At 45.9% G+C, this 57,671-nt stretch carries 46 protein-coding genes (2 of these 46 cut by a window edge); 9 read left to right on the top strand and 37 right to left on the bottom strand.

Translation table 11 applies throughout. From position 1 onward, the window contains the following. The 11 genes from ABTV53_RS10055 to rpiA all read right to left on the bottom strand — a co-directional run. Window positions 1-1,110, bottom strand: partial view of an MMPL family transporter gene (locus ABTV53_RS10055; RefSeq protein WP_433752684.1) — the start only. Its footprint begins 2,058 nt before the window's first position; 1,110 of the gene's 3,168 nt are visible here — the first part of the coding sequence; it begins with the start codon at window positions 1,108-1,110; its stop codon lies beyond the left edge, outside the window. Beyond that, on the bottom strand, window positions 1,107-1,565 hold the full coding sequence (locus ABTV53_RS10050) for a MarR family winged helix-turn-helix transcriptional regulator (protein ID WP_433752683.1): 459 nt from the start codon (window positions 1,563-1,565) through the stop codon (window positions 1,107-1,109). Before ABTV53_RS10050 ends, ABTV53_RS10055 begins: the two co-directional genes overlap by 4 nt. A gap of 215 nt (window positions 1,566-1,780) precedes the next feature. Then, on the bottom strand, window positions 1,781-2,218 hold the full coding sequence (locus ABTV53_RS10045; protein WP_433752682.1) for a GNAT family N-acetyltransferase: 438 nt from the start codon (window positions 2,216-2,218) through the stop codon (window positions 1,781-1,783). A gap of 63 nt (window positions 2,219-2,281) precedes the next feature. Beyond that, the gene (locus ABTV53_RS10040; RefSeq protein ID WP_433752680.1) at window positions 2,282-3,268 is read right to left on the bottom strand and encodes a BadF/BadG/BcrA/BcrD ATPase family protein; all 987 of its coding nucleotides are present in this window, start codon (window positions 3,266-3,268) and stop codon (window positions 2,282-2,284) included. A 71-nt stretch (window positions 3,269-3,339) separates the two neighbouring features. Next, on the bottom strand, window positions 3,340-4,053 hold the full coding sequence (locus ABTV53_RS10035; protein ID WP_433752679.1) for a class I SAM-dependent methyltransferase: 714 nt from the start codon (window positions 4,051-4,053) through the stop codon (window positions 3,340-3,342). Window positions 4,054-4,119: 66 nt separating this feature from the next. Continuing rightward, window positions 4,120-5,079, bottom strand: coding sequence for an alpha/beta hydrolase (locus ABTV53_RS10030; protein WP_433752677.1), 960 nt, complete (start codon window positions 5,077-5,079; stop codon window positions 4,120-4,122). A 36-nt stretch (window positions 5,080-5,115) separates the two neighbouring features. Continuing rightward, the gene (locus ABTV53_RS10025; protein ID WP_433752675.1) at window positions 5,116-6,825 is read right to left on the bottom strand and encodes an ATP-binding protein; all 1,710 of its coding nucleotides are present in this window, start codon (window positions 6,823-6,825) and stop codon (window positions 5,116-5,118) included. Window positions 6,826-6,840: 15 nt separating this feature from the next. Beyond that, the gene (locus tag ABTV53_RS10020; RefSeq protein WP_433752673.1) at window positions 6,841-7,929 is read right to left on the bottom strand and encodes a cobalamin B12-binding domain-containing protein; all 1,089 of its coding nucleotides are present in this window, start codon (window positions 7,927-7,929) and stop codon (window positions 6,841-6,843) included. 285 nt (window positions 7,930-8,214) lie between these two features. Beyond that, window positions 8,215-8,676: a MarR family winged helix-turn-helix transcriptional regulator gene (locus ABTV53_RS10015; RefSeq protein ID WP_339241344.1), complete on the bottom strand. Its 462-nt coding sequence runs from the start codon at window positions 8,674-8,676 to the stop codon at window positions 8,215-8,217. Between the two features lie 15 nt (window positions 8,677-8,691). Further along, on the bottom strand, window positions 8,692-9,291 hold the full coding sequence (locus ABTV53_RS10010; protein ID WP_433752671.1) for a GNAT family N-acetyltransferase: 600 nt from the start codon (window positions 9,289-9,291) through the stop codon (window positions 8,692-8,694). 25 nt (window positions 9,292-9,316) lie between these two features. After that, window positions 9,317-9,988 carry a ribose-5-phosphate isomerase RpiA gene (gene rpiA / locus ABTV53_RS10005; RefSeq protein ID WP_433752669.1) on the bottom strand — a complete coding sequence of 224 codons (672 nt, stop codon included), beginning with the start codon at window positions 9,986-9,988 and terminating at the stop codon, window positions 9,317-9,319. Window positions 9,989-10,498: 510 nt separating this feature from the next. On the opposite strand from rpiA, the gene ABTV53_RS10000 reads away from it, so the two are divergent. Further along, window positions 10,499-12,241, top strand: coding sequence for a methyl-accepting chemotaxis protein (locus ABTV53_RS10000; protein WP_433754142.1), 1,743 nt, complete (start codon window positions 10,499-10,501; stop codon window positions 12,239-12,241). A 46-nt stretch (window positions 12,242-12,287) separates the two neighbouring features. Beyond that, a complete protein-coding gene (locus tag ABTV53_RS09995) occupies window positions 12,288-15,995 on the top strand; it encodes an amino acid adenylation domain-containing protein (protein ID WP_433752667.1) in 3,708 nt (1,235 codons plus the stop codon). 114 nt (window positions 15,996-16,109) lie between these two features. Here the strand turns inward: ABTV53_RS09995 and ABTV53_RS09990 are convergent, their stop codons facing one another. Both ABTV53_RS09990 and ABTV53_RS09985 read right to left on the bottom strand, forming a co-directional pair. Continuing rightward, complete coding sequence (locus tag ABTV53_RS09990; protein ID WP_433752665.1) at window positions 16,110-16,730, bottom strand: TraX family protein; 621 nt, start codon at window positions 16,728-16,730, stop codon at window positions 16,110-16,112. A 51-nt stretch (window positions 16,731-16,781) separates the two neighbouring features. Beyond that, on the bottom strand, window positions 16,782-17,240 hold the full coding sequence (locus ABTV53_RS09985; protein WP_433752664.1) for a GNAT family N-acetyltransferase: 459 nt from the start codon (window positions 17,238-17,240) through the stop codon (window positions 16,782-16,784). Window positions 17,241-17,481: 241 nt separating this feature from the next. Here ABTV53_RS09985 and ABTV53_RS09980 point away from each other — a divergent pair, with 241 nt between their 5' ends. From ABTV53_RS09980 to ABTV53_RS09965, 4 genes are read left to right on the top strand one after another with little or no spacing between them, the layout of a single operon-like run. Continuing rightward, window positions 17,482-18,927: a spore germination protein gene (locus ABTV53_RS09980; RefSeq protein ID WP_433752662.1), complete on the top strand. Its 1,446-nt coding sequence runs from the start codon at window positions 17,482-17,484 to the stop codon at window positions 18,925-18,927. Beyond that, window positions 18,924-20,072: a Ger(x)C family spore germination protein gene (locus ABTV53_RS09975; RefSeq protein WP_433752660.1), complete on the top strand. Its 1,149-nt coding sequence runs from the start codon at window positions 18,924-18,926 to the stop codon at window positions 20,070-20,072. Before ABTV53_RS09980 ends, ABTV53_RS09975 begins: the two co-directional genes overlap by 4 nt. Window positions 20,073-20,111: 39 nt before the next feature. Next, window positions 20,112-20,330 (top strand): hypothetical protein, encoded by a 219-nt coding sequence (locus ABTV53_RS09970; protein WP_433752658.1) that lies wholly within the window; start codon window positions 20,112-20,114, stop codon window positions 20,328-20,330. A gap of 2 nt (window positions 20,331-20,332) precedes the next feature. After that, window positions 20,333-21,454 (top strand): GerAB/ArcD/ProY family transporter, encoded by a 1,122-nt coding sequence (locus ABTV53_RS09965; protein ID WP_433752656.1) that lies wholly within the window; start codon window positions 20,333-20,335, stop codon window positions 21,452-21,454. Between the two features lie 4 nt (window positions 21,455-21,458). Here the strand turns inward: ABTV53_RS09965 and ABTV53_RS09960 are convergent, their stop codons facing one another. Beyond that, on the bottom strand, window positions 21,459-21,932 hold the full coding sequence (locus tag ABTV53_RS09960; protein WP_433752655.1) for an RbsD/FucU family protein: 474 nt from the start codon (window positions 21,930-21,932) through the stop codon (window positions 21,459-21,461). Between the two features lie 255 nt (window positions 21,933-22,187). Here ABTV53_RS09960 and ABTV53_RS09955 point away from each other — a divergent pair, with 255 nt between their 5' ends. Both ABTV53_RS09955 and ABTV53_RS09950 read left to right on the top strand, forming a co-directional pair. Continuing rightward, window positions 22,188-22,610 carry a MarR family winged helix-turn-helix transcriptional regulator gene (locus ABTV53_RS09955; protein ID WP_433752653.1) on the top strand — a complete coding sequence of 141 codons (423 nt, stop codon included), beginning with the start codon at window positions 22,188-22,190 and terminating at the stop codon, window positions 22,608-22,610. Window positions 22,611-22,640: 30 nt separating this feature from the next. Beyond that, window positions 22,641-23,954 carry an MFS transporter gene (locus ABTV53_RS09950; protein WP_433752652.1) on the top strand — a complete coding sequence of 438 codons (1,314 nt, stop codon included), beginning with the start codon at window positions 22,641-22,643 and terminating at the stop codon, window positions 23,952-23,954. A gap of 159 nt (window positions 23,955-24,113) precedes the next feature. Here the strand turns inward: ABTV53_RS09950 and ABTV53_RS09945 are convergent, their stop codons facing one another. The 3 genes from ABTV53_RS09945 to yicI form a co-directional block, all read right to left on the bottom strand. Continuing rightward, the gene (locus ABTV53_RS09945; RefSeq protein WP_433752650.1) at window positions 24,114-25,415 is read right to left on the bottom strand and encodes an MFS transporter; all 1,302 of its coding nucleotides are present in this window, start codon (window positions 25,413-25,415) and stop codon (window positions 24,114-24,116) included. Window positions 25,416-25,579: 164 nt separating this feature from the next. Further along, on the bottom strand, window positions 25,580-26,590 hold the full coding sequence (locus tag ABTV53_RS09940; RefSeq protein WP_433752648.1) for a phosphotransferase: 1,011 nt from the start codon (window positions 26,588-26,590) through the stop codon (window positions 25,580-25,582). A gap of 74 nt (window positions 26,591-26,664) precedes the next feature. Further along, window positions 26,665-28,983, bottom strand: coding sequence for an alpha-xylosidase (yicI, locus tag ABTV53_RS09935; RefSeq protein ID WP_433752647.1), 2,319 nt, complete (start codon window positions 28,981-28,983; stop codon window positions 26,665-26,667). Window positions 28,984-29,156: 173 nt separating this feature from the next. Here yicI and ABTV53_RS09930 point away from each other — a divergent pair, with 173 nt between their 5' ends. Beyond that, window positions 29,157-30,077, top strand: coding sequence for an AraC family transcriptional regulator (locus ABTV53_RS09930; protein ID WP_433752645.1), 921 nt, complete (start codon window positions 29,157-29,159; stop codon window positions 30,075-30,077). Window positions 30,078-30,134: 57 nt separating this feature from the next. Here the strand turns inward: ABTV53_RS09930 and ABTV53_RS09925 are convergent, their stop codons facing one another. The 20 genes from ABTV53_RS09925 to ABTV53_RS09830 all read right to left on the bottom strand — a co-directional run. Continuing rightward, on the bottom strand, window positions 30,135-31,055 hold the full coding sequence (locus tag ABTV53_RS09925; RefSeq protein ID WP_433752644.1) for a hypothetical protein: 921 nt from the start codon (window positions 31,053-31,055) through the stop codon (window positions 30,135-30,137). A gap of 386 nt (window positions 31,056-31,441) precedes the next feature. After that, window positions 31,442-33,301: an adenine deaminase gene (locus ABTV53_RS09920; protein WP_433752642.1), complete on the bottom strand. Its 1,860-nt coding sequence runs from the start codon at window positions 33,299-33,301 to the stop codon at window positions 31,442-31,444. 272 nt (window positions 33,302-33,573) lie between these two features. Continuing rightward, window positions 33,574-35,949, bottom strand: a complete 2,376-nt coding sequence (gene helD, locus ABTV53_RS09915; protein ID WP_433752641.1) for an RNA polymerase recycling motor HelD — start codon at window positions 35,947-35,949, stop codon at window positions 33,574-33,576. Window positions 35,950-36,193: 244 nt separating this feature from the next. Next, on the bottom strand, window positions 36,194-36,685 hold the full coding sequence (locus ABTV53_RS09910; RefSeq protein WP_433752639.1) for a pyridoxamine 5'-phosphate oxidase family protein: 492 nt from the start codon (window positions 36,683-36,685) through the stop codon (window positions 36,194-36,196). A 105-nt stretch (window positions 36,686-36,790) separates the two neighbouring features. After that, complete coding sequence (locus ABTV53_RS09905; protein ID WP_017689291.1) at window positions 36,791-37,858, bottom strand: FUSC family protein; 1,068 nt, start codon at window positions 37,856-37,858, stop codon at window positions 36,791-36,793. A 296-nt stretch (window positions 37,859-38,154) separates the two neighbouring features. After that, window positions 38,155-38,826 (bottom strand): HD domain-containing protein, encoded by a 672-nt coding sequence (locus tag ABTV53_RS09900; RefSeq protein WP_433752638.1) that lies wholly within the window; start codon window positions 38,824-38,826, stop codon window positions 38,155-38,157. A 1-nt stretch (window position 38,827) separates the two neighbouring features. Then, window positions 38,828-40,267, bottom strand: coding sequence for an NAD-dependent malic enzyme (locus ABTV53_RS09895; RefSeq protein ID WP_433752636.1), 1,440 nt, complete (start codon window positions 40,265-40,267; stop codon window positions 38,828-38,830). Window positions 40,268-40,475: 208 nt separating this feature from the next. After that, window positions 40,476-42,548 (bottom strand): beta-galactosidase, encoded by a 2,073-nt coding sequence (locus tag ABTV53_RS09890; protein ID WP_433752635.1) that lies wholly within the window; start codon window positions 42,546-42,548, stop codon window positions 40,476-40,478. A 129-nt stretch (window positions 42,549-42,677) separates the two neighbouring features. Then, window positions 42,678-43,763, bottom strand: a complete 1,086-nt coding sequence (locus ABTV53_RS09885; RefSeq protein ID WP_433752633.1) for a glycoside hydrolase family 53 protein — start codon at window positions 43,761-43,763, stop codon at window positions 42,678-42,680. 32 nt (window positions 43,764-43,795) lie between these two features. Next, window positions 43,796-44,674: a carbohydrate ABC transporter permease gene (locus tag ABTV53_RS09880; RefSeq protein ID WP_076326910.1), complete on the bottom strand. Its 879-nt coding sequence runs from the start codon at window positions 44,672-44,674 to the stop codon at window positions 43,796-43,798. 29 nt (window positions 44,675-44,703) lie between these two features. After that, on the bottom strand, window positions 44,704-45,594 hold the full coding sequence (locus ABTV53_RS09875; RefSeq protein ID WP_074094500.1) for an ABC transporter permease: 891 nt from the start codon (window positions 45,592-45,594) through the stop codon (window positions 44,704-44,706). A 190-nt stretch (window positions 45,595-45,784) separates the two neighbouring features. Continuing rightward, window positions 45,785-47,476: a sugar ABC transporter gene (locus tag ABTV53_RS09870; protein ID WP_433752631.1), complete on the bottom strand. Its 1,692-nt coding sequence runs from the start codon at window positions 47,474-47,476 to the stop codon at window positions 45,785-45,787. 123 nt (window positions 47,477-47,599) lie between these two features. Continuing rightward, window positions 47,600-49,228 carry a response regulator transcription factor gene (locus tag ABTV53_RS09865; RefSeq protein ID WP_433752629.1) on the bottom strand — a complete coding sequence of 543 codons (1,629 nt, stop codon included), beginning with the start codon at window positions 49,226-49,228 and terminating at the stop codon, window positions 47,600-47,602. A 72-nt stretch (window positions 49,229-49,300) separates the two neighbouring features. Continuing rightward, on the bottom strand, window positions 49,301-51,055 hold the full coding sequence (locus ABTV53_RS09860; protein ID WP_433752627.1) for a sensor histidine kinase: 1,755 nt from the start codon (window positions 51,053-51,055) through the stop codon (window positions 49,301-49,303). A gap of 299 nt (window positions 51,056-51,354) precedes the next feature. Further along, window positions 51,355-52,053: a hypothetical protein gene (locus ABTV53_RS09855; protein WP_433752626.1), complete on the bottom strand. Its 699-nt coding sequence runs from the start codon at window positions 52,051-52,053 to the stop codon at window positions 51,355-51,357. A 181-nt stretch (window positions 52,054-52,234) separates the two neighbouring features. Next, the gene (locus tag ABTV53_RS09850) at window positions 52,235-53,764 is read right to left on the bottom strand and encodes an ABC transporter substrate-binding protein (RefSeq protein WP_433752624.1); all 1,530 of its coding nucleotides are present in this window, start codon (window positions 53,762-53,764) and stop codon (window positions 52,235-52,237) included. Between the two features lie 133 nt (window positions 53,765-53,897). Beyond that, entirely contained in the window at window positions 53,898-54,806 is a 909-nt protein-coding gene (locus ABTV53_RS09845; protein WP_433752622.1) for a carbohydrate ABC transporter permease, read from the bottom strand. 17 nt (window positions 54,807-54,823) lie between these two features. After that, window positions 54,824-55,810 carry an ABC transporter permease gene (locus tag ABTV53_RS09840; RefSeq protein WP_433752620.1) on the bottom strand — a complete coding sequence of 329 codons (987 nt, stop codon included), beginning with the start codon at window positions 55,808-55,810 and terminating at the stop codon, window positions 54,824-54,826. A 176-nt stretch (window positions 55,811-55,986) separates the two neighbouring features. Next, window positions 55,987-57,600, bottom strand: coding sequence for a response regulator transcription factor (locus ABTV53_RS09835; protein WP_433752619.1), 1,614 nt, complete (start codon window positions 57,598-57,600; stop codon window positions 55,987-55,989). After that, window positions 57,575-57,671: the 3' end of a sensor histidine kinase gene (locus ABTV53_RS09830; RefSeq protein WP_433752617.1), read on the bottom strand. 1,703 nt of this gene lie beyond the right edge of the window; only the last 97 of its 1,800 coding nucleotides appear in the window; the start codon falls outside the window, past its right edge; it ends in the stop codon at window positions 57,575-57,577. The genes ABTV53_RS09835 and ABTV53_RS09830 overlap by 26 nt, the downstream gene beginning before the upstream one ends.

The raw sequence follows: 57,671 nt of genomic DNA, 5'->3' as shown, positions 1-57,671 counted from the left end.
GAGCAGTGCAGCCCATGGACGTTTCAGCGAGAAGCGACCAGCTGCACCATAGATCTTGCTCTCGGCATGTTCCAGTGATCCCTTCGACGGCCAGAATAACTTCTTGCCCAGCACCGCCATGAAGAATGGAACGATCGTCACCAAGGCAAGCATCATCACAGCAATACCCACAGCTACGGCAACTGCAGAGCGGTACAACATAAACTGTGCAAAGCCGATCGCAATGAATCCAACCAGCACGGCAAGTGCGGAGAAGAGTACCGTTTTACCCGCAGTACGATAGGTTGCAATAATGGCATCCCATGTATTCTCATGATGAGCAAGCTCTTCCTTGAACCGACTGATCAGCAGGATGCAGTAATCTGTACCGATCCCGAACATGACGGCGACCATGAAGATCTGTGTAAACGTCGATATCGGGAAGTCAACTCCATCCACGAGGAATGCAACAATCTGTTGCGATACAATGTAACTGATCCCCACCGTCAGCAGCGGTACAAACGGAGCTACAAACGAACGGAAGACCAGGAACAGAATGAGTAAAATAAAGACAACTGTAATATATTCCGATTTCTTAAGCCCCTCTTGGGAACTTTCAATGGTATCCTCGTCAATCAGACCTTTACCGGTTATGTAGTGCTCCACATTGACGGTCTTCAATGTTTCATTCAGATCTTCCCGCATTTCCTTGACCGTGCGATCCCCCTGATCAATGGATAGCGATGTTAGAATGGTTTTGCCGTCAGCCGAGATCATCTTCTCGGACAATTCAGGCTGAGAGAAAGGTTCCAGAATGGACAGAATGCCCAGCTTCTCCTTGTCGGCCTCCAATTGCTTAATGGCCTTCTCTGCCTCTTGTTTCCCCGTGGTGCCGAGACCATCGGGATTATGGAATACAAGGGCAATCTGGCTACCCTGCTGTTCTCCCTCTTGTGCTGCAGCTTCATTCAAAATCGCTGCTGCCTGGGTGGAAGAGTAACCTTCAGGAACTGAAAACTGCCCTTTTTCCCGAATCAGTTCACTCATGTTAGGGGCAGTAAACATCAATACGGCAGCTACAACTACCCATAACCCCATCAACCACCATCGTGCTTTCAATATCGTTCTCATTCGTTCTCCTGTCCTCCTTCATGCGATAACAAAGCTGCAAGCTTCTCGAAAGATTCAATGAAATTACGAACCTCTTCCGGCGTAAAATGAACCAGATACGGCTCCAGAATCTGCTGTATTTCCTGTTCTGTCTCTCTGTATACCTGGCTTCCGGTCTCTGTCAGAGTCAAATACACGACCCTGCGATCACGTTCATCTCCGGCCCGATGGACCAGATCGCGATCCACCAGCTTGTTAACCAAAGCAGTAATGCTGCTCTTGCCGATGCACAGAAGCTCTGCAAGATCAGAGGGCGTACAAGACTGCTTCTCATTAATGAGTCGAAGTGAACAGAACTGATCCATCGTCAAAATCTGCCCTACACGTTCACGTATCTGGGTATCGAACCGTTTGGTTACCAGGAAAGAAGCATCCAAATAGCGGTTAACCAAACTTCCAGCATCCGGTGTGTTCATTCATCATTCTCCTTTCGCAATATAGTTCACTTAACGAACTATTCTGTTGTGAAACTATTCTATAATGAAACTATATTGAAAATCAATACTTTTTTCCTGCTTTTTTGATAAAAACAACAAAAAAACAGGACGTCCGACTCAGCTGATTGCCAAATCCAACATCCTGTAATGCGTATGCTCTATATATTTTATAAAGTAGTAGAATGCATCAAGTATTACTCTTCGTTTGTATCTTCCTCTTTTTCAAGCACACAACGAAACCGCTCTACACCTGGATACAGTTCGCCCAGACTATATACGACGAATCCCGTATTCCGGTAAAACTCCACGGCATCCAGCTCGGTCTCTGCAATCAAAGTATCAGGATTGTATTTTTCCAGCAGTTGTGAAATCATGCCCCGACCATAATTTTTGAATCGATTCTCCGGCAGAACCGCAATATGGTGGATGGTAATCTCGCTGGAACCAGTATGCTCATAACCGACCAGACCAATCAATTGCTCCTCTGCTTCGTATCCGGCCAGACACAGTTTGTCATTCTCTACATATTGTTTCAACGCACGTTTCAGATGATCCGGATCAGGAAAGACCGAGTAAGATAACAGCTCCTGCACTACCGGCTCTTCTATGCGTGATTTCAAATTAATTAACACCCTTATTCCTCCTATACCTTGCTTGTTTCCGTTATCGTATTGTAGTCGTTAACCTCTAAAAGTTCAAGTCGTATGCCGATTCAGCTCCGATTGAAGCATAGTCGGGATGTTATCCGATATGTTGATCTGCGCCAAATGATAGGCATCCAGCAGTGCGCCCCCAACTGCCGGCAAGTTACTGGTTATGTATTGAATTCTTTTCCCTTCAGGCTTATAGGCAGCATCCAGCCCTTTCTGCACTGCCCCCACCATATATGGTGAACTCAGACAACTTCCAGTCATCGCCATGGATACCATTGGCTGATCGAAACAGGTTGCCAGCATGAGGATTCCCACAACAGCCGTTTCCGCAGCCGAGTCGCACACCCTAACTGCGAGGGGAATATTCCGATCAGCAGCTTCAGTCACCATAGACGCCATCTGACCAAACTTCCGGTTGGTCGCCTGTGTATTTTCGGCAAAACCGGCTATCCCCAGCGCAGCAAGCTCTCGAATTGAGGAAACATTCCAATATTTTAACACCTGCTCAATCCATTCTTGATCCTGCAACTCATAACGTCCCGCGAGGATGAAATGCACCGTGTCATAAGCCAAAAACCGTGCTGCTGTCGGCGCATAATGACCGAACTGATCGTTACGGAGCCAAGCGCCCTGTTCCGTTCTGCCAAGGATCAGAGAGCCTGTACCTCCAATGGCGACGATACCTGGCTCACCGTCGAAGGCCGCTGTATGTGCGATGTGCGTATCGTTTACCGCACTGATTCTGCCTGTAATCCCGGTTCGAGCAATTAATGCTTCAGCCCAAAGCGTATCTTCAGGCTTATTCAGACCGGCCATCCCTGCCTGTATAGAGCCGATCTGATCTGGCTTGAGTCCAGCCTGTGTTATGGCCTCATCGATACCTTCCAACACATTTTGCTCCGCATGGATGTCATGATAACGATTGCATCCTCCCTTTTGCACATAGGATAACAGCCTTCCATACTGATCGGCGACAGCCACACGGGTGCGGCTCCCTCCTCCATCCATCCCAATCACATATGTATTCATCCTTGACTATCTCCTCCCCACTTGCTTGAACAATAAAAGTGCCTGGGCTTTACCAGGCACCGGCAGCGAACTTATTGCTTTTGCACAGCAAAACGAAGCAGTTCACAACGAAATTGTGTCGGTTCATCATACTTTTCCTCTTCAATCGTTTGTGTAACATGTTCCTGGAGCAGAATATTCCAGCCTTTGTAGGCATCCTCCAGCAAAGCGATCGCTTCAACTGTCGACAAGTTCAGTTCAATTAATGGCTCAATCTCCTTGCCTGTATTGATCTCTTTCTCCTCCACATTGGTACTCATCGTAATACAATGAATGCCACCTGTTCGAGTTCCCGCTTGTAATCGCTCTAGTGCTTCCATAAAAGCTTGTTTATTCGAAACATGTTCGAGACAAGAACAAGCAGCAATATAATCAAAATAGTTTGGCTCCACAGCATAATGTTCAACATCTGCTTTCACTGCCTGCACGAGATGATCAACCTGATATTCTTTCGCATACTTGCGAAGTCCATCTATAGCCTCGTCCAGCAAATCCACACCGATGACTTCACTGTTCGTTTTTGCAAGACGCTGTGCAATCGGTATCGTATGCCTTCCCACTCCGCATCCCAGATCGAGGACACGCAATTCCTCCTTGTGAGCAAGTAGACGTTCCAGCATATCCATCACCATAGGCATGGGCCTCGACATCCAGGTACCAGAGGCGAATAATTCATTTTTCTGATAGAAATTGGAATGATAACCAGCCTCTGCTTTTCGCGCAGCCTCAAATTGTTCGTTTCCCATCAAGACACCCCCATCAATTAGAAAATGATTTGCATTCTACTTAATACCCAGATTGTCACAAAAAAATCAATTAAAAGCAGACGACAGATTCTTTTTCATAAAGGATTCCAGTGCCGCCTCGTATCCGGTGCGATCGACTTGAAACGCTGTGCCATGACCCGCACGGGGGACGGTCAGCAATTCCTTTTTGGTTGGGCAAGCTTCATACAACCTGTACACCATTTCCGTTGGTACAAACGTATCAGCCTCACCGTGGATGAATAACACGGGAACATTAACTTTGGCAAGCTGCTTGAGAGCCGAAGCCTCTCTGAAGGAATACCCTGCTTTCCACCGGGAGATCAGACTTGTGACAGGTATAAACGGAAATGCAGGAAGCTTGTATAATTGCTTTAACTGGAACGTCAGTTCTTCTTCCACGGATGTATACGCACAATCAGACACAATCGCTTTAACCTGGTTCGGCAGGGCTTCACCACCTGCCATCAGTACGGTTGCCCCTCCCATGGATATGCCGTGTAATATGATTTCCCCTGTTGTACCTACTTTTTCAAGCACCCAGTTGGTCCACTGGACATAATCCTTCCGATCTAACCAGCCAAAACCGATAATATCACCTTCACTCTGTCCATGACCTCGATCATCTGGCATGAGTATGTTATAACCGTGCTTTTCCGCATAAAACCGGGCGAATCCAGCCATTTCTCTGCCTCTACCCGAATAACCATGTGCCAGAATAACCGTCTGATCTGATCCCTTATTGGAACTAAGCCATGTACCATGCAGTCTTAATCCATCATGCGATTGAAGAGACACCTCTTCAATTTCAATAAGCTGAGCATCAAGCCACTTCAGATCGGAAGCACTGCTGATGATTTCATTGTCCGGTTCAGGCATCAGATTCGGATTATCCACCAAAAACGTTTTTGGCGTACGCCGAATGGCGGTTTTGAAAAAATAAAGCCCACCTGTCCACAGAAGAGAAAAAAGGATCAGTATCAGTGCTGAAAGTACGTAGAATAACATGAACGGGTCCTACCCTCTTTCCTTATTAAGATATCTTCAATCTTTACTTACTTGTTGCAGTGACGCACATGCTGCTTGATAGGCGGGTAACAAAGCATCCAGCAAAGGTTCTGCTTTCCGTGATTGACCTTCCTTTGCAAACTGCTCTATTCGGGCAAACAAAGTTGATAAATAACGAATCCCCAGACTCAAACTCCCTGATTTCAGATCATGGGCTACCTCGGTTGCAGCAACATGGTCGCCGGACACAATATGTCTGCGCAGCACCTCAATCTTGCCAGGTGTATCGGTACGATACATGTCCAACAACATACCAAGGAGTGTACGATCGCCATCGGTGTTTAATTCCGCAATCTCATGTACGATGCTCATATTCAGTACCTCTGTTGGTTCGGAGGATTGCTGCCACTTCTCAATCATCTTACTCAGAATTTCTAGCGTAAAGGGTTTGCCAATAAAGTCATTCATCCCGGCTTCCATACACTTGTCTTTCTCTCCCTGCATGACATTACCTGTCATTGCAATAATTGGTGTGGTACGGCGCATTTCGTCCATTTCGATCGAGCGGATTTTGCGTGTTGCCTCCAAACCGTCCATCAATGGCATCATATAGTCCATGAGGATCAAACTGTATTTTTTGCTGTGAAAAGCTGCAACGGCCTCTTCCCCATTCACTACAGCGTCCACTTGGGTTATTCCCAGCTTTTTGAGCTGCAGCATAACAAGCTGCCGGTTGATGACATTATCATCGGCCAGTAATACGGATACAGAAGCAGTTTCATCATGCATAGCCTCCCTCTGATACTCTGGAGTGGAGGTAGCAGACTCATTCACGGCCTGATTAACGTTTTTTTTGCCAAGTGTAAGTTCAAACCAGAATGTTGATCCTTCACCCTCCTGACTGTCTACTCCAATCTGACCTTCCATCAGTGTAACGAGCGACCTGCAGATCGATAATCCAAGGCCTGTTCCTCCATACTCACTTGAGCGTCCTCGTTCAGTTTGCATGTAGGGTTGAAATAACTGGTTCTGATCTTCTTCCGAGATACCAATCCCCGTATCTTCGACTTCAAATCGGATCATTTGTGTGATCTCATCATCTTTCATAAGGGTGACTCGTATCCGCACCGTACCTTCTGATGTGAATTTGTTCGCATTCTGAATTAGATTGATCAGTATCTGTGTAATCCTCGTTGAATCCCCTTCAAGAAGAGTAGAGATTCTGGGGTCACAGTCTATCGATAACTGATTTCCGTTCTTTCTGACTTGGGGTTCGAGCAAACGAACAATATAGTTTATCGTCTCTTGCAGATCCACTTCTCCCCGTTCAAGCCGCATCTGACCCGCCTCAAGTTTGGATAGATCCAGAAGATCCTGAATCAACTTAAGTAGCAGTTTGGCAGCATCCTGTATAACGGAAACCGAAGTCTCCTGTTCATCAGACAAGGGGGACAGCTTAAGCATCTCAGCCATCCCCAATATGCCATTTAAAGGCGTACGAAAATCATGACTGATGCCTGCAATAAATGCGTTTTTGGATTCCCCTGCATCTACTGCCTGCTGACGTGCAGCTTCAAGACTGTTATTGTTCTTCGCAAGCAGACGCTGGAGTGTTACCAGTTCATTGTTCATATCCGAGAATTCCGCGAGTATCCGTTCCTCTTGCTCTTTACTCCGGATCATCTGATCCGATAACTGCTCAATCGTTCTGCGTAACCTCTGTATCTCTCCGTTCTCATTAGACATCACATCATCCCTCTCCTAATCCCTGACCATATCCAGATGATTGCATGTAGCTGGCTGAGCCAATAATTGTTCTGCAACCGCAACTGCCTCATCGGCTCCCGGGGCATAACCGTCGGCTCCTATCGTTTTCCACAAATCCTGATCAATATTAAAAGGATATCCCCCAACCATAATCTTCACATGTGCCGTTGCCGGATGATGACGAATCAGTTGAATCAATTCTTTGGCCAGATGAAGGTGATACGTCATCGTAACTGAAATCGCAACAACATCACCCTGATGGCGCTCTATAGCCTCTACTACACTTCCATTAGGAACATTGGCTCCCAGATAGTGCGTATCCCAACCTTCCATCTCGAACACATCGGTGAGCATACGCAGTCCGATCTCATGTTGTTCACTGCCTACACAGGTAGCCACTAGTTTTTTATCCTGACCCGAATGAATCAACCAGCGAGAATAGAGACGTGATATGAATGACTGGGTCGCTGCTGTACAAAAGTGTTCTTGCCCCACACTGATCCGATGGCATTGCCACAATCGTCCAATTTCATATTGGGTGGGCTGAAAGATATATCGATATATATCACGAATCGTCACCCCAGCTTCCAACTGGGCTTCAATGATCTCGAAGGCGTCTTTCCGTTTATTCTCAAGCAAACACTGCAAGTACGATTGTGCGGCATTTCCATATGGCATGGATTCGTTGATGTAACCCGCCTGTGACTCCATGTGTGTTGTTCTGTATATTCCCATCTCCAAATATTTGAGCAGAAGCTCCTTTGACGGATGGTCAAATTCTTCTTCCAACGTCTCTTTGATGAGATTGAGATTAATCGCCAGGTCTTCTGGTGATACCTTATAACCTTCAAGTAGAACTTTCAGCCAGGCAATATAATGCGTAAATAGACCTGGACTCTGTACGAGCACACTTTCTGCCAAATAGTTCAAGCTATACTGGGAATCCTGTTTGGTTCGCATTTTGCCGTTCTCACCAAATCGCTCAAGTAAATCGGGCTGTCTAAGATACTGTTTCTCCGTTATTTTATCAGCTAAGTCCCCCGATTCCTGGAGTAAACGTTCGCCTGCTTCCTGATGACTCATCGATGCACCTCTCCTCTACCCGCATCACATCTCCATCATCATTCGTGACTAATCCAGAATGAGATCGATGTGAACCAACTTGCAATTGGGATAGGTTCTTCAACTTGATCAAAACCTGCCATTCCGTTCCTAATCGCTCTGTTCTATTATACATGAACTTTGGATGATCATGTTTTACACACGATGAATGTATAGAACAATCTTCCTATATTATGAAGGGCCTTGCAAGTCAGTCAGCCAGTATAAGCCTGTACTTTTCGAGTTCCACAAAAAAACTGACCTGCGTTATGAACGCAAGTCAGTTTTCCCTTCTGCCGCCAGTCCCAGCTTCTTCAACATCCGAATCGCATCCACTTTCTCGGAAGGATCGAGTCCTTCCAAAGCATCAATGATGACCTGATGGTGTTGAGGAAATATTTGTGTGAACAATTCTCTTCCTTCATCGGTTAACTCCGCATAAATGACACGCCGATCTTCCTTGGATGGTCGACGAAACAGCAGATTTTTATTTTGCAACTTATCTACAACGTACGTAATATTACCACTGGACATTAGCACTTTTTCACCAATCTTTTGCAATGCCTGCGGTCCCTTATGATATAACAAATCAAGCACACCAAATTCTGTCGTATTCAGTCCGTGACTCTGGATGTCCCGATTGGAACGTGAGGTCACAGAATTGTAGGCCCGAACAAGAACCACGAATAATTGTAAAGACAGTTCCCGGTTGTCCTCCGTGTTCAGCATTTCAATAATCCTCCATCAGTTGTTTACATTTCGGCTCGTATGAGGGGTCAGCTTCTGCTCCCACTCCTCACGGAGCATTCCCATACGAATTGAATCATAGTACTGCCCGCGAACGATACGACACTTCCGCATTCGCCCCTCCACCTGTAATCCGGCTTTCACTGCCGCACGCATCATTCGTTCATTACCAGACCAAGTAGTCAATCCAACCCGAACCAAAGGCAGCTGTTCGAACAAATGACTTGACCACATGACAAGTGAGCGTGTGCCAACCCCGCGTCCCCACTGGACAGATCTGTATATTACAATCCCCATTTCCAGCCACATGGATAACTCATCTTCTATGTAATAGCTGATTGTACCCACAATTTGTCTGTCGGATTCAATAATACGGATCGATACGGGTTTGGAATCGCCTGGATCTACGTACATACGTTTGAGCATACCTTGTTCGAAACTTTCATAACTTTCGTGTTTAAGTGGGTAATAGGGTGCATCCCATTGCTTCCATTCAGGTTCGTCATCACTGTAGATCAATTCATAGAGTTCTTTCAGATCCTGTTTCTCTACACACCTGAGTACAAGTTCTCCATCAACGATTGGTAGTTCTTTCATACGATGAAAAGCCCCCACTTCCATATTAAGAACGATGAAGCTCTTCGATACTTCCGTCCGCATTGGCAAGAATGACTGTACTAGCCATATCAACAAATAGCCCGTTATCAACCACACCTGGTAACATGTTCAATTGAACATTAAGGTCAGCAGCGTGCTCAATCGCCTCCAAGTGGCAATCCGCTATCAGGTTTCCGTTATCTGTCAGATAACGTTGCTGTCCATCCATCCGCCAATGTGGTTGACACCCCAATTTTTCGAGCGCCTGGAAGGTCCACTCAGAAGCAAATGGAACAACCTCAACGGGAAGCGGGAATTTTCCCAACTTTTGCACGGCTTTGCTGCCATCCGCTACAATAATCAATTTGTCACTATTGGCCGCCACGATTTTCTCGCGCAAAAGAGCCCCCCCACCGCCTTTAATCAGGTTAAAATCGGGATCTACTTCATCAGCGCCATCAATGGTCAGATCCAGACGTCCAATCTGGTCGAATGGGACGATGGGAATCCCCCATTCACGGGCAAGCTTGTCCGAAGCCTCTGAAGTGGCAACCGCTTGAATGTTCAATCCGTCACGTACCCGCTCACCGATTCGGCAGATGGCATAATAAGCTGTTGAACCTGTACCCAATCCAACCTTCATTCCATCTTCAACATATTCTGCCGCACGCTCTGCTGCTATCTGTTTAAGATTCATCTATAAACCCCCGCTGCTCATAATTTGAGAAATGCATATGTAGTTATTATAGATAAAACCGCTTCCGATGTATATCCGTGCCTTCTGTTGCATCTTTGTCATCCTATTTTTGTTTTGTTGAAGGATGTATTTTTACCCACCATGTTATAGAATACAGAATAGAGCTAAAAAATGGGAAATTTTAAAATAAACAGTTCTAAATACCTATAAACCATCTGATATGTCCATAAATACGTAAAATATTAAAAAAAATTTAACGTTACTATTCAATTTAACGACATTTTATACGACATATTAATTATAGATGTGTTTTAATAATTAGACACCTATGGTTCATACGGTACATAAGTCTCTACGAAAGCGACTGATAAACCAAGACCATGGTCGCATAAATTTCCTTTGGAGGGGATCACGGAATGATCTAGTTCACTGTACCAAAGCAACACTAAAGTTTCTTAATTTAAAGAAGATCAGGAGTGGAATTTAGTGAAATCATTAAGTTGGAAAAGCATGTCGTTTTTCTCCAAAAATTTGTTACTCTCATTTACCAATATCGTTATCATCGGGGTAGCACTTATCGCAAGCAGTTACTATTTTCAGAAAACAGTTCTTGTTGATCAACTGCATGGACAGGTGGAACAAATCACCAAGAAATGGGCTGAAGATATCAATCCTGCCGAGGTACAAGCTGCTATTGCGGAAGGTAGCTATGATGGAGCAACACAAACGAAATTACGAGCGTATTTCGATGAAATGCAAGAATATTATCCTAACATTGCACAAGCCTACATCTTCGGTGTTGAGCTCGGTGGCGATAACAAGAGATTAACTTCCCTTGTAGCGATGCCGACCAACCTAAGAGAGGCTTTTCAAAGTGAGAACGTAAATATTGGTGACATGTATGAGCAGCCGGTCGTTGTAGCCAATGCACTGAAAGAAATGCTTAATACAGATCGCCCAACATTCACCACATTCTATTCCGATGATTTCGGAACATGGACAACCATTGCATATCCAATCAAAGACAGTAACGGTAAGATTTTCTCCTATTTTGCCATTGATGCAGATGCATCTGCCGTACCCGCAGGACTTAACTCCTTGCTCAAAAACGGAATTATCATCCTTGTGGCCTTCTTGCTGTTATTCCTGATTATCCAATACCTTGTCGTTAAAAACACACTCTCCCCTATCCGTCACTTGATCAAAGGAATTGATGACGTCAGTCGGGGTAATTTGAATGTCAACATTCCGACAGGCAAAGACGATCTGGGACTCGTGAATGAGAAGTTCAACACCATGGTTCGCAAAATCAACGATACTATTGTTAAAGTGCAAATCACATCACAAGAAGTGAATCAATCTGCCAAAGAACTCTATGAGGTTTCCGAACGAAATAGTGAAAATGCAGATTCTATCAATAACAACGTGACTCAAATCACTTCAAATATTCGTTCACAGGAACAGGCGACCCGGGATAGTGCACGTGCCATGGCCGAGATGGCTACCGTAATCCAGACGATTGCCAGCAGTTCGGCAAGTGTAGCGGATGAAGCCTATGAAATGGAACGTCGTTCACAACAAGGTAACAGCGTTGTCCGTCAGGTCTCCGAACAGATGAATCTGATTACGGAATCGGTGAAGAATACCGCTTCTGCCATTGAGGTTCTGGAGAGTCGTTCACAGGAAATCGGTGATATCCTCAATATCATCTCGGGCATTTCCAGCCAGACCAACTTGCTTGCCCTTAATGCCTCCATCGAAGCAGCACGTGTTGGTGAAGAAGGAAGAGGATTTGCAGTTGTTGCAGGTGAAGTACGCAAACTTGCCGAGCAGTCTGAACAAGCGACCAGCCAGGTTGGCGTACTGATCCAAGAGATTCAAGCTGGAATCAAACAAGCTGTACGTGCTATGGAACAAGGTACGTCAGAAGTAGATACAGGGCTAAACGTAGCCGATCAAACAGGGCAACTGTTCGAAGATATTTTAGAAGCGGCCAAAAAAGTATCTAATCAGATTCAGGAAGTATCCAGCGCGACGGAAGAAATCTCTGCGGGTACGGAAGAAATGACAGCTACAGCAGAGGACTTGTCTTCAAGCGTAAGCAAGACAGCAAACAGCAGTGAACAAATTTCCTCATCTGTTGATGAGCAAAAAGCATCGTTGATTACACTGGTAGACTCCTCCACACGCCTTAACAGCATGTCTGAGGAACTGCAAGAACTGATCTCTCATTTCAATGTAAGCAAACAATAATTCAAATCCACAAACATTCGGTTTGAACCAAGGAGGAATAACTGAAGTGATTGAAAACCAACCATCTTCTACCCATTCCATGGAATCTAGCTTGCCCGTTCTGCAGATTCCACTGGATTTTGGGCGACGTCAACAATCATTCTCTTATCAGTCTGCTCAAATCACATTACATGCTTCTCTGAGTCGTGATCTTAAACAGAAGTATGGAGAACAGATGGTGTACCCGGTACTCCTCTCAGCTTATGCAGCCTTGTTATTCCGATTGTCAGCTGAACAGGAACTTGCCATAGGTATACTTTCCCCCGATCAGGCAGCTTCCTATCTTTCATTACAGATTCAGGGAAAATTGACCTTCAGCCAACTGTGTCATCAGGTTTCTGAGCAGCTCAAGATTGAATACACGTTGCAAAACGGTGGATACCCTGAAACGTTTTTTATGCTGAATAGTGTACAGTTGCCTCAAGCTCCTCAAATATTGAATTGGAACGTTCGAGATGATCAGAACCTGCTCATCCTCGATCTGTTCTATGATAGTTCACTGTTGAAAGAGTCTACCGTGCTGAGATATGCAGAATATTATCAGACCCTTCTACTCGCCCTTTTGCGTGACGGTGAGAAGGCAATCGGTACGGTAGATATTCTTTCCGCCTCAGATCGATTGCTTTACCGTGAAATGAATGATACTTCTGTTCTCGAACCAGAGAATCAGACGGTTCATGGCTGGTTCGAAGCAACGGCAGCGGCATATCCGGATTCACCAGCGATAACATCGCCATCCAAAAGTTATACGTACAGAGAGTTGAATGAACGAGCTAATCAGGTTGCACGTGTTCTGTTATCCAATGGATTGCAGAAAGGTGAATTCGTCAGTATCTTTATGGATCGAAGTCTGGAGACGATCATCTCCCTGCTTGGTATTCTGAAGGCAGGTGGTGCATATGTTCCGATCGACCCTGAGCATCCACAAGAACGTAACAGTTATATCGTGGAAGATACGGCGTCCTCATTCGTGCTGACAACGGAGGCTTCTTATGCCCAAGCTTCCAGCTTGTTCTCCAGTATAGCTACGGTCCGTCAGATTCTCTCTGTGGATGGTCGTTTAGCCGGATTTGCAGCAAGTAACCCCAATCTGGATATTCAGCCAGACGATCTTGCGTATATTATCTACACGTCAGGGTCGACCGGTAAGCCCAAAGGTGCACTGATTGCCCACCGGGGTGTAACCAATCTTGGCAGTGTGGTTCAGCGTGATTGTGACATCAAACCAGGTGATGTATTAACCCAGTTTGCTACATACAGCTTTGATGCATCTGTGTGGGATACCATTGGCGCCTTGTTCTATGGAGCAGAATTATATCTGTTGTCTGCGGAAGAACGTGTATCCGTTGAAGAATTCGCAAGTGCAATTGAACGGACAGGAACAACCATCATTACGATACTGCCTACGATTTTCTTCAATCAGCTTGCTTCCTACTTATCCGATGAAGGTTTCCACAAGCTGGCCAAAGTCAGAATCATTACTGTAGCCGGAGAAGCGTTATATGGTGAACAGGTTCGTTCCTTCCAGCGCAAATTTGGAAACCAGATTGATATTGTTAATGTGTACGGACCTACCGAATGTACAGTAGCCACAGCCACTCACCGCATCAGTGAGCAGGTCCCCGAACATGTGGTGAACATCCCCATCGGTAAACCGATTCATAACTACAAAGTATACATTGTGAATGAAGAACAACAGCTCTGTCCGGCAGGTGTACCTGGTGAGGTATATATTGCTACCCCTGCACTGGCCAAAGGTTATCTGAATCAGCCAGAACGTACAGAGCAAGCATTCATTGAGAACCCGTTTGCGATAGGTGAGAAAATCTACAAGTCTGGCGATATTGCCAAATTGCTGGATACCGGGTTGCTGGAATATGTTGGTCGCAGTGACTCGCAGCTAAAAATTCGTGGTCACCGCATTGAGATCGGGGAGATTGAAGATCACTTTGCACGGCTTGATCAGATCCAGAACGTTGCTGTCATTCCGAAAAAAGAATCGGATGGACAGAATATGCTGGTTGGGTATTTTACATCCAAAGATGGCAGTACCCTTTCTGTTGCGGACATTAAGGCAGCACTAACCGAGAAACTCCCTTCTTATTTTGTACCGAAGTGGATCTGTCAGCTGGATGAAATGCCAATTGCACCGACTGGAAAAATCAATCGCAAAGCGATGGTATCCCTGCCTCATGTGGAACGACATGAAGATCGTCCTGACCGAGTCATGCCAGAAACGGAGACGGAATCCATTATCCTCGACGCATGGAAAGAAATCCTTCAGCACGATGACTTCGGTGTTGAAGACAGCTTCTTCAATATCGGTGGGGATTCACTCCGGGTCATTCATGTACTGGTCATTCTGAAGCCACATTATCCACAATTGAAAATTGCCGACTTCTTTGCCGAGAAAACAGTCCGCGCTCTCGCTCGTCGTGTGGAAGTATTGTCTCTCAGTGCTGCAGAAGATACGGATTCAGTGGTGACCGGTGGTATGATTACTCAATTATCCGAACACCCTGTGGAGCTAACATCTCAGTTGGGGTATCCGCTCATTCGTGAACCTGAGCATGTGTTGCTGACTGGGGCAACTGGTTATCTGGGCTCTCATGTGCTGCAACAGTTAATTCTGAATTCCAGTACACGAATCTACACCCTTGTTCGTCGACCATCCAATGGAATAACTGCAATGGAACGTTTGACTAACGTGCTGGAAGGCTATTTCGGCAAACAACTGACTGACCAGCTCTCCACTCGCGTGGAGATTATTGAAGGGGATCTCGAACAACCTAATCTCGGTCTGTCCGCTGAACAAACGGCTTATGTTCAGGATCGAATTGACCGTATCATTCACTGCGCTGCGGACGTCCGTCATTTTGGCGATGCTGATCAGTTCGCCAAAACAAACGTGGAAGGAACGGTCGCATTGTTAGACTTGATTCGCAGCAAACCAGGTGCTTCCTTCCACCATGTATCCACGATGGGTATTCCGGAAGATCTGGCACTCAGCGGACAATGGGAATCTTCCCTGCAATATGATCGGTTCCCGGCTGACTTGCATGTGGACAACCTGTATTCAGACAGTAAGCTTGAAGCCGAGAAAGTGCTCATGATTGCCGCTGAAGAAGGGGTACCTGTCAGCATCTATCGTGCAGGCAATCTCACTTGCCACTCCGAAACTGGGCGCTTCCAGTCCAATATTGATAGCAACGCCTTCTATCGTATGATCAAAGCAATGTTATTGCTCGGCAAGGCTCCAGCCGCTGACTGGATGGTTGATTTTACACCGATCAACTATGCAAGTGAAGCCATTGTTCATCTGGCCTTGCGTCAGGATACTGCCGGTCGTGTATTCCACATCTGTAATCCGGAGCCAATCCGCTATGATGAGCTGATCCGTTCTGTGAATCGGGCTGGTTATGCAGTTGAAACACTACCTTTTGCGGATTATACCCGTTGGTTATTCGATGCCAGTATCAGCAAGGAGCCTGAAGCTCTTCAGTTGGCTATTGCACAGCTTGAAGGCGACGGTGCGAAGGATTCAGCATATGTCTATGCTTGCCCTGTCACAACGGCTTATGTGGAACCTGCCGGAATCTCATGTGCAAAAACAGATGATCGCTTCATCTCCGCCATGTTAGACTACGCTGTTCAGATTGGGTATTTCCCCGCTGCAATTCGGCGCCATAATGGCACTTCTACAGCAATGGAGTAAGTTCACTCTATCATTAGCAATAGTTTACATTGAATACAGAGAAGCCACCTTCATCGTCATTCACTGACGAGAAGGTGGCTTTTTTGCTTCAATTCACATTACTGGATCATTCTTTTAGACCCATCGGATAATTGCAATGATGGCAAGATGAGCTGGATAGAAATAACGCCAGACCCAACGTGGCCCCTTCATACGGAATCCCGCTTGGTAATATTGAGCAATAGCAATGCCGACGGTTGCGAGCACACTATACATTTGCACAGAGCTGTTATGCAGCAGAAGATATAGTGCATTTAACAACACATGTGCCACGACAAGCACAGGACCCTGAAAATAACGGAATAACAGAACCAATAACAACCCGTACATCCCGTAATCCATTTGGCTAATTTCCATGAACCAACCTGCTCCAATTACAATCGGAATCCCCAGTAGTTTGGATGGCAATTTATCAATAACAAATAGTACCAACAGGGCTGACCACAATGTCCATACCACGTTCAGAGAATAATGATTAAACGCAGCCATGAACGGCACCTGTGATATGATTGCGATCCAGAACAGCCGCCATATGTATTTTTGTACGTCTCGTGTATGTTTATAACCGATATACACTGCAAAAGCATAGATTGGAAAAGCGATACGACCTATGATCCTCAGTTCTATAATATGTGGAAAAAAGACAGCCCCTATATGATCAATTAACATCGTGATCATGGCAATCCACTGCATCATGTTGCGATTCCCCTCCCTGTTCACCGATGACACGAGCCTGCCATTCAATTCCTATACATTAAGTTCATAATACATGAATTTGGTATCCTGTGCATATCCTTCGGACTCATACAAAGCTTGCGCTTGCGTGTTGTTTAACTCAGTCGAGAGTGATATCCGAAGTACGCCACGCTCAGATGCCAATCGCTTGGCTGCTTGCAGCAGCTTCCTTGCAATGCCTTGCTGACGATAATCAGAATGCACAAATAAATCATTAAGCACCCAGACAGGCCCCATCGATACCGAACTGAAACTGGGATACAGCTGAACGAATCCGGTGTAATTCAGGCCATTTGAGATTGGATTTTCTGCTACCAAAATCACCGATTCATGGCGTTCCATTCGTTCTTTAATATACTGGTGTGCTGCCTCAAGGTCAGCATTTTGGTTGTAGAACATTCTGTACTCATTGAACAATCGTCCCACTTCATTGCAATCAGGAAGACCCGCTTGTCTGATTCGATGCTGCACTTCACTCAACTCCTCTGGGATGGAGACCATCGTCTCTTCGTTTGTATTTCTTCAATTGTAAAACACTCCTTTCTTTTTCCCCATTCATCATCTGCATCAAAGTTTGTAGTATCTTGGGCAATTCTCTGGAGATATCGAACATTCATCCTTCGGAGTATATTTCAGTCGAAGCGTTGCACACTATAGTATCACTCATAACTGACAGAGACTGGACTATTCTTTGATTGGGAGGAAGAAACTTATGAAAGAAAGCATTCTTCTACAGGTGCAATCACGCCTGATCGGCGTGGCAGACATGATCTACCAGCCGCTTCAGATTGGGCCTTTACACTGTACTCTGCTCTATATCCAATCCATCGTCGATACACAGATTATGAGAGAAGCTATTGTGAAGCCTTTGCTTGAAGAGGCTGAACGGAACGAAGTTGGCCCCGATTTTGTTACGCAAGTCGTAAGTGGAACTTTTTTTTCACTCGAAAACCAGCACAGAGATTCAGCTGATACGTTGGTAGATGATATCGTAACCGGTAATGCAGCACTCCATGTCGAAGGTATGTCTGGCATGATCATTTTCTCAATCCAGAATTATCAGAAGCGCTCTGTACCGGAATCAACTAATGAAGTCGTCGTCGTTGGCCCCCAGGAAGCGTTTATCGAAGATATTAATGTAAATATGTCTCTATTGCGACACAAAATTAAACATCCTGATTTCAAAATGATCAAATTCACCATCGGCAAATATACCAAAACCGAAGTGTTTGTCATTTATATTCAAGGTTTATGCAAACCTGACATCCTGGAAAATGTATTAACCAGTCTGGGTGAGATTGATATGGACAGCAGCCTTGGTGTCAGTTATCTGTCTGAATTTCTGGAAGATCACCCGCTCTCTCCTTTTCCACAGTATCAATATACCGAAAGACCGGATACCGTTGCAGCTGCTCTTGTAGAAGGCCGAATCGGCATCATGCAGGATGGAACGCCCTTCTCGCTGCTCATTCCAGTCACATTCTTCTCTTTGATGCAATCGTCTGAGGACTATTACCAGCGGTTCCATTCCGCTTCATTTATACGAATGATCCGGCTGCTGTTTGCCGTCATTGCTTTCCTGTTGCCTTCTGTATATGTAGCAGTCACTACATTTCATCCCGAGATTATTCCCACCAATCTGCTCATTACCATTGCATCCGCAAGAGAGAACATTCCTTTTCCAGCATTAATTGAAGCCCTTATCATGGAAATTACCTTTGAAGGATTACGTGAAGCTGGCATACGGATTCCCAAGCCACTTGGACAGACGGTTTCTATTATCGGCGGTATTGTCATTGGACAAGCAGCTGTGCAGGCAGGTATCGTCTCTGCTCCATTGGTTATTGTTGTATCTATTACAGGCATTGCGGCCTTTATTATTCCGCATTTTGAGTTGGGATTGGCCTTTCGGCTGCTGCGCTTTCCTGTACTGCTAATGGGTGGCACACTGGGCCTGTTCGGTGTCGTCATTTCAATCTACGTGTTGTACTGGTATATGGTCAGCATGCGTTCATTTGGTGTTCCATATTTGCAGCCTTTTGCCCCACTCGTACTGCGTGATTTCAAAGATACGTTTATTCGGGTGCCCTGGTTCATGATGAAAAAACGAACTAAAGCCTATACGACCGATAATGTAAGGAGGCAGGATAAACCATGATATTTCGAAAGCCTCCTCTATACCTTGCCGTCATTTTAATCTGCTGTCTGTTATGCACCGGGTGCTGGTCTAAAGTTGAGATTAACGAGCGTACCTTCATCACCGCCATGTACGTGGATAAAGCGGCAACCCCGGGAGAGATCGAAGTTACACTGAGCATGCCGCTCCCCAATCGTCTTTCTCCCGAAGGGGGCGGATCAGGTAAAGAACCCTATGCAGCCGTTTCTGCGACAGCACCAACGATTGCAGACGCGATCGAGAGAATCCAGACAGATCTTACCCGTAAAATCTCTTGGGGGCACACGCGGGTGATTGTGTTTGGACAACCCTACGCACGTGAAGGAATTGAAGACACGATGGAATGGATCGCACGCCAGCCTTTGTTCCACCTTAGCAGCTACGTCATGGTTACTAGTGGCAGAGCCAAGGATGTTTCTGATCTCACTCCTGTATTTGAGGAAACACCGAGTGATGTGTTAAGGGAATTTTCCACAGAGGAAAATCTCTTAAAAACCCAGATGTTAAGCATATTTACAGCAGATAAAATGAATCAGGGATTCGCCACATCGATGTTAGGCAGCAAAAAAACGGCCATGGTCAGTGAAGAAGGCGAATCCAAAAAGTGGGTCAGCCAGATCGGCGGAACCATATTCAGACAGATGCAAATGGTCGGGACACTCTCAGCTGATGAGGCACGTGCTGTTGCGTGGGCAGGGGAGAACCTGGATTCACTGACTATCTCCGTTAGAACCAAAAAACAAAAAGCAAGCATGACATTGTATGACATGCGCTCTGATATTCAGGCAAAACTTCAGAATGGTGAACCGCATTTCATCATTAACTTGACGGGAAAAGCCGAGTTGAACTCGGTCATTCCTGTCCTGAAGGCCAAAGACATTGTCGGTACAAAAGACATTGAACAAGCCGCTAACGAAAAAATAAATGCTCATCTTACCCGCGCCCTGCAAACGGCAAAACACCAAGGTGCAGATATACTCAGGCTCGGATACCGACTGGAGTGGAGACACCCGCAGGTATGGAAGAAGCTCCGGCCCACATGGGTCAACTATGTAAAAAACGATCTGCAATTTACCGTCAAGACGAATATCAACATTCAATTTGTCGGCTCGGAGTCAAGCTTCTAGCTTGCACGGGAATTCCTTTCTTTCAAGGAGGTTACATACGTGATAGCCGTTATCGTATTTGCAGGACTGTATTTAATGGACTGGTCATCTGTAAAAACCAGCAAAAAAGCAATCAGACGTGCCTATTTCATCCTGCTTGGTCTGTTTCTCGTATGGAACACGCTCGCAGTAAGCTGGTCAGCATGGCCTAATCCCAATGATATCATTCAATGGGTCTTCGGCTGGGCTGATCCTATGATTCATAAGGAAGGAGATTAACCATGAACCATCTGACTGCGGGACAGGCTTACCGCTTCATGTTTGTTTACCTGTATTCCGAACCTGTTGCCTTCCTCCTGCAACGTTTGTTCAAAATGAGCGGTTATCAGGGATGGTTGTCCACCATCGGCGGTTTTTCAATTAGTCTGATTTTTCTGTTCTTTACATACCGTTTGGGCTCCATTAATCCTGATAAACCCTGGATTTCCTATGGAGAGGATATTGTGGGCAAGGTAGTGCATCGCTTCTATATCGGATTAATTGTTCTATTATGTATCTACTTGTTATCGATTGATGTGGAAAATTTCATTATCTTCCTGCAATCGATGTATCTGCCACAAACTCCGATTTGGTTAACATCCACGCTTACTCTACTATGCATCTGCCTGACTGCACGTTCGGGATTGGTTACCATTGTATTTATGGCAGAAGGCATTTTTCTGGTGCAGCTGCTTACGTCCACCTTACTTCTTCCAGCGGTTGGAGGCGGAGGCAATCCCGGAATACTGCTTGCGATGGCAACCCATCATGATCTGGGTGAAATCGTGATGGGGTCCCTGTCTACCATGCCATGGTTCTCCGAATGGATGTTGTTCCTCTTCCTCGCACCGGTCGTTGCTTTCAGGCGTCCTATGCTGAAAAGCATGTTATTCGCGGGTATCACCGTTGTTGTATTTATTATTGTATTCTGGATGTTCACACTGATGAATTTTGGCCCTTATGTTGCCGCAGGTCTCCGCTACCCTTTGCTTGAGATGGTCCGCTTTGCCCGATACGGAGATTTTCTCGATAATCTGGACCCTGTTCTGATTGCGATATGGTCAACCACGATGTTCACTCGCAGCTCATTTCTGCTATATGTAGCATCCCTCTGTCTTTCCAAATTGAGTGGGGTTAGGCAACAAAAATCTGTAGTGTATCTGATCGGGGGAACGGCTGCAGCCATTGTGCTTCAATATGCCAAAGACGCTGCGTCTTACGAGCTGGCCATTCGTTCATACGCAATTCCACTTTACACTGTACTTGTTGAATCCATGCCCATCCTGTACGTTCTGGTGCACTGGCTGAGAAATGGTAAAAAGAAAAAGGCGACCAAAGCATCAGGTGCTCCGTCGCCATCCTAGGGATTCAGTTCGATTCAGCATTCTGCTGTTCCTGACCAAGGTCAGGATCGGGGAAAATGACGCCTTTCTTCAAAATCAGATTGGCATATTGTGCACGCTCACCCGTTGCAACAATCACATAGGCATTCGAAGCACGTTTATAAAAATCAAACCGCTCTTCATGATCCAAAGCATCCGTTATGCCTTCATATTCTTCAATCAACCGGCGATAGTCTTCCCATATGATCGGGATCACCTGGTCTCCTTCCACAACCTGCATGACAGCAGCGGGACGCTCAGCATAGGTGTCCAGTGGATATAATTGCAGGATGGCATCCAGCAGTTCAACGACTCCCAGTGCATCACAGCGTACCAATCGCTTGGCATGACTGGCTGCGGGGAAATTGCCATCCGCCAGAACCAACTCGTCTCCATGGCCCATTTCGGACATGATTTTGAGTAACTCTGGAGGTAGTATTGCGGGTATATTCTTTAGCATGCACAGCTCTCCTTGGTCATCTCCAACATTAGTTAGAGCAAATTGGTTTTCTACATTTTTCAAGCACTCTAGACATCGATTTCATAAAAGCGGTTTCATCACTATTCTAACAGTATTTTCGGATCATTGCACAGCGCACCCGTACGTTCAATATGAGAATATTTCATTTTGACAAAAATACTTGTTTAACATATAGTTGTTATAACAAGTAATTTATTGGGACATTTCATTATGGAAGCGAGGTCTAGCAATCACATGGACTATACACTAGAACAATCTGTTGGATTCATGCTGGGTTTCACACATCGTAAAGCTGTAGCTTTACTTGCAACGCGATTCAAACCTTATGATATTACGACAGAGCAATTTTCTGTTCTCTTTAATGTTGACCGCGGAGAAGGTGTGAATCAGAAGGAGCTCGCTGCACGTGTCTTCAAAGACCAACCCACCACTGCGCGGATTATTGATCTGCTTGAGAAAAAAGGCTGGGTAGAACGCCGGACCAGTGAACAGGATCGCAGAGCCTATCTGTTATATCTCACCAAGGAAGGCAAAGCGTTAATCGATATCCTCGTTCCGATTGAAAGAGAAATGAATAAAGAACTTGCTGAAGGTATACCCGAAGACCAGATGGAAGCATTTAAACATACTCTTTCCCTCATTAACCGCAACTTGTAATGAATCACAACTCAGGGGGAATACATCATTATGAAAGAACAATCTACACAAGTTAGACTATGGACCACCGATTTTATTCTGCTGATGCTGTGCAACTTCTTGTTGTTCTTGCAACTGCACATGATCGTCTCTCCGCTTCCGTCCTACGTTCAGGAGCGATTTCACGCCAATGCATTTGAAGTAAGTTTATTCACCTGTCTGTTTGCACTAAGTGCCATTGCAGCCCGTCTCTATTCCGCGAAAGCACTGGAGAAGGGCCTTCGTAACGCCATGATCTATATAGGCCTGTCCATAGCCCTGCTGGCGACACTCGGCTATTATTTTGCTGCCGGCATAGCTGTGCTTTTGTTGCTGAGAATGCTGTTTGGTATCGGGTTTGGTATGAGCAGTACCGCTTTTCCAACGATGGCCTCGGACATTGTGCCCGTCAAACGAATGGGTGAAGGTATGGGTTACTTTGGTCTATCGACTAGCCTGGCTATGTCTATGGGGCCAATCATTGGGGTTACTCTGCTCCAGGGTGCTGGATTTGTAACCCTGATGTTATGTACTGCGGGTGTCCTCGTTGTGATCTATCCACTGAGTTATTCGCTGACACGCAAAAAAGCAGTCAGAACCGTTAACAGTGAAAATATCATGCCACAAGCCACAACAAGCGCTTCAGGGTCCAATCCAAAACAAAAGACACCTTTCAACCGCAAGCTGATTCTGCCGAGTGTGCTGAATTGCCTGTTATCGATAACCTATGGTGGGCTTGTCGGTTTCATCGTTTTGTATGGTAAGGAAGCTAATCTGGCCAATCCTGCGTTGTTCTTTTTGTTCAATGCACTCGCCGTGTTATTGGTTAGACCATTTGCAGGGCGGATCTATGACAATAAAGGTCCAAAAGCACTGCTGATTCCAGGGGCAATATTCGTTGCTGTCGGCCTCATTCTGCTCTCGTATGCAACCTCCATGTCTATCTTGTTCATTGCTGCCTTTATCTACGGGATCGGCTATGGTTCCATGCAGTCGTCTCTGCAGACCTGGATGATTCAAGTTGTATCTCCATCTCAGCGGGGTATGGCTAACGGTATGTTTTTAAACTCGCTGGATCTGGGTATCGCAACCGGTGCCCTTCTTCTTGGCGCCATTGCAGCCATAACCAGTTATACCGATATGTATCGATATTCCGTGATGTTTATGATTCTGTTCTTGCTTATCTATCTGATTCAGGGAAAACGAAGCGGCAGCTTCTCCATTGAACCTCATGCTCTGCTCGCTCATACGCATATACCTGCAACAAATACAGGTCAGTCTAAGGATTCCGAACATAATACGCAAGATCCCAGAAATAAGAAATAAACCCGTCAACGGGAGTGACACGATTACGAGATTTATTCTTATGATCAAGCAAACGCGTTTACACCGAGGATGTATACTTTCTCAGGCGTAAACGCGTTTTTTATGTGTCCATGGTATTCAATTAAAGATAAGAATGAATTGTTGGCTAATACCATCCATCTAGAGTGGACTTTTCTTGCGCCGTATAGGAGCATAACCTCGACTCGTCTCAATCCGATCGATATGCCGTTCATCCCGTTTATGTCCACTTCCTGAAGTAGGTTGGTCTCCCTTATCGGGTTTGACCGCAAATAAGGTGAGCAATGCCCCTACAGCTCCAGATGCGGCGAGCACACCAAAAAGCCAAAAATGTTGTGTGCCAATCAACAGAGATACAACAGGGGGACCAAGCGATACACCGATGAATCGCATGCTGCTGAACAAACCCGTAATCGTACCACGCTGTTTCTTGTCTACTCCCTCAGTAATAAGGGCATCCAGACACGGTAAGGTTGCTCCTATTCCCGCACTTCCTAATGTGAACAATCCCACCACAACGAAGATATTATCAAAAATTCCGATAACACCCAGCGAAACGGTTACAAGAACAAGTCCTGCGAATCCGAGCCATTTCATGCGAAGCTTACTCTTTCCAATCCACTTTCCTCCGAAAAAGGAAAAAAGACATAAGGCTGCCAACGGAATCGCAAGTACAAGACCTTTTACGACCCCTTTCATGGCGAACTCGCTCTCCAACGTCTCGGATAGATAATAAAGCACACCAAAAAGAATAAACATGCAAATTCCACCGATTGCAAACAAGGCGTATAACCATCGTCCTTTTTCTTTCAATACATCCCGAATGGAAGCCACAAATTCCGTAAAGGTGGGGGGTTTTTCTTTTTTCTTGGGTGTTTTCACCAGGAAAATAACCAGAATTAACGAAATGACACATAATACAGGAATAGCCATAAATGGTAAAAACCACAACCAAACAGCTAGTGCTGCACCCAAAATCGGACTTAACACTTTACCAAACGTATTTGAGGTTTCAATGATTCCCAAGCTTTTGCTAACCTGATCTTCATCATTAAACATGTCCCCAACCAATGGAATGACAATAGGGAATGCGCCGGCGGCTCCAACCCCCTGCAATAACCTGCCACCCAAAATAGCCCAGTAAGCTACATTTCCATCCAGAATCCATGCAGCCACACCAGATACAGCACCCCCGACAGCTGCAATGATAAGGCTGGGAATAATGACTGCTTTTCTGCCAAAACGATCAGACAAATACCCTGCGAGTGGAATAAGCAGGATGGCAACTACAGCGTAGACTGTAATAAGCATACTGACCTTGAATGCAGATACCTTCAACTCACGTTCAATCTGTGGCAGGATCGGTATTAGCATGGAGTTACCCAAGGTCATAATTAAAGGGATGGAAGCAAGTGCGACGAGGTCCCACTTTTTATCATTCATACCACAACCACCTTTACAGGTTCTACACACAACAGCATTATTGTGCTTGTTTCGAAGGTTGATTATTCAGGACATGTTGGATGTTACCGCTTGTCACAAAGAAAGCTGCCTGCACGTATGGTGCAAGACAGCTTCGTTTGGTTCAATTCTGCTTTGGTGTGATGTTAGTTGTACCCCAGTTGCTTCCATTGCTCCAGTAAATCCAGCGTACGCTGCCGAAACTTCTGACCATCTTCAGGTTGATTGACCTGATGTTCATGAACGTAGGCATTAAAATACGAAGACAGTATTCGGTATGCAAGCCTTCGTGCCTGTCCTTCAGCGGATGAATCCAGTGGACAATCATATCCTTCATGAAAATCCACCGATTCTGTCGACAGGATGGCTTCAAACTCCCTGTCGGCAAACATGGAACGATCTCCGTCAATGATGGCCGCAATGTTCTGCTCACCATTTTCCTGATGAACAAGTACATTTGCTTCCCACAGGTCATTATGAACGAGTACCGGACGGGTCACTTGATCGAATAAGTCTTTATTTTTAATGAAAATAGCGGCGATTTCTTCTCCCATACCTGTCATATAATCGGCTTGGGCCGCTTTAAGTGCCGTTTCTTCTGCAAAAGAGTGCAACACCTCGGACCATTGGTTCGAGCCTTTAATCGTCCCATCTCCTTGCGGCCAGCCAAACGATGCACCTTCAATCTGATGCATGATGGCAGTATACGCGCCAAGCTGATGGTACAATCGCTCTTTATCCATGTCCGAAATCGCTGCGTGATCCAACTGTTTACTCGGAATAAATTCCATAAACATGTACGTTCTTGGAATGATGGATCCGCTGTCATCACAGGCGATAATGTTTGGAGCAGGAATGCCTGCTTTACGGTAATATTCATACACAATCGGTTCAGCCGCCATCATTGTACGTTCGAACGAAAAAAGGGGATCTTTCGCAGTACCAGCTGCCATCTCTCCCCGCTCTGGAGCCAATCGTAAAATCACATCCGTATAGGTTGCATGTTCCAGTTGAATCCGATAGGTTGTATTAAAAAGTCCACCTTGCAGGAGACCAAACTCCTTCACTTTGGTATCTCTTCCTAAATTAAAATCTACCAGTTGATGCAGCACCTCTGCTGATATCGTACAGTGCAAACCCGAATTCATCGTACTCATTTCATTCAATCTCCTATCTTCGTAGACAAACAGACGGCACCTTGCGGCACCGTCCTTTCGTCTACTATATCATGTTACAGTTGGATTGTAAGGGAGGTTGCGCCTGTTGCTGCCGTAACGACAACACCATTTACACCAGATACTTGGGAACCACCATCAACGTTAGATACACTCTCAATGCCGCGAAGCACCAAGTTCCATGGTTTGCCTGCGCCTTCAGCACGAACATCCAGCACTGACCCATTACGTGTTACGTTAACTGTCAGTTCCTGTTCAGCAGCCTGGTTCACAACGACCGCTTGAGCCGTTTGACCATCAGCCAGTTCGAACAAGTGCAAGGACACATCATTCGCAAAGTCATAATCCGGTTTGTTATCTACAGCACCGACAGCGATCAAGCTGTTTGGTTTAACCATCATTGGCAGTGTTTTGAAGTCATGGTTTTCACTGATCCAGCGTCCACCTTGTACTTTCGCTCCTGTCAGATAGTTCGTCCAAGTTCCTTCAGGCAGGTAGTAACGAACATCACCCTCCTTGTTGAAGATTGGAGCCACGAGAATCGAATCACCAAACATGTACTGCGTATCCAGGTTGTATGTTGTTGGGTCCTCCGGGAAATCCAGCAGCATAGCGCGCATCATCGGAATACCTTTTACCGTCGACTCCACCGCAGAATTGTAAAGGTACGGCATCAGGCTGATTTTGAGTTTGGTAAAGTCACGAACAACGTCCACGGATTCCTCGTCAAACAGCCAAGGCACACGATACGAAGTGCTGCCATGCAAGCGGCTGTGTGAAGATAAAAGTCCGAATTGTACCCAGCGTTTGTATACGTCAGGGCTCGCTGTGCTTTCGAAGCCGCTGATATCATGGCTCCAGAATCCGAAACCGGAAAGGCCCAGTGAGAGGCCACCGCGAAGCGATTCAGCCATGGATTCATACGTGGAAGAGCAGTCACCGCCCCAGTGAACCGGGAACTGTTGGCCACCTGCTGTTGCAGAACGTGCAAACAGGGCAGCTTCGTTTTTGCCAATCTTCTCTTCGAGCAATTCAAATACAGCTTTGTTATAGAGCTGTGTATAATAGTTGTGCATTTTAACCGGATCAGAACCATCAAAGTACACAACATCTGTCGGAATTCTTTCACCGAAGTCAGTCTTGAAGGAATCTACACCTTGATCCAGCAGGACTTCCAGCTTGCTCTTATACCAATTCACAGCATCCGGATTCGTGAAATCTACCAGAGCCATGCCTGCTTGCCACATATCCCATTGCCATACACTGCCATCGGCTGTTTTGACCAGATAACCGTTCTCCATACCTTCATCAAACAAGTAGGATTTTTCAGCAATATATGGATTGATCCAAGCACAGATTTTAAGGCCCTTTTCTTTCAGACGTGCAAGCATACCTTCCGGATCCGGGAACATTGCTTCATCCCATACGAAATCAGACCATTGGTATTCTTTCATCCAGAAGCAGTCAAAATGGAATACAGACAGCGGAAGATCACGTTCTGCCATGCCATCTACGAAATGATTCACCGTTGCTTCGTCGTAATCTGTTGTGAATGAAGTTGTCAGCCACAGACCAAAAGTCCATGCCGGTGGAAGCGCTGGTTTACCTGTTAATTTCGTATAATTATCCAGTACATCCTTTGGATTGTCACCACCGATAATAAAGTACTCCAACGTCTCGCCTTCTACGCTGAACTGAACTTTAGATACGTTCTCGGATGCAATCTCATATGATACGCGCTCCGGATGGTTTACAAATACGCCATATCCTTTATTGGACAGATAGAACGGAATGTTCTTATAGGACTGCTCACTGCTTGTACCGCCATCTTCATTCCAGGTATCTACGATTTGGCCATTTTTAACAAACGGTGTGAAACGCTCCCCGAGTCCGTAAACGTATTCACCAATGCCAAGATCAAGCTGCTCGCGGAAGTACGCTTCCTTGCTTGGGCCTGTAATATAACCAGCCGCTCGTTGACCGCTACCTGTAATCCGTTTTCCTCCATACAGGAAGCTAATGTCCCAACCGTTTGTTTTGTCGATTTGAACTTCCAGATTGCCGCTTTTCAAAACAGCGCCTTGTTCATTTTTTGAAATGTCAACGTTTGCATCTTGCGTGTTAAGCTCAAACTCTGGCCCTTTTTTCACTCCGCCCTTATGGTGATTCAAGGTTACACGAATAACGTTAGGCATAGGAGAACTGTAAGTTGCTTTAAGCAAAGTTCCGTTCAATGTGTCGCCTTTGCTACGAATATATTTAGTTGCCGCATATACGGTCAGAGAATCCCCTTTTTGCACAATATCACGAATATCAGTCGGGTTTTGAATGTGGTACCCTTCACGAGTCATCCAGAATCCATCAGTAAATTTCATGTTTTCTTTCCCCCTTTGGTTATATTATAATAATATTGATATTAATAACGAATTTCTTCTCTTATTTTGACTAAATATATCACGATTTTGATAATAAACATCCGTTTCTTGAACATCAACACCAATCTATGGAAACGATTACATTAATAAAGATACTAAAAGGAGAATCTGATATGGAACGTGAACGATTACGGGAAGACCGGATTCACGGCAATGCCATGTATCCCGTCAGTGTGTACCCGGATATTCAGCAACTGAATGGAGACAGCATTCTGGATTGCCACTGGCATGATGAAATGGAGTTCACCATGGTTACTCAGGGCTGTGCGGTCTTTCAGATTGATATGAACACCATTGAGGTTCAGGCTGGAGAAGCCATTTTTGTCAATCGAGGTGAGATTCATGCAGGTTATCTGAAGGGTGATGTTCCCTGTATATTCTCTTCCATTGTATTTAATCCGGAGCTGCTTGGCAGCCGTACCTTCGATACGGTACAGGAGAAATTTATCGGTCCACTGGTGCGCAAAACCGTAGTTCCCCCTTTTCATATCAAAGCAGATGAGGATTGGGGACAAGAAATTCTGGATCACCTGAAGCGTATATTTGCAGACCATGCTACCCGAACCGAAACGTGTGAAATGTCAACGAAAGCGTACCTGTATCTCATATTTGCCCGAATGTTCGAACATATGAGATCTGCTCCACTCAAAGGCACCGTGGCTACAGGGAGTCATGACAAGGTAGAGCGCTTGAAATCCGTGCTCGGATATATCCACAAGCGTTATCCTGAACCATTAAAGCTGAAGGAACTGGCCGATGAAGCCAATATGAGCGAAGGGCACTTCTGCCGTTTTTTTAAACAGATGGTGCAGAAAACCCCTATAGATTACATTAACTATTACCGCGTCCAACAGGCCTGTGTTCAGCTTGAGAATACGGATCACAAAATTGTTGATATCGCCATGGATGTGGGTTTTGAGCATCTAAGCTACTTCATCACTACATTTAAAAAGCATAAAGCCACCACACCTTCACAGTATCGAAAAATGTCCTATGAGAACGTAGGAATGGAGTCTGCCCTAGTTCAGGTGTAAAAGAAGAAGGTGCTCACAGCTCATCAGCTGCAAACACCTTCTTTATCAATTGGTGAATCACTTTTTCAGCGTCTTCCATGAAGTGTACTCATGTACGGAGAAACCGTTAAAGGACGCATGTACTGAAGCCATTTTTTCGACCAACTTTAATTGTGCTTCCATATAAGCAGATCCCTCTTCATAAAAAGTAATGAAGTCGCCTTCCTTACTTTGCTTTGTTTCCACGGCGATCGAGATCGTCTTGCCGAGCAGAGCTGCTTCTGCAAGTTCATCCTTCGCTACACTATAGATTGCAGTAGCTGTATCACGGTAAGCCATAATGGTGATGGAATCAAATTTGCGAATCATCCAGCTGCTTACGGCCATCGTGGAACCCGGAATTTTGTAGTTATCGAGCCAGAAAGGCAGATCAGCCGCTACCGGCATCTTCATCCGCGATGCTCGTTCAACAATGTACTCCACATTTCCTTGCCACTGGGTAATCACACTGGCCTGATTGGTTTTCCATTGTGGGTGCACATGTGGCTCAATATCCAGATGAATACCAGCAAATTTCTCATTGGACAACGCCTGCGCCTGATATGCCTCGATCCAGTCCAGAAAAGATGCAATCTGCTCCCGACTTTCCGTCAACCCCCAAGCTGATCTTCCGTCCATGACGTCAACCGCAATGTTCTTGGCTCTCGCCTGACGGATAAAACTTTTATACTCAGGAATCTTTATATCCCGGTTCATCTGCAGATAGATCGTATTGATCTTGTTCGCTGTAGCGTAATTCAACACCTCTTGAGGATTACTTCGGATCTGGGTGGTATCCCACACCCAGGTCGCTCTCACCGGTACATCAAGTTTTCCATGAATGGTTGCATAACTGTCAACTGAACCATCCGCAATGGCTTTGGAAGAACAGGCTGTACTCGCACACAGAATCAAACAACTCAGTAATAAGATAAAACGGTAACCCCTTTTGCTTTTCATATTTGTACACTCCCTCTGAAGTTATCAGCTCTGACGTGCAAATCTGGATGAAATTGTGTCGTTTCATATTCATTTAATGGAACCTTATTAAGTACGACGAATTTGGATTGCTTTTATATGCAATATCATCTTTAAGACTTACGACGAAAGAATCATATAACTATATTTCGGGGATTCGTAGTTCTGTATGTATAGTACTAAAGTCACAATTATTCTCTATTTTCTAAATTGACCCCTATTTCAGCGCGACTTCAGTCATTATTGTCATATGTGCACAAAGCTACAGAAGACCTAGAAAGCGTTTTCTCCTAAAATACACAAAAAAAACCGCCCTAAGGCGGCTTTATATGAAACCCTATTTAATGATGTCTAGTCGAAGTTTCCGTTCATTCATTACCCAAAGGAGCTACAGGTGTATTGTCAACCACTTCATCGAAAAGGGACACCAGTTCAATACCTTCTGCCGAGATCCGCACAAGACCCTTGTCGGACAAACGTAGTTCTGGAATTACAACCAGCGCGAGCAACGAAAGGGTCATGAACGCATTATTTAACGTACAGCCTGCGGACTGTAAAGCTTCACTGACTGCCGCGGATTGGGCTGCAACGACTTCGAAAGACTCGGTTGACATCAAACCTGCAATCCGCAACGGGAACTCAGTTACACCTGCTGTCGTCACCACGGCTACCCCACCTTGCATGCGAATGACACGGTTACCGGCTTCGGCCATCAGGGCATCATCATTACCTATAATCAACAGGTTGTGACTATCATGAGCCACCGTCATCGCAATTGCTGCAGGTGATGTGAAGCCGATGCCTCCAACAAGAGCAACCGCCCGATTCCCGGTTTGTTTGTGACGCTCCAATACCGCAATTTTGCATACTTCTCCTGAAGTCGAAACCACAACCTTGCCGTTCTCTACCGTGACAGGCAGGTGTTTTTCCTTCGTATCCACATGGTTCTCTGTGACATGAATGATTTTGGCACCAATCGTACCCTCTGTAATCGGTGCAGCAAGCTTCAGATCTTCTGGATGAATATTAGCTTCTAACTTCACCGTGTTCAGCGCTTCTTCCGGGTAAGTGAAGCTGTCCCATACCGCCGTCATTTTCCCGTTCTCGGCCACGACTTTCCCGGCAGCAATCGTCATGCCCACACGTACATCCACCAATCGGCCGTCCAGTAGAATAATATCGGCTATATTGCCCGGAATAACCGCACCAATATCGCGCGCAACACCGAAGCGCTCAGCCGTATTAATGGTGGCCATCTGGAAAGCCGTGACCGGCTTCACACCTTGGGAGATTGCGAGACGAACAACAAAGTCCATATGTCCTTCTTTGAGCAGGGATTCAGAGCTTCGGTCATCGGTCACCAGCATCATCCGGCGTGTATCCAGTCCAAGCTCCGTACAGGCTTTGATCGTCTCAGCCACATCATGCCATGCCGAACCTTGGCGCATCTTCGCGTACATCCCGAGTCGCAGACGTTCGACCACATCTTCCTTCGTCACACATTCATGATCCCCCGTAACTCCACTTGCTGCGTACGCAGGCAAACGCCAGTCATCTGCTGCCCAGGTGAAATGACCATCTGCCACTTTGCCAGCCCGGAGGGTCGCCTGGATCTCACCAATCATCGTCTCGTCTCCGTAAACGACACCAGGGAAGTTCATCACTTCCCCAAGGCCAATCATGTCCGGCCCCCAGGAAAGAGCCTCAGCCACCTCTTCAGGCCCAATATAAGCACCTGTTGTCTCCAGTCCTGGATGGGTGGAAGGCACACAGGAAGCCACCTGCATATAAGCAGCCATTGGTGTGGTCCGCGCTTCATCCAGCATCAGTCTCAGACCTTTGAGACCAAGCACGTTAGAGATCTCATGTGGGTCAAAGAAACCTCCGGTCGTGCCTGAAGGCAATACCGCTCTCGCAAACTCGGTGACTTTCATCTGTGTACTTTCAATATGGCAGTGTCCATCCAGCAAACCAGGAGCGATATACTTGCCGTTCGCTTCAATAATCCGGGTATGTTCTCCGATGGTGTGGCTTACATCTTTACCGACATAAGCGATTCGAGCTCCCTGTACAGCTATGGACATCTCAGGTAAAATCTCACCCGATATGACGTTTACCAGCGTACCTCCACGTATGACCAACGTCGCCGGCAAATCTCCCCGTGCTGTAGCGACCAGATCCGGTACACAATCAGCCATAAGTGGCCGTTCAAAAGATGATTTGTTCATATTGTTGCCTCCTTTAATAAACGATCCAAAAAAATATATTGTTACGATTATATGAGTCCGGTCCTCATGTGTAAAGAAAAATCACATCTATTGTGCTTGAATACAAATTATCAAGTCATATTTATCCACGGGATCCAATCCTTACGTATTGACGGTAGGTATTTTCATTCTTCTCTCGTTAAGTTAGCTTCTTCCGGATATATGCATCATATACAGAAAAGGCTCCCGTTCCATCGAACGGAAGCCTTTTTTATGAATATGAACTTGCTATGTCAGTCCATCTGTGCAGCAGCTACCTTGTCAAGATCATACCATTCTTCCGACTGGGCGGTAATGAACGGACTCGGTGTGCCCACACAGTAAACGTGCAGCAGATGCATCGCTCGTGTGCAAGCCGTATAGAACAACTTGCGTTCATGCTCCCGGGCATACTGCTCCGCAGAGCCGTCATGGATCAGGACAGCATCGAATTCCACACCTTTGGCCAGATACGCCGGAATGACATGAACACCCTGCTCAAAAGCCAGTGTCGTTTTCTTGATTAACTTCGGTGCTGTGGGTAATGCCTTACTCAATGCAGCATGTACGTCTCTGCTCTCTTCGGCGGTCTTGCAGATGACAGCGACTGATTCATACCCTTCTTTAATCAAGTGCTGAAGGTCTGTCGTGATGACGTTCATATGGCGCTCGGTATCAGAAGAAACGATCACTTTAGGCTTCTCGCCGCTACGGTTAAATGGAATAATCTCTTCTCCACCAGGCACCATGCCACGGGTAAACTCCACGATCTCCCGGGTAGATCGATAACTTCTGGTCAGCTCAATCACTTCCGTATTATCTGGACCGTACAGATTAGTCAAAGGTCCTGTTCCACTAAGCACGGAAGAGTGGGCATAGATTGCCTGATTGAAGTCACCCAGTGCAGTTATTTTCGCCCGTGGGAACAATCTCTTCATAAATGCCAACTGAAACGCAGAATAATCCTGGGCTTCATCAATAATGACATGACGAATATTGGAGTTAATATGGAATCCAAGCATAAGCTCACGCAGGTACAAGTATGGCGTAATATCTTCATATGCCAACTCCTGAAGCTTCAATCTGCGTAAAGTCATCTGACCCATTTCATCCCATTGAGCAGGCAACGCTTCGTCACCCAGCAATCGCTCCATCTGAGCCTGATCGGTGAACAGATGAGCATATAATTGTCTTATATCAACGAATCGCAAAGACTTGATCCATTTCCGCAACGGTTTAAGTCGGTCACTGACCACCATACGTGCCAGAATTTCTCTTTCCTGCTCGAAGTCATTAAACGTATGGGTCTTTCCTTTTTGCTTGCGCTTCAACCGCTGATAGGCACGTTGCAGATCCTCCGGTTCCATCAGATCAAGTTGCTGATCGACCCAAGGCGCATCCAGTTCACCTTTACCAAAGGCAGACAGTTCTTTCAGCATCCAGTCTCGCAACATCTCCAGTCGGCTGACCAGCTTAACGGATGACTCAAAACTGTAGAATTTCTCAGCCATAGCCTCTGACGTGACAATCGCGCGGCCCTGGAAGCGAACGGGCTTGAATTTCATACCACCTGACAGCATGCTCTCCTTATAACGCGTGATAACTTTCAGGAAAGATTCCGATGACTTGAACTGGATGCTGGACATGCGAACATCGTAATCGGGATCTTCCGTCCCCGTAAGTACATATTCGAGCTGAATAAACGGATCTTCCAGTTGATATTCACGACCCAAACGGCGCTCCAGATATTCCTGGAAAGTCGTCTGCAACATGTTTTCCTCTCCAAGCTCAGGCAGTACCGTGGAGACATAACTGTTGAACATTGGATTCGGTGAAAAAAGAACCATCTGATCCGCTTGCAGATGCTCGCGGTATTTATAGAGAAGATAGGCCACACGCTGAAGCGCAGCGGATGTTTTGCCACTGCCGGCTGCGCCTTGCACAATGAGCATACGTGTCCGGTCATTGCGAATAATCCGGTTCTGCTCCTTCTGAATGGTCGCTACAATACTCTTCATCTGTGCATCCGAAGTTCGACTAAGCACAGCCTGCAACAACTCATCACCAATCGTAACTCCCGTGTCAAACATGAAGCGAATACGTCCGTCCCGAATGACAAACTGCCGCTTCATTTCTATATCACCGCTGATCTCCCCGCTTGGTGTATGATACGTAATCGGGCCTGGTGCCCCGTCATAATAGAGGTTGGAGATCGGTGCACGCCAGTCGTATACCAGAAAGGATTCTTCCTTCTCGTCCAGCAACGAGGCAATACCCAGATAAATGCTTTCTGCATTCGGATACCCGTCTTCCTTGAAATCAATCCGGCCAAAATACGGTGAATGATGCAGTCGTTTCATTTTGTCCAACGCTGCCGCTGTATTTAGATGGCTGCGCTCCCGATCGGACAGTACCTGTGACTGCTGCCGCATGCTGGTTGAAGTCTCTCCGACATCATCCGCTTCACTGAAGTTCATCGTAACTTCGTCCCAGAAGTCTTTTCTCATCCCAACCACTTCGTCACGGAAGGAGCCTACTTCATCTTCTAACGTTGTGATCTTGCGCTCAATCTGATCGGTTACCATGTTGACCCGTTGCTGTTCTTCACTCCACTGCTGCTCTGTACTCATATGTTAATAGCCCCTCTTTCCCCGGATTGTGTCCTCAAAATCCCATTTGACAAGCCCGAAAAGGCAATGGTATAATTATTAGAAAGTAAACATTTTGATTATATGTTAATTAGTTCTAATTTTCCGAAAACCATTTTTTATTGTACCAGTGACAACGTCCCGATGCAAGCGGAGGCGTTTTTTGTTGTTTTCATCTTCATTATTACCCAATCAACAGGTCCTCAACTGACTTAGCTACTCCCGCCTACTTTCGTAATTCTTCAATCGTCTCTTTCCAGCGTGTAATTGCTCCAAGTTCATCTTTTAATTGAAAGGTAATTCCTGAAGTGATCTCCGCATATGGCGCGTGATCCACACGTACGTGGAGCACTTGTGCTTCAAAACGATCTCTCGGATGAACAGCCCCCTTCATCTCAGGCAGCCGTTCTACTTCTATAGGGATATGCAACAATCGATGTCCTTGAACCGCAATCAAGGTAGCCTTGCCTGTTTTGCTCATGTTCATACTGGTCTGTGTACCTGGCCATAGAGCCAGTCTAAGTTGATTCGGATTTATCGCAATCACTTCCCCCAAACTAATCATCGCCTGATGCGGCCACTGATCCTCAGATACGGTCAGCAGTTGCATGGCTTCATGCTGTTTATGCTCCAGATTTGTCCCACTCAACCATTCCATTAGTTCAGCGTCCAATTCCTCTATAATCATGTCTTTATCCCTCAGTTCGTTAAAATTCATTCATGCCCTTCAGCCCTATGTATGACAAAACAACCCGGACACGATTGTCCGGGCAATGTTGTAGTTCCATTGTATCTGATCACGAAGCAGATACGCAATTCGTTATCAAGGCCACTTGAGCCAATTCAAAATTTTGTCCTGTGATTCTTTGTCTTCACTGGCGCTATGCACATGTTCGGCAAGTCGATTCAAACGTTCCAGTTGATATCCGTAATCATAGATCGCAGCAGCCACGATCGACAATCGTAACATCCCTTCCTTGTCGATATCAAACTGGGTGATCGCCTGCTCCATGAAACGGTCATTATCCAATACAAACTGTGCGGCCTCTTCCCCATTAGGTTTCAGCTTATCCTCGAACTTGAGCAGTGCATGCTCATGGAATTTGATAACCAGTTCAAGATGTGAGTCAAAAAACTGATCCATGGCCGTTGTCCGCGGTGCCTGGAAGTAGTGACGTTCCACCGAATCCAGCACCTCATACCCTTTTTGCAGACTCAGCAGCATTTGTTTGTAGACCACCATCTGCCGAGTTTCGCTGAATTTCGAACGTTTCATCTTTTTCTGTTCCTCTTCGAACAAGTTATACTTGTCGGACAGAGACTTAATGGAGCCGCCCAGGTTGCTTTTCTCCTCCCGGAATACAACTTCCTTAATCTCATCCGAGATCGAGGTTCGCAGAAGCAATGACATACCGCTGAATACACTATGGATCTGCTTCACGAACTGAACCTTCGGTTTCGGAGGAAATACGGTAATGTTGATGAGAAACGCCGATACAATACCAACCAGTGTCAACAGAAAACGATTGAGTGCAAAATGCCAGTCACCCGAGGCTTCCATAATGGATACAACTGTGACCAGTGTCAGGCCAACCGTCTCACCCATATTCAATTTAAGACAAATCATGATGACTAGTACAATAATTAATCCAACGGCGATTGGCTCATTGGACAATACCATGCCTCCCACCAGGGCCACAATCGCTCCCAGCGTGGTCGTTTGCAACTGATCCAGGAAGTATTTCCAGGAACGATAGATCGAAGGCTGCATGGCGAATATGGCCGCGATTGCGGCAGGCACGGGAGATTGCGGGTTCAAGAACAGGCTGCTTAGGTACAGGGCAAGCGTGACCGCGATCCCCGTCTTAAGTACACGTGCACCAAACGACATGGTGGTGACCCCTCCTCTTTACCGAACCTTTAATTTTACATTTGATGATCATGTTCATTATTACCCCATATTTCTTTTTTTGCCTGAATTCATTCAGGAGAACGATTTATTGTACCATGTAAGGTGTTCCGTTGCCATGCCATAAGTCAGAGGCATTATGAAACAATTCGTTTATGTATGTTAATACACATTATTAACCCAAAAAGAAGCAAATCTTCAAAATGGATTTTCGCCACTTCAAAGATTCGCCTCCGTTACTTGGTATACGCTGTGGAACGCATGCTTATTGTGTCTGCTTAGCGGTCCGTGCCCTCCCATTCCCTTTTGAACTGTTCCACGAACTGCACCATATAATCATGTCGCTGTTCCGCCAGTTCCTTGCCATAGGAAGTATTCATCAGATCCTTGAGCTTAAACAACTTCTCGTAAAAATGATTAATCGTTGTGCTGCGCCCATTGCGATATTCCTCACGGGTCATCTGCTCCCGTGGGGGAAGGGACGGATCGTACATCTCGCGCCCTCTGGCGCCTGAAAAGGCAAAGGTTCGCGCGATCCCAATCGCACCCAGTGCATCCAGACGATCCGCATCCTGTACAACCTGCGCTTCGAGCGAACTGACTGCAGGGCGCTGCCCTCCCGCATATGAGATAGTGCTAATAATACCCACAACCTTATTACGTATATCCGGGTCAAGAGGCTGGGTATCCAGCCAGTCATTCAGTTTGGCCATCCCGGCTTCCAAGCTCTCATTCAGCTTCTCATCCGGTACATCATGTAATAATGCAGCCAGTTCGCAGACAAATGGATCTGCACCCATGCGGTGAGCGAGTTCAACCGCAAGTGCCGTTACCCGTTCAATGTGCGGCCAGTCATGACCATCACTATGCTTGGATGAGTCCCCTTGAACAAAGGATCGGGCGGCGCGCAGAACGGTCTCTCCTGCCGTTATTCCATCTATCTCTGACATCTTACGATTCCCCGCCTTCACGGGCCTGTTCACGTGGAATACGCCGAGCTACACCCGTCTTAACAGCTGCTTCAATCACGCGACTGCGCATCGATTTGACCACTTTATCATTGAACACACTGGGAATAATATAATAGCGTGTACGCTCTTCGTCCGTAATGGCCGAGGCAATCGCTTGAGCGGCTGCCAGCTTCATTTCTTCATTAATTTCGGTGGCTCGGCAATCCAGAACCGCCCTGAAGATGCCCGGGAAACATAACACGTTGTTGATCTGATTCGGATAATCCGATCGTCCTGTTGCCATTACCGCTACAATGTCTTCCACCAAGGCAGGCATAATCTCAGGTACCGGGTTGGCCATCGCAAACACGATTGGATCTTCCGCCATGGTCTGCACATCTTCGCGAGTTAACAGATTCCCACGGGACAGGCCAATGAACACATCGGCTCCACGAATGACATCACGCAGCGAGCCAGTCTCCAGTTCGGGATTAGTACGAGCTGCATAATCACTCCAGACTTCATTCTCATAGGTTTGTGTCCGTACAATCGCACCATCACGATCGACACCTATAAGCCGGCTGGCTCCGGCGGACAATAATATATTGCTGCATGCTACACCTGCTGCACCGATACCGCAGACCACAATCTTCACATCATCAATGGACTTGCCCACCAGTTTGAGCGCATTGATCAGGCCGGCATATAACACAACCGCTGTGCCATGCTGGTCATCATGAAATACAGGAATGTCCAATTCCTCATTCAGACGACGTTCAATTTCGAAACAACGCGGTGACGAGATATCTTCCAGATTAATACCGCCAAAACCAGGTGATATCGCTTTCACAGTACGTATGATCTCCTCGGTATCCTGTGTGTCCAGGCAGATGGGGAAAGCGTCCACACCTGCAAACTGTTTGAATAACATCGCTTTACCTTCCATAACGGGCATCGCTGCACGAGGACCGATATTACCAAGTCCAAGCACCGCACTGCCATCCGATATGACAGCCACTGTATTCCGTTTAATTGTCAATGAGAAGGCTTTGCCGGGTTCTTCTGAAATGGCTGAACATACACGTGCCACATCCGGAGTGTACACACGTGACAGATCTTCCCGGTTGTGAATCGGGGTCTTTGGTGTTACTTCGATCTTACCACCCAGATGAAGCAGGAATGTCCGATCCGATACGTTAATAATGGACACACCTTTAAGCTGGCGTACCCCTTCTATAATTTTACTGTTATCTTGTGCATCTGTAACTGCGACCGTCAAGTCGCGCACGCTTACATCCTGATTGGTGGAAATCACGTCGATGGCAATGATGTCTCCTCCAGCTTCCGAGATGGCCGAGGCCACTTCGCCAAACTTGATATCCTTAGTTGTCATTTCCAGTCGAATAATAATGCTGTTACCATCCAGATTTCTTTGATTCATTTCCATTCCTCCCAGACTGAAAGTCTTGAGTTACATGTTACGTGTTTGTCTTCGCTGCGCGGACACGTTTATCCTTTATCTTGTCCAGAAAAAGTGGTTCAACAGCCAAATACATAAAATAAAAAAGATGCCCTGAACACCAATGTCAGGCGTTCAGGGCACTCTTTTTGTATCTTAACTCCGTTGATAAAGCAAGGATGAACCTATATTATTTCCGGGCAGCCGGTCTGCGAAGAACACAAATGTCATAAGGCTTCAAGCTGAGACTTGCTTCCACAGCATCACCACTGAGCAGATCGGTATAGGACTGTCCATCTAGTTCAACCAGCTTCTCATCTGGTGTGTAGTTCTGTACAAACACATAATCAGCTGTACCATCTGTACGCGTATGTGCCGTTGTTCCGGCAGGCAGCTCTGTTTCAAGTCCACGCTCAATGTTCAGGTCAGCGATTAGTTTTGCATAGAAATCATCATAGAATGGTGCTTTCAGACGAGTCGCTACGTAATATGCTTTTCCTGAACCCAACTGGTTAACCGTCAATGCCGGACGTCCGGCATAGAAGTCAGAACGGTACGTAGCCAGGGACTTCGCGCCTTCCAGATGAATCAGATCACACAGTTCAATTGCATCATACGCTGTATTGAGCTGAAGCTCATTGCCCTTCTCCGGGATGATTCCGTTCAGATCACGATCATGTAATCCGTCAATTTCCTCGGACCAGATGCCAAGTGTCTTACGCAGTGGACCTGGGAATCCACCCAGGAAACACAGATCGTTTTCGTCAACAATACCAGACCAGTAAGTGGCTACAAACGTACCGCCTTGTTCTACAAACTTCTCAATGCGTTCCCCGACACCTTCACGTACCAGATAGAGCATTGGAGCAATCAGCAGCTTGTACTTGGACAGATCTGCATCCATATCGATAACGTCTACAGCGACTCCCTTTTTCCAAAACGCTTCATAATGCTCTTCCACGGTCTGCTCATACTTCACACCGATATTACGCGGACCCTGGGAATCATTAACGGCCCAGCGATTTTCCCAATCAAAGATGATTGCAACTTCTGCCGGAACCGCTGTTCCTACAATGGCTTCCATGCCTTCAAGAGCCGTTCCTACGTCGGTAACATCTTGGAACACTCGAGTGTGTTCCGTTCCTACGTGGTCTACCACCGCACCATGAAGTTTCTCACTGGACCCCCGGCTCTTTCTCCACTGGAAGTACTGAACACTATCGGAACCGTGTGCCACAGCCTGGAGAGAAGAGAGCAGATGCATGCCAGGTTTTTTCAGCTTGCTGACATCTTGCCAATTCGTCGAACTTGGAGTACTCTCCATCAGCAAGAACGGCTGACCGCCTTTGATGGAACGAACTATATCATGCATCATGGCGATCCGGGATGCCTGTTTCGCGTCGTCATCTGCATCATGCCAAGTCGGATAACTGTCCCAAGAGAGGAAATCCAGAATATCGGCGAACTTCCAATAGTTCAGACCACCATAGAATTCCATCAGGTTGGTTGTGACTGGCAGATCAGGATTCTGAGCTTTCAATGGTTTCGTTTCATGCACGATAAAATCAGCTGTCTGATCCGTAACGAAACGGCGCCAATCCAGATTCATCGCGTGTACCTGTGTCTCACCGTGTGGAGCCGGAGATTCCACCTGACTCCAGTCTGTAACCGTATGGCTCCAGAATGTAGTCCACCACGAATGGTTCAGTTCATCGAGTGTTTTATACTTCTTCTGAACCCAACCACGGAACGCTTCCTGACAATAATCACAATGACAGTCTCCGCCGAACTCATTCGAGATATGCCAGCCGATTACAGCCGGATGATCCGAATAACGTTCTGCCAGTTTTGTGTTGATCGCAGTAACCTTCTCACGGTATACCGGGGAAGTATAACAATGGTTGTGACGGAAGCCATGCAGATTGCGGACACGATTCTCGGATACGCGGAGCACTTCCGGGTACTTCGCGGACATCCAGGCAGGTCTGGCACCACTTGGTGTAGCGAGGAATGCATAGATGCCGTTTGCTGCAAAACGATCCAACACTTGATCCAGCCATTCAAATGTGTATACGCCCTCTTCCGGCTCAAGGGATACCCATGAGAAGATACCAATGGACATTACGTTACACTTGGCAAGCTTCATCAAGCGAATATCTTCTTCCAGAATTTCAGGATAGCGGAGCCATTGCTCCGGGTTATAGTCTGCGCCATGCAACATGTGCGGGGCTTTGGAACTTACGGGTGCATATTTGTATGTCATAAGGACAACTCCCTTGCTTTTGAATTACAATTTTTATTGAATGCAACGATATTCACGACTCAAATTACCCAGCATTGCCTTGCACGACTTCATATTCTCAACAGATACCTCTTGTGAACCTGTATGATATTACACGTATGTCACGACATCTGATTCTTCTGCAATAGCGAGCGCTGTAAACGATTCCAACTTGCGACCTTTAAAATCAAACATGGTGAGGTTGCCCCAGTTATTCGGATGTCCGACGGACCATTCTTCTTTGCTTGGTATCCAGGCAGGTTCCCAATAATAGAATCCGTGCCCCAAATCACCAGGAACTTCACGGATAATCTGCAATAGATCCTTCAGATATTTGGTCTGTCCCTCTACACTTGCAGGGTATCCAGGTAACAACATATCTTCCTGATTCAAAATCCATTCAATGCCTTCCGGCTGCTCCAGCGTCCATGGATAAGCGGTTTCAACTACATTGATCGGTTTGCCATAACGCTCAGCCAGATCATGAAGATTATCACGTAACGCATCAAGTGTGCCATGCCACCATGGATAATACGAGAGACCAATGATATCAAACTCCACACCCAGTGCTTCAAAGCGATCGTAAAACTTGCGGCTCTCGGCGTTATCTCCACCACGATCAATATGTATCATGATCTGAATATCCGCGTCAACGGATTTGACCGCAGCAATTCCGTACTTCACAAGACCTGCAAAACGCTCCCACTGTTCATCCGTATCATGCTCTTCTCCACCGACACGCCCCTCATTCCACAACATGCCTGGCGTAATCTCATTGCCGACCTGCACCATGTCTGGAAGCGCATCGTGTTCCTTCAACATTCTCAGAACGTCAGCCGTATACATGCATACCGCACGTTGAAGCTCTTCATAGGACAGATTCTCCCATGCTTTCGGCTTCCATTGATTGGCTGGATCAGCCCAGCGATCCGAGTAATGGAAATCGAGCAAAAATTTCAAGCCCTGTTCCTTGATCCGTTTGGCTACCTCCACTGTCCGCTCCAGATTGCAGAATCCACCAACAGGATCATTCCAGATTCGAAGTCGTATCGCGTTAGCGTCATTAAACTTCAGGATGGACAGCAAGTCTTGTTCCTTGCCATCCACATCACTATAGCTCCCGCCATGCTGCTCGATCTCATCCATAAAAGACACATCCATTCCCAGAATGAATGTCTTTTCCGTCAAGTTGCTCACTGTATCAACCTCCATTAATTTGGGATACAGGCTCAGCCTTTAACTGAGCCCAATGTCATACCTTTGACAAAGAAACGTTGCAGGAAAGGATACACAATCAGGATCGGTGCACTTCCGATGAATATCTGAGCTGCCCTTACCGTGGTTTGAGAGAGAGCTTCCATTTCTTTTGGATTCATGCTCATGCTACTCATATCACGTCCAATAATGACCGTTTGCATAAATGTAGCAAGTGGGTAATCCTTGGCGTTATTCATATAGAGCAAGCCATCAAACCAGGAATTCCAGTGGAACACCATACTGAACAATGCAATGGTTGCAATGGACGGCATCGAAATGGGAAGGAAGATACTGAACAATGTTCTGAAATGGTTAGCTCCATCCATCAGCGCTGCTTCCTCCAGCTCTTTTGGAATACCGCGGAAGAAGTTCAGCATCAGAATGACAAGGAATGTGTTAACTGCCCCTGGGAGAACCAATACCCAGAAGGAATCCATCAACCCGATCTTCTGGATAACCATATAGAATGGCACCAGGCCCCCGTTGAAAATCATGCTGAATACAAAAATCCAGGAGTAGATTGTTCTGCCTTTGAACTCACTGTTCTCTTTGGACAACGGATACGCCGCGAGGAACGTAATCAGCAACGTAATGGCTGTACCGATCACTGTACGTAGAAGTGAGATCCAGAGCGAGTTCAAGAAAATTGGATTGTTCATCGTTTTTTTGTATGCCTCAAGTGAGAAACCTACGGGCCAGAGATTGACCAGATTGGCATCGGCAGCAGCCTTTGTACTAAAGGATACTGCCAGTACATGAATCATCGGTACAATACACATGATGGCGACCAAAATCAGAAAGCAGGTATTGACTATATTAAACACGCGATAAGGCAATGATTTATGATACATCGTGGTCCCTTCTTTCTCTGTTCATTCGTTTAGAATATGCGGTATCCAGCGTATTTTTTGGCTAAGCTGTAAGATACAAGAATCAAGATCATACTAATGACCGATTTGAATAATCCGATCGCGGTTGCAAACCCCATCTCACCATTTTGCATTGCGGAACGATATACAAATGTATCAATGATGTCACCCGTTTGATATACGAGCGGGTTATACAAGTTGAAAATCTGGTCAAATCCGGCATTCAGTACGTTACCAAGTGCCAGTGTTCCTACAACCATCAGCATCGGCACAAGCGAAGGGATTGTAATGTGCAGTGTCTGTTTCCAGCGTCCTGCTCCGTCAATTTCCGCTGCTTCGTACAATGCTGGATTAATTCCGGCAAGGGCAGCCAGAAAGACAATCATGTTATAGCCAAATTCTTTCCACACATCTGTCAGAATGACCGTAGATCGGAACCAACTGTTGTCTCCCAGGAAAAAATATGGTCCGAGTCCGAAGGTTCCCAGAACCCGGTTAACCAAGCCGCCTGTTGACAACAGATCTATCAAAATCCCGCCCAGAATGACCCAGGACAAGAAGTGAGGTAAATAGACAAGCGTTTGAATCGTACGCTGTATAGCCATCTTGCGAACCTCATTCAAAAGAATGGCAAAAACAAATGGAACAAATAAATTAAAAATCAGTTTAAGTACAGCAATAATCAATGTGTTCCAGATGACCTGTAAGCTGTCTTCACGTTCAAACAAATATCTAAAGTTGTCCAGCCCAACCCATTCAGAACCGCTAATCCCAAGCCATGGCTTGTAGTTCTGGAATGCCATAATAATCCCGCCCATAGGCACATAACTGAAGATAATCAGAAAGATAATGGCTGGCAACAGCATAACGTGGAATGGCCAAGTGCGTTTCAAAGTTCTCATGATTGCTCCCCCTGTATTTCTTCCTACTCAAGTACTCCCTGAGTGGCTTATAATGCGATTATATCAACCTTTTACGGGGTCCAAACAGCACATAAAAGCAATATAAATGGCACAAATTCAACCACTTTGCCTTAGCTTAAATAAACAAAAAAAAGCGCACAGACGAGTATCATCTGTGCGCCGTTTAAAACTATTTTTTCACACTGTCATACCATTCGTTAACCTCTTGCGTGATCTGGTCACCGCCACCCGATTTCCATGTTTGTACAAAGGTATCAAACGCATCAGCCGGATTTTTGCCATAGATAATTTCGTTAAATGCTTGATTCTCGATTTTGTTCAGATAGTCCAGCTTCGATTTCATCGTCTGTGTTGTTGGACCTGTGAACATGTTTTTGAAGGAAATTTCTTCTTGGCTCAGCAATACTTTCGCAGCAGCAGGGGTTTCCTTACCATAGTTCACGGCAACATCTTTTTCGAGCTTGGTTTCAGGCTCTTTGCCGTCCGCTAAGTTCAGAAGTGCTTTCATCTGGGCATCTGGAATACGAGCACCGTCACGAACAAGCAAATAACGTACAACGTTCACGTATCCGCCTTCGATCTCGTCAATCGGCATTTGTTTTCCATCTGCATCCAATTGGTAGTCATAACCTGCAAACAAACCGTTATCATAAGGGCTGCCTGGTGCCGGGTCTGCATAATTATCAAACAGGTAGTTCTGGTACGTAAAGAATGCTTCTGGGTGTGCCATATCTTTTTTGATCAATGTAACACCGTTAACGAACTGTGTTCCGTGACGCATCGCTTTTCCTTCAGGACCGGTAGGAATTTCAATTGGTTTCCATACCGCACTCGGTACATTTTTCACTGTATCGAGAAGTGGCCACCCACTCATCCAGTAAGGTCCTGGAATAATGCCGGCAGTTCCTGCAACTGCTGGCTCTGCTGTTTTGTTCTCATCCCATAGAGCTGCTTCCTGTGGAATATACCCTTTTTTAAGCCACTCGCTCAATTTGGTCAGACCTTGCTTCATACCCGGATTAATGGAGCCATACTCCAGCTTGCCATCCGAAGCCAGATTCCATTGTTGGGGTAAGGTGCCATATGCACCAAAGATCCAGGATACATCTCCCATCCATGTGTTCATGGATGTTTTGAAACCAACGCTGAGCGGAGTGACTTTATCAGGAGCCAAGCCGTCAGGGTTATTATTCTTAAATGCTTCCATCACTGCTTCCAGTTCGTCGATGGTTTTTGGTGCTTTCAGATTCAGCTTGTCAAGCCAATCCTGGCGAATCCAGAGTAAGTAATCATTGTTGTATGCGTAGTCCAGAACAGGGATACCCATTCTTTTGCCATCACGACTATATTGGTTCCAAACGTTAGGATCTTGCTCCATCGCTTTTTTCCATGTGTCTGAAGCATATTTGTCGAACAGTGGACCGACTTCTTCGTACATGCCAGAGTCGATCAAGTCTTGAGCAACGAGATTGTCCGCACTACCAATCGTCACGATATCTGGCATTTCCTGTCCAGAGGACATAGCCAGACGAAGCTTAGTTGCAAACGCACTGTTTGTGTCTGTTACTGACCAGAGCGCACTGACATTAATCCCGAATTTTTCCTTGGCCCACTTGGTTGCCACGTTATTTTCCATGGATTCGCCATTTTTAAACTTCAGCTCAGGATCGATTCCCCATGCTGTTGTAATGGTTACTTCCGGATCATACTTTTCTTTGTATTCGTTTTGGGTTCCAGATGTACTTGGTGTTGCACTATCTCCGCCCCCACTGCCTCCTGAACATCCTGCAAGAACGACAGTTAGACTCAGCGTTGTAGCGAGAAGCGTCAAGAATCTCTTTTTTGTTGATTGCGCTCTCATGTTGTTCCCCCTTAAATCGTTTTGGTTACCCTTTCATTATAGGCTGACCAGGCCTTTGAGCCTATGATACGAAATCAAGATTTCTGCACCTTTGCCAACCTATATTCTGGAATGTTGTTGTAATTATGCCTGATCCCGAAATTCATTGGGTGTCATACCATAATGCTTTTTGAACATTTTGCTGAAATATTGCGGATTTTGATAGCCAAGTTCACTCGTAATCTCGTATATTTTTTTGTTGCTATTCTTAAGCAGATACAGAGCACGCTCCATGCGCATACGAATCATGTAGTCCCCAAGACCTTCCCCTGTCTCTGCCTTGTAAATTTTCGATAGATATACGGGGTGTAAATATACCTTGTCCGCAATCATCTTCACTGACAGATCCTGTCCTGCATCTCTTGTCACCAGTTCCTGAACCTGCTTGATCACATGTCTGCGGCTCTGCACACCCTCCTGATCCGACAATTCCTCCTGCAGTTTGGACAGCATCTCTGTTGCCCAGCGCCGCAGCTTCTCGGGGGATTGGATCAACTGATGAGCAAGGAGCAGATCGAATCCCGCATGATCAATTTCATGTACCAGATGCCCCTGTTTATGGGCAATATACATGAATGCATTGGTTACCGACAGATACATCTCGTACACATGTTCTCGGGACAATCGCACCTGTTCTGCAGCATCAAAGACCGTGTTCAGCTTACGCGCCGCCGCTTCCCATTGCTTGGTCTCAAGCAATTGCGGAAGTACAGGCGGTTTATACAGCTCTTCAAGCGCTTGCGTCGCATCATTCTCCGGACGTTTACTGAGTGCCTGATCCATGTCCATGTATATAATCTTGTGTTCTTCCGGCCCGGAAAGGACAAGGGAACCCAGACTTTTGCGATAAGCTGCTGTCAATTCATTAAAGGGAAATGAAGGTGTAACCACCATGGATAGATCTCCCTGCAAATATCGAATGACATGCTCACGGAAAGTTTCAGCCGATTGGCTCAAAGTCTCCAAGTTCATATGTGGGGATTCGCTCTGTTCTTGATTCTGCAAAAACATCACCAGACACTCATGGGGTCCGCGACCAAACCATACGTTAAATTGCTCTCCAAGCACTTCCTCTGCAATATTACCTACCGCAAAATCCATCAAATCCAGAGACTGCTGATCCATTGATGAGAAACGTCCTGTCAAGCGAATGAGCATCATTACAACGGATTGTTCCGGATCAATATGAATCTCATATTGTTGCAGTTGTTCCCGAAGTGCCCGCGCCGTGATCTCACGACCCAGCAGCAGATCATGCATGAGATTTTCCCGTAAAATTTTATAGTCAGACTTCCGACTGTATAAGAGCCGGTGATATTTGTCGAATTCATCCCACTCATCGCGAAGAGATGTGATGGCTGCCGACACAGAACTCATGAATTCATCATCGTTTACAGGTTTCAGGATATAATCCGCTGCCTGCAATTGAATGGCTTTTTTTGCGTAATCAAAGTCACTGTGACCAGTCAGCAAAATACAGCGGATATGAGACCAGCGTTTGCTTACCTCTGCAATGAGATCGAGTCCCGACATGCCAGGCATGCGAATATCGGTTACCACGATATCTACTGCATTTTCCTCCATAATCTCCAGCGCTTCTTTACCCGAAGCGGCACGAAGCACAGTCGTTACTCCAAGCTCTCCCCAGGGGATCGTAAGTTCCAGACTTTCTGTTACATACGTTTCATCATCTACTAGCAGTATATCTATCAAGCCAGTCACTCCCTATCTCGTTCATTCTGCAATTCATTCAATAATTCATCATGCTCCAGACATTTCAGAGGCTCATCCTTCGTTCTCCAAAAGCAATTCCCGTTCAGCAGGCCACGACAGTGTAACCCGTAATCCACCAAGTTCCGATTCCGTTATATCAAGCCCTGCCTGCTCCCCATATCGAAGCTGGAGTCTCTGATTCACATTCCACAAGCCACAGCCCATCTCCTGATCCATTGTTCCCCTGAGCTTATTCAGAAGCGCCTCACGTGCCTCATGTGTCATGCCTTGCCCATCATCTTCAACCACAAGAACCATGACACCGCCCTGTTTTTCCCCGGATACTCTTATTTCTCCGGCTTCCGCATCCGCTTCGATACCGTGAATCACCGCATTCTCCACTAGTGGTTGCACGATGAGCGGCGGCACCTCCTGTCTTAACATCTCATCCGACAGATCAATCTTGTAATGAATCCGGTCCATACGCATCCGTTGGATCTCCAGATAACAGCTGACAAATTCAATCTCTTCTGTCAACGGTACTACGTCTCGCTCCTGTCTTGTCGTATACCGGTAATATCGCGATAGATTATGCGACATCGCTACAACAGCGTCCATACGCTTCAGCTTCGCCATACTCGTAATGAAGGAGAAACAATTATAGAAAAAGTGCGGGTTAATCTGAGATTGCAGCTGCTTCAACCGAGCTTCACGCACATGAATCTGTTCCAGATAAACGTGTTCAAATAACTGCTGAATCTGCTCCACCATCAAGTTGAACCGTTCGGACAGAAAACTGAATTCATTGCGGCCCTTCGGCTTAATCCTCACTGAATAATCTTCCTGCTTCAACCGCTGGAACCCGCGAATGAGTTGTTTCACTGGTACCTGCACCTGAACATAGAACAAGTACGCCACACCAAAACTCATTAACAACAAACAAATCATGGATGAATAGAACAGCATATTCGATTGATGAATGGGCTTCAGAATATCTGACAGGGGCATATAGTCTACCAAATACCAGCCGGTTGTACTGGATTTCACGGTATTGACCATGTAGGGCTCGTTCCCGATCACTACTGTACGATTATCAACGTCCTGAAGTTTATGGGCGGACAGTTCTTCCATCAACTGATTCGTTAATGAACGATCTGAAGTCCGATTATAGATAACACCCGACTCTTCTCGGAAATAGAAGGGATCATGCCTGCCATCGTCTTTGAATTTGTCGAGCATATCCCGAATGTTGTCACTATCAAACTCCAGTTTAATAATCGTTTCCGCATGATTAGCCGGGTCTTTAATGCCGTACGGAGATACCGTAATCCAGCTAAACATGAACCGATCATCTTCCCCATCCTGAATTTTGCGTACATCCCAGCCGGAACTGATATTCTCTCTTAGGGCTTGTTTATCGTAAGAACGTGCATCCCTTTCGGAAACCACCCTGCCCAACGAAGGGGAATACAGATATAATTTCGTGGCCCAATTGGATGAGCTTTCCTGAATACTCAGCTTATTCTGAATACGTTTGACCAAGTTGATCGCATCCAGGTCAAAGTAGTTACTGTCCGCGTAGATTCGCCGGAAGCTGGCAATATCAGGATCATGTATGAGCAGATTTGGCCATGAGGATAACAGTTCGATGTGTGTGTTCACTTGATTTTGGAAAAATTCAAGCTGGTTACTATTCGACCGATTCAACTCATCTCTGAGAACTGCTGTTGTTTTGTGATTGGAGTACCAGTACAGAAGCACTACAGGAATCAGCATAATCAGAATAAGAATGACCATTTTGGAAAACAGGTTTGTCCGATATGACATCTTTTCATCTCACCTTGTCTAAATTTGTCGTGACATTAATTGTAATGATGTAAACGCTAAAGACAAACTATTTTTTTGAGACAAACCGATTCATTATCTAGCGTAAGCGTTACCAATTCAAGGGGAAAGGAGATAAAACCAATATTTCTGCACTAAATGCAACTTCCACGCACAAAAAGAGCCAGCGATTAGCCAGCTCTCTATCTAATTTCATTATATATCTTTAATTGTTCTATTCAACTCAAACCTTATTTCACTTCTGTTTATGTAATTATTCTTTTTTTCTATGAAAATATCAACTATGGAATATCGTAATCAAACACCGTATTCGCTCCATCCACGCCTACATCCAGCACAATATCCTTAAGTTTCCCATTGACGTACAGAGGGGATTCCGCTTTCCCGTAAAACTCCAACTTACCTGTGAACGTTCCATGGCGTTCAATCTCAACATGTACGGGCCTTAATTGGACTGACTGCAAGGCTTCCAATAGTGGATCGTCCTTGAACTTATAACTGCGTGCGAGATCAGGCAATAACACGGCGGATACGGAATCTCTGCCGTAATTTTTGAGTGTCAGGTCACAGGTTGCTCGGGTCTCACCCGTTTTCAGTACGTTAAAGGTACAAGAGCTTGCATTCTGTACATAGGATACCGCGTCTATGCCTGTAGCTCCCCACTTGGCTATATACATGAATTTATCCGTCATGTACGAATAACTAAGAACGATAGCGATAACTACGATCCATAACCCTTTTGCAAGACCGGGGAACGATTTCCCGATTTCTTTGCGTGTAAGGTAGAAGCCGCAGGCGAAGATCCCCAATCCAAGGAAAAGTGTGATATGCACACCACTTAAATACGATGTAGTATACGGTGATATACCTATGGCTGACAGTATAGTATCTCCAACAGAAAAACCAAGATGATGGTTAAATGTAAAGATGATAGCAAAAAGCAATAAAGCCCCAGAGAACACAAGTCTGGTTCTCGACACACGAACACCCCCAATCAACCACCTGATTATATCATATTTTTCCTAATTATGATTAACAATCCAAATCAAAAAAATAACAATAAAAAGAACGTCTTCGGTTGTTCACCGAAAACGTCCTCCATATTTGCCACCGACAAGAGCTTGTAGGAACACAAGTCTCTCCATCATAGCTTATAATCATTTACTTCTGGGCAAGGAATGCATCAAGTTGTTCCTGTTTGGCTGCAATAATTTTATCAATTCCCGCTGCTTTCAATTTTTCCAGATATTTCGGAATCATCTCATTCGGATCAACGGCGCCCGATGTCATACCCGGCTTGAACTGTTTGTTCACGTTGTTGACCGCAGCAATTTCATTTTTGACAGATTGACTGTTGAATGTAAAGCCCAGTGCTGGAGACTTCACACCTTTGGCGTTAAACTCTTTGAACTTTTCCCACTTCTGGGGATCTTCATTATCCCATAGGAAGTTCAGGAACTGGTTACCAAGCTGCCATTGGGCACCTGGGTTGTACGTACGACTGTTGGCATCAACGCCTTCAGGGAGAGTAATGATATTATCCTGTCCATCTTTTTTCACATAATGAGTACCTTCAATTCCGAAGTTCAATAAGTTGTTAATTTCCTTGTCGGAATGCAGCAGGTTAATGACCTGCATCGCTTTCTCCGGTTGCTCGGAAGATCGCGAGATTGCGAGCATCGCTCCAGATGCATCACCCGTCGTGATTGTGGGCTGTGTCATCTCAATCTGAGTCAGTGGGAAACCCACATACCCTTCTTCTTCCTTATCCTTGCCTGGCTTCATGCCATCTGTCCAGAGAAACGCTTTTCCTGCCTTCGCCTGATCTTTCGGGAACACATTGGATGTAGCAGCATCACTATTGATATATCCTGCTTGATACCACTTGCGAGCGAGTTCAGCCGCTTCTTTGAATTCAGGCGTCTCCACTTCATTCAGAACCGTTGTTCCACCTGCTGTTTTGGAGATCACTCCAGGTACGGAAGCATCACCAAGATAATCCCAATCCAGATTCTCCAACAGTCCATTACCATTGGTGTTTGACATATAGAACGGTGTAATGCCTGGCTCATTTTCCTTGATTGTTTTGAGCAGTGGTTCCAGATCAGCCCATGTCTTTACAGCTGTCAGATCCAGCTTATACTTGTCAGCCAGATCTTTGCGTACCAACACACCACGTGTGGCAGCGAGTTCCTTATTCGTAGGAACGCCGTAATTCACACCGTCAACCTGGGAACCTTCCAGAAAGGCAGGGTCCAGGTTTTTCTTGATATCCTGACCATGTGCATCAAGCAGATCATTCAATGGCAAGAATGCACCTTTAGCTACATTCACCGTGTAGTTCTGCCAAGCTGCTGTGAAGATAATGTCTGATTTTTCACCTGAGGAGATCATGAGATTCAGCTTGTTATCCCACTGACCCCAGTCAATCGCATTAATCTTGAGCGTGGCTCCGATCTTCGGTTCCATCTTTTTGTTAATCTCGGCTTCCACCAGAGCGACATCCTTCTGTGGTGTCCCCGGGTAGAACAGTGTCACTTCATAGGGTTTTCCCCCACCTTCACTTGCTCCTCCGCCTTCTGCGCCAGGTGTTGTTGTTCCACCCTTGTCTGATGAGCAAGCTGCCAGCACCAGGCTCAGCGTCATAACCGTTGCCATCATGCGTGACCATACCTTTAATGATCTAACCAATTGAACCCCTCCTGTCATGTGTTGAACCATACAACCGATTTCCCCAATTCACAATTAAACCTAATAACTACCTCTGTATATGCCCTTTCAGTCCATCTTCATTTACCTTGCCACTCCGCTAACCGGTTCAGAGTTATCCCTTCACAGCGCCAACCGTAAGACCTTTAATGAAATAACGCTGGAAGAACGGATATGCCAGTACAATTGGACCAATACCGACTACAGCCATCGCCATTTGCAGCGTTTTGTTAGGCAGATTCAGCAATCCACCCTGCGACGAAATCTGTGAAGAGACGTTGGAGTTGGTTGTTAAATATTGAATATCGAGCAGCGTCCGGTACATAAGGTACTGAAGGCTGATCGTCCGGTTATCTGATATAAAAATCATGCTAAGGTACCAGTCATTCCAGTAGTTCAGTGTACTGAACAACGCGACGGTTGCCATTACGGGAAGAGAGAGCGGAAGCACGATACGTGCAAACGTTCTCAATTCTCCCGCACCATCAATCCGAGCCGATTCCAGAATGGACACCGGAATGGAGTTCGCGAAGAATGTACGCATAACCAGTACAAAGAATGGGGATAGCAGTAGCGGCAAAATGAGTGCCAGTATGGAGTTTTTCAGATCCAATACGTTGACATAGACCAGATACCAAGGTACCAGACCTCCATTGAACAGCATTGTGAAGAAGATGAAAAAGGCGAACCAGCCCCGATAAGGCAGATCTCTCCGAGAGAGCGGATACGCGTACAGTGCAGTCAATGCTACACTTGTAATGGTACCTACAACGGTAACGATAAAGGATATTCCGTATGAATGAAGGATCTGATCCATATCTCTGAACAGAAACTCATAAGCCGTCAGGCTGAACTTCTCTGGAATAAGCTTATATCCATTGGCAATTACGGTTGTCTCGTCCGAAAATGAGATGGCGAAGACAAGCAGGATCGGCACGATACAGGCAATGGCATAGAATAGAAACATCGCATGAATAACGGATGCGGAACGCTTCGATACGGCTAGTGGATCACGTGATTTCACAGCTGACTTGCCTCCTCTCAAAATAATGCATTATCTTTATCTATTCGCCTTACGATGGTATTGGATACAAGAACCAGCACGAATCCAACGATTGCTTGGTATAGACCGGCTGCTGATGACATCCCGATATCTCCACCGATAAGGAACGTACGATATACGTAGGTATCCAGTACATTCGTTACAGGGAACAGCGCTCCCGACTCCAATGGAACCTGATAGAACAGACTGAAATCTGCATAGAATATACGGCCAATTTGCAATAACGTCATAATGACGATTAATGGGACGAGAAACGGAATGGTAATGAAGCGTATCTGATGCCATTTGGTTGCTCCATCAAGCACAGCTGCTTCATAATATTCTTCATCGATACCCACGACAGCTGCCAGATAAATGACGGCATAATATCCAATATTCTTCCATGTGTTCACCAGTGGCAAAATATACGGCCAATACTTCGGCTCTGAATACCAATCGATCGGCTGACCGCCGAACATCTGCAGAATCGTTGAGTTCATAAAGCCTGAATCCTTGCCCAGGAAAGCCAGTACCAGATAACTGACAACAATCATAGACAGGAAATACGGCAATAGCATAAGTGATTGATATAACTTAGACATGGCCTTGTTCTTCACTTCATTGAGCAGAATAGCAAGCCCGACACCTACAAAGAGATTCAGTGCAATGAACACCGTGTTATACGCGAGTGTATTTCGGGTAATTTCCCATGCATCACTGGTTGAGAACAAATATTTAAAATTGTCCCATCCACTCCATGGGCTACCCCAAATACCATCAGCATAGTTTACATTTTTAAATGCGATCAGAACGCCGAACATCGGCATATAGTTGTTCACCAGCAGAAACAGGACGCCTGGCAAGAACATGAGATACAGCACCTTGAATTTGCCAAGATTGTGCCACACAGACTTGCGCTTTCGGACTGTTCCTCCCGGTATTTCCGATATCCGTACTCCCTTACCCGCCTGGGGTTGTGTCTTCATAACTTGTTCTCCCTCACTCCTCTTGAATTCTTCCTCAGGATGAAGCTCCGTTGCGGCTCCTGTGGTTCAAGTATACGGCGGGGGGAGTAAGACCTCTATCTGCTGTGGTGACCTGTTGACTTATCAAATTATGACATCCGAAAAAAAGCAAAAGACGCAGCATGCTGCGCCCTGGACTATACGGTACGTGACTGTTTTCGAAACTCCTGCGGCGTTATACCCGTGCACTTTTTGAACATTTTGGTGAAATGCGAGTAATTGTAATACCCCACCTTGCCAGCGATATCCGTCACTTTGACGGTGGACTGGGACAGCAATGTCTTCGCTTTGGCTACTCTGCCCTGCAGGATAAACTCAGATAGGGACATCCCCTTCTCTTTCCGAAACAGACGGGATAGATAAGCCGGATTGAATCCGGCAAAAGCTGCAAGTTCCTCTCGCATAAGTTCTTCACCAATATGAGTTTCAATATAAACGCACAACTGATCCACAATGGTCATGGGGCTATGATCGTCCGGGTACAACACCGGGATAACACGATCTATCAGATCAGATGTCCACTGCTTCAACTGCGGCAACGACCTTGTCACCACACTCTCTTCCGGCTCCCGTTCACCCGGATACAGACTGCGTATGGACACGTTTTTCTGATGCAGCAGCGGATAGACCACATGCAGCATGGCATGATAGTAGAGATGCAGCATTTCAGGAGACAATCCCTCCTGGGCAGCAAGCAACTCAAAAATCTCATCCACACGTTCTCGCAAATCCCCTACTTTACCTGTCTCAAAAAGAATGGATAATTCCGAAAACCATGGAATAGGCAAAAAGCGATCTTCCTGATCTCTTCCCCGCTCATCATAGACAAAAACTTCCTCAAGCTCCTTAATATTGCGCCGTTCCATATCCATCAGTTCATTTAACATGCCTTGCAGCTCAGTTACAGCAACCGGGGCACCAACATAACAGGACAACCGACAGTAGAAATACGTACCGCATTCCTGAATATACCCCTGACAATGTTGTGCCACTTCGCTCGCACTTGGAATGACGCCATCTTGCTCGTAAGCAAGCACAATATTTAATCCACTTTGATCCTGAAACACCTCACCCGGCTTGTCGCCAAGCAGCATCTCCCTGGCTGCATTACGAAGGGCATATTCCAATACCTCTTCGTCACGCAAATCAAAATCACGCAACCATTCCTCTACCGAGATCACAATGGGTAATACACGAGCCTCCGGATCAATCTCGGCACCATACAATTCTGCGAGCTCTTGCAGCCGTTGTTTGGTTAATGTGATACGCTGAGAGATGGCATCTTTCCAGAAGCGTTCTGTCAGTAGCGGTTTATGGGTTTTCCAGCGTTTGTATACGGTCTCATAAACTTCGTTGGTACGGGTACGCTGCTCTCCATCCTTAATCTTCTCCACCGCCTGGGTGACTACCTTAATCAATTGATCGGCTGGAGCCGGCTTCAACACATAATCAAAGCTGTTTAGTTTGATGGCTGTCTGAGCATAATCGAATAAAGCATGCCCTGTCAGGAAAACGGTCAGTATGCCTGGATCATGTTTCAACACCCAGCTCTGCAGGTCAAGCCCTGTTTCACCAGGCATCTCGATATCACAGATCATGATATCAATGGCATTTGACTTTAAGATCTTTCTTGCCTCTTCGGCATCACAAGCACTGAATACCTGGTCGACGCCTGCTGCTTGCCAGTTAACTCCTTCCACCATCGCTTGTAATGCATACACTTCATCATCCACGATCAACAGGTTCCGCATGGGCTCCCCCTTCTTCCTCTTCGGTCTGAGCGGGTAAATCAATGGTGACTTTGGCGCCATGATCCGCCTCA

The sequence above is a fragment of the Paenibacillus amylolyticus genome (assembly GCF_050990605.1).
Lineage (GTDB): Bacteria > Bacillota > Bacilli > Paenibacillales > Paenibacillaceae > Paenibacillus > Paenibacillus amylolyticus_H.
The sequence above is the reverse complement of the archived record's forward strand: the minus strand, read 5'-3'. Positions and strand labels throughout refer to the sequence as shown.

What these genes read in the sequence shown, in the direction of transcription:
- ABTV53_RS10050 (WP_433752683.1), bottom strand. Translation starts at nt 1,565, where the DNA reads ATGAACACACCGGATGCTGGAAGTTTGGTTAACCGCTATTTGGATGCT.
- ABTV53_RS10040 (WP_433752680.1), bottom strand. Translation starts at nt 3,268, where the DNA reads ATGAATACATATGTGATTGGGATGGATGGAGGAGGGAGCCGCACCCGT.
- ABTV53_RS10035 (WP_433752679.1), bottom strand. Translation starts at nt 4,053, where the DNA reads ATGGGAAACGAACAATTTGAGGCTGCGCGAAAAGCAGAGGCTGGTTAT.
- ABTV53_RS10030 (WP_433752677.1), bottom strand. Translation starts at nt 5,079, where the DNA reads ATGTTATTCTACGTACTTTCAGCACTGATACTGATCCTTTTTTCTCTT.
- ABTV53_RS10025 (WP_433752675.1), bottom strand. Translation starts at nt 6,825, where the DNA reads ATGTCTAATGAGAACGGAGAGATACAGAGGTTACGCAGAACGATTGAG.
- ABTV53_RS10020 (WP_433752673.1), bottom strand. Translation starts at nt 7,929, where the DNA reads ATGAGTCATCAGGAAGCAGGCGAACGTTTACTCCAGGAATCGGGGGAC.
- ABTV53_RS10015 (WP_339241344.1), bottom strand. Translation starts at nt 8,676, where the DNA reads ATGCTGAACACGGAGGACAACCGGGAACTGTCTTTACAATTATTCGTG.
- ABTV53_RS10010 (WP_433752671.1), bottom strand. Translation starts at nt 9,291, where the DNA reads ATGAAAGAACTACCAATCGTTGATGGAGAACTTGTACTCAGGTGTGTA.
- rpiA (WP_433752669.1), bottom strand. Translation starts at nt 9,988, where the DNA reads ATGAATCTTAAACAGATAGCAGCAGAGCGTGCGGCAGAATATGTTGAA.
- ABTV53_RS10000 (WP_433754142.1), top strand. Translation starts at nt 10,499, where the DNA reads ATGTCGTTTTTCTCCAAAAATTTGTTACTCTCATTTACCAATATCGTT.
- ABTV53_RS09990 (WP_433752665.1), bottom strand. Translation starts at nt 16,730, where the DNA reads ATGATGCAGTGGATTGCCATGATCACGATGTTAATTGATCATATAGGG.
- ABTV53_RS09980 (WP_433752662.1), top strand. Translation starts at nt 17,482, where the DNA reads ATGAAAGAAAGCATTCTTCTACAGGTGCAATCACGCCTGATCGGCGTG.
- ABTV53_RS09975 (WP_433752660.1), top strand. Translation starts at nt 18,924, where the DNA reads ATGATATTTCGAAAGCCTCCTCTATACCTTGCCGTCATTTTAATCTGC.
- ABTV53_RS09965 (WP_433752656.1), top strand. Translation starts at nt 20,333, where the DNA reads ATGAACCATCTGACTGCGGGACAGGCTTACCGCTTCATGTTTGTTTAC.
- ABTV53_RS09960 (WP_433752655.1), bottom strand. Translation starts at nt 21,932, where the DNA reads ATGCTAAAGAATATACCCGCAATACTACCTCCAGAGTTACTCAAAATC.
- ABTV53_RS09955 (WP_433752653.1), top strand. Translation starts at nt 22,188, where the DNA reads ATGGACTATACACTAGAACAATCTGTTGGATTCATGCTGGGTTTCACA.
- ABTV53_RS09950 (WP_433752652.1), top strand. Translation starts at nt 22,641, where the DNA reads ATGAAAGAACAATCTACACAAGTTAGACTATGGACCACCGATTTTATT.
- ABTV53_RS09945 (WP_433752650.1), bottom strand. Translation starts at nt 25,415, where the DNA reads ATGAATGATAAAAAGTGGGACCTCGTCGCACTTGCTTCCATCCCTTTA.
- ABTV53_RS09940 (WP_433752648.1), bottom strand. Translation starts at nt 26,590, where the DNA reads ATGAGTACGATGAATTCGGGTTTGCACTGTACGATATCAGCAGAGGTG.
- yicI (WP_433752647.1), bottom strand. Translation starts at nt 28,983, where the DNA reads ATGAAATTTACTGATGGATTCTGGATGACTCGTGAAGGGTACCACATT.
- ABTV53_RS09930 (WP_433752645.1), top strand. Translation starts at nt 29,157, where the DNA reads ATGGAACGTGAACGATTACGGGAAGACCGGATTCACGGCAATGCCATG.
- ABTV53_RS09925 (WP_433752644.1), bottom strand. Translation starts at nt 31,055, where the DNA reads ATGAAAAGCAAAAGGGGTTACCGTTTTATCTTATTACTGAGTTGTTTG.
- ABTV53_RS09920 (WP_433752642.1), bottom strand. Translation starts at nt 33,301, where the DNA reads ATGAACAAATCATCTTTTGAACGGCCACTTATGGCTGATTGTGTACCG.
- helD (WP_433752641.1), bottom strand. Translation starts at nt 35,949, where the DNA reads ATGAGTACAGAGCAGCAGTGGAGTGAAGAACAGCAACGGGTCAACATG.
- ABTV53_RS09910 (WP_433752639.1), bottom strand. Translation starts at nt 36,685, where the DNA reads ATGAATTTTAACGAACTGAGGGATAAAGACATGATTATAGAGGAATTG.
- ABTV53_RS09905 (WP_017689291.1), bottom strand. Translation starts at nt 37,858, where the DNA reads ATGTCGTTTGGTGCACGTGTACTTAAGACGGGGATCGCGGTCACGCTT.
- ABTV53_RS09900 (WP_433752638.1), bottom strand. Translation starts at nt 38,826, where the DNA reads ATGTCAGAGATAGATGGAATAACGGCAGGAGAGACCGTTCTGCGCGCC.
- ABTV53_RS09895 (WP_433752636.1), bottom strand. Translation starts at nt 40,267, where the DNA reads ATGAATCAAAGAAATCTGGATGGTAACAGCATTATTATTCGACTGGAA.
- ABTV53_RS09890 (WP_433752635.1), bottom strand. Translation starts at nt 42,548, where the DNA reads ATGACATACAAATATGCACCCGTAAGTTCCAAAGCCCCGCACATGTTG.
- ABTV53_RS09880 (WP_076326910.1), bottom strand. Translation starts at nt 44,674, where the DNA reads ATGTATCATAAATCATTGCCTTATCGCGTGTTTAATATAGTCAATACC.
- ABTV53_RS09875 (WP_074094500.1), bottom strand. Translation starts at nt 45,594, where the DNA reads ATGAGAACTTTGAAACGCACTTGGCCATTCCACGTTATGCTGTTGCCA.
- ABTV53_RS09870 (WP_433752631.1), bottom strand. Translation starts at nt 47,476, where the DNA reads ATGAGAGCGCAATCAACAAAAAAGAGATTCTTGACGCTTCTCGCTACA.
- ABTV53_RS09860 (WP_433752627.1), bottom strand. Translation starts at nt 51,055, where the DNA reads ATGTCATATCGGACAAACCTGTTTTCCAAAATGGTCATTCTTATTCTG.
- ABTV53_RS09840 (WP_433752620.1), bottom strand. Translation starts at nt 55,810, where the DNA reads ATGAAGACACAACCCCAGGCGGGTAAGGGAGTACGGATATCGGAAATA.
- ABTV53_RS09835 (WP_433752619.1), bottom strand. Translation starts at nt 57,600, where the DNA reads ATGCGGAACCTGTTGATCGTGGATGATGAAGTGTATGCATTACAAGCG.